This window comes from Phenylobacterium sp. (assembly GCF_041691455.1).
GTDB lineage: Bacteria > Pseudomonadota > Alphaproteobacteria > Caulobacterales > Caulobacteraceae > Phenylobacterium.
The window spans coordinates 595,997-652,407 of record NZ_JBEPUO010000001.1; the positions used below are offsets into that span (position 1 = coordinate 595,997).

The following is a 56,411-nucleotide window of genomic DNA, read 5'->3' on the forward strand; positions in this document are numbered from 1 at the left end:
CTTGGGGTGGATTGCTGACCTTCAGTCATCTTCCTCGACCCAAACAATAAAGGCGACGTCGCCGTTCAGACCGATGACGCCGGCATCGAATGTGGCGCCAGAGATGCCATGCCATACGAACTGATTGGATCGCGTGTACTCATGCCATCGCCCATTCGAGAAGAACCGCGCCTCAGAGCCGAGGCGCTCGATCCCCCTGGCGAAACTCTCGACCGTCGCTTCCGCTGCAACGGCTCCGCTAGGCATCACGAGGCTGTCGGCTGCAAGGAAAGAAAGGGTATCGCGGGCCTCGTCCGCGGATAGTTCAGTAAACGCCGCCGAACCTTCGACCACGTAACCTGCCATACTCGCGACGGCGTTGGGCTCGCCGCCTTCAGAAGCAGAAGGCATCTGCCCGAACCAACTGCGCAGTGCTCCATAGCCGCCTCGCCCGCGAGCAAACTCGACGAGCATCGCCGTCACAGCCTCCCAATTCATGGGTCCCCACTCTCAGTCTTCGACGAAGCTTAGCCGCTAAGTTGCGAAGGTCGGCAATGGGTCGGAAGCTGACACCGGGGCACCGTCCGGAGCCGGACATGCGTGGCGTCACGCGGAATCCCGATTGTCGGGACTCTAGATGATCCCCTTGGCCCGCAGTTCGGCCAGGCGGCTGTCCGAGCAGCCGGCGCGGGCTTTCAGCACCTCATCCGTATGGGCCCCGAGCGGCGGCCCCGGCCAGCGCACGGCGCCCGGCGTGCGGGAGAGCCGGGGGAAGGCGTTCTGCATGCGGATCGGGCCGAACACCGGGTGATCGGTGGTGACGATGGCCTCGCGGGCCTGGAACTGCGGGTCGGCCAGCATGTCTGGCGCGCGGAACACCCGGCTGGCCGGCACGCCCTTGGCCTCCAGCAGCGCGATCAGGTCGGAAAGCGCGAAGCCCGCGGTCCACTCGGCGATGATCGCATCGAGCTCGTGCTGGTTCACGCCGCGCGCGGCGTGGTCGACGAACTTCGGATCGGTCTTCAGGTCCGGCCGGCCCATGGCCTCGGTCAGGCGGGCGTAGACGGTGTCGCCATTCCCGCCGATCAGGATCAGCTCGCCGCCGGCGCAGGGGTAGGCGTTGGAGGGCGCGATGCCCGGCAGGATCGAACCCGACCGCTCGCGGACATAGCCGGTGATGTCGTATTCGGTGACCAGGTTCTCCATCACCGCCAGCACGCTTTCATAGAGCGCCGCGTCGATCACCTGGCCGCGGCCGGTGCGCGTCCGCTCGTGCAGGGCCATGGTGATGCCCATCACCGCATGCATGGCCGCCAGGCTGTCGCCGATGGAGATGCCGGCCCGCGCCGGCGCCCGGTCGGGCTCGCCGGTGACATAGCGCAGCCCGCCCATGGCCTCGCCGATCAGGCCGTAGCCCGCCCGCTCGGCATAGGGACCGGTCTGGCCGAAGCCGGAGACCCGGGCCATCACCAGCTTGGGATTGTCGGCGCTCAGCGCTTCGTAGGAGAGGCCCCACTTCTCCATGGCGCCGGGCCGGAAGTTCTCGATCACGATGTCGGCCTGGGCGATCAGCGCCTTGGCGATGGCCTGGCCCTCCGGGTCGCGCAGGTTGAGGCCGACCGACTTCTTGTTGCGCCCGATCACCGGCCACCAGGGCGAGTGGCCCTTGGGCAGGCTGCGGCCCCACTGGCGCATGGGGTCGCCGACCTTCGGATCCTCGATCTTGATCACCTCGGCGCCGAAGTCGCCCAGGATCTGGCCGGCGAAGGGGCCGGCGATCAATGAACCCATCTCGATCACCACGAGGTCGGTCAGTGGGCCCTGGGGCGTGGTCATGCGATCTCCGGCGACATTGAATGGGACAAGGCAGAGCCGCCGCGGGACGAGGTTGTCAATCGCTTCGCGGGGATAAGCGGCCGTGGGGTGGACGCCTCGCGCGGCCCGGCGTAAGGCGCAGGCTCATGAGCGCATACCTCTTCGATCCGCCCGCCGTGGTCACGGTTCCCGTCGAGGGCCAGGACGCGGCCTTTCCGGTGCGCCGCATCCTCTGCGTCGGGCGCAACTACGCCGCCCACCGGCGCGAGATGGGCGGCGACGACCGCGATCCGCCGTTCTTCTTCGCCAAGCCCGCCGACGCCATCGTCGCAAACGGTGGGGACGTCGCCTATCCGCCCAAGACCGCCAACCTGCACCACGAGATCGAACTGGTGGTGGCGCTGAAGGCCGGGGGCAAGGACGTGCCGGTCGAACAGGCGCTGGACCTGGTGTTCGGCTATGCGGTCGGCGTCGACATGACCCGCCGCGACCTGCAGAACGCGGCCAAGGACAAGGGCCAGCCCTGGGACGCCTCCAAGGGCTTCGACGCCTCGGCGCCGATCTCGGCCATCAAGCCGTGGACCGGCCCGGCGCCGCAGGGCCGCATCAGGCTCTCGGTGAACGGCGAGATTCGCCAGGACGCCACCGTCGCCGACATGATCTGGGCGACGGCCGAGATCATCTCCGAGGCTTCCAAGCTCTGGACGCTGAAGCCCGGCGACCTGATCTACACCGGCACGCCGGAGGGTGTCGGTCCGCTGGTCCGCGGCGACGCCGTGGAAGGCGAGGTCGAAGGCGTCGGCAAGCTCGCCTTCAAGGTGGTCTGATGAGCCTCACCCTCTACAGCGCCTGGCGCGCGACTGCGCCCTACCGCGTGCGGATCGGTCTCGCGCTCAAGGGCGTGGCCTATGACTATTCCGCCCTCGACCTGATCCGCGGCGACCAGCGCGCCCCGGAATACGAAGCGGTGAACCGCCAGAAGCTCACCCCGGCGCTCGATGTCGGCGGCGGCAAGGTGCTGACCCAGAGCCTGGCCATCCTGGAATGGCTGGAGGAGGAGCATCCCGATCCGCCGATCCTGCCCAAGGCCGCGCTCGACCGGCAGACTGTCAGGACCATGGCGTTGATAATCGCCTGCGACATCCACCCGCTGAACAACACCCGCGTCGGGCGCAAGCTCAGCAAGATGGGCCTCGATGCGGCCGCCATCCTGGACTGGACCCAGGGCTGGATCCGCGACGGCTTCGACGCGCTCGAGCCCATGGTGGCCCAGCACGGCCGCGGTTTTGCCTTCGGCGAAACGCCGACCATCGCCGACTGCTGCCTGATCCCGCAGGTCTATTCGGCCAACCGCTACGAGGTGGACCTGAGCCCCTATCCGGCGATCCGCGCGGTGAACGAGCGCGCCCAGGCCCATCCGGCCTTCCAGGCGGCGCATCCCACGAAACAGCCTGACGCGGTCGCAGTCGCGTGAAGGGAGCCCGATGCTTGACGACCTGAAGGCCAACAACCGCGCGTGGGCCGCGCGCAAGATCGCCGGCGACCCCGGCTTCTTCAAGCGCCTGGAGGGCCAGCAGGCGCCGGAATATCTGTGGATCGGCTGTTCCGACAGCCGAGTGCCGGCCAACGAAATCGTCGACCTCGACCCGGGCGAACTGTTCGTCCACCGCAACGTCGCGAACCTCGCCCCGCCGCAGGACGCCAACTACCTGTCGGTGCTGCAGTTCGCGATCGACGTGATCAAGGTCAAGCACGTGATGGTGGTCGGCCACTACGGCTGCGGCGGGATCGCCGCGGCGGTGGACGGCAAGCGGCGGGGCCTGGTCGACCACTGGCTGCACCCGATCCGCGAGGTCTGCCACGATCACCGCCATGAACTCGACGCCATCCCCGAAGAGCGCGCGCGTCTGGATCGGCTCTGCGAGCTTAACGTGATCCGGCAGGTGAAGAACGTCGCCTCGGACGTCTTCGTGCAGGACGCCTGGGCCCGTGGGCAGCCGATCTGCGTGCACGGATGGGTCTATTCGCTCTCTACCGGTCTCGTAAACGACCTGGGAGTCACGGTCGGAGGCCTGGACGATCTGGTCAAGCTGGACGACCCGCCGAGGTGCTGAAGAAGTTGTCAGCGGGTTAAAATTATACTTGGTGAATCTGAGATTTACCTTTCTTAGTAATCTATTTATTTACGCTGATCGGCGATTTTACACCCGAATAAATAGGAATCGGGACGCCGAACATGTGGAACCTTCCGAAGCGCACTGGCCTTGTGAACTCGCTCTGGCGCATGATCCGCGACAATCGCGGCGTCAGCGCGGTCGCCTTCGCCATCACCTTCGCGGTGCTGGCGCCGATGACCATGGCCACCTTCGACGTCTACCAGATGAACGAACAGCGCGGGAAACTGCAGGACGCGCTGGACGCCGCGGCGCTCTATGCAGCGCGCTCGACGGCGACCACGACCAAGGACATCGACATCATCGGCGACAAGGCGCTGCTGGCGAACCTCAAGCTGATCCCCGGCGCGACCCTGCAGTCGTCCGACTTCACGCTCGTGACCACCGGGGACGCCAAGGTCGTCGCCGTGGCTTCGGTGCGGGTGCCGGCGCTCGCACCTGACAGCTTCACCCACAATCCGGTGAGCGTGAACACCGAGGTGACCCGCGCGGGCAACAACCTCGAAGTCGCCCTGGTGCTGGACAACTCGACCTCGATGGCCGGCGCGAGCCTGACGTCGCTGAAGTCGGCGGCCAACCAGCTCGTCGACCTGGTGGTCGGGGACGCCCAGAGCCCCTACTATTCCAAGGTCTCGATCATCCCCTATGGCAACGGCGTGAACGTGGGCACCTATGCCGCGGCGGCGCGCGGCGCCACCCAGTCGGGCACCAACGGGACGGCCGGGACCAACGGCAGCCCGCCCAACGACAACTTCAAGTTCGTCAACACCTCGGGCTCCAACAAGACCTTCGCGATCACCACCTGCGTCAGCGAACGCACTGGCGCGCAGGCCTATACGGACGCCTCGCCGTCCTCGGCGCCCGTGGGCCTCAACTACGGGCCCGGCGCCGGCAACCCCTGCATCTCCGCCCAGATGGCGCCGCTCTCCAGCGACAAGCCGACCCTGCACACCTCGATCGGCAACCTGACGTCCTGCTGCTCCACCGGCGGGCACATCGGGGTCGCCTGGGGCTGGTACACCCTGTCGCCGAACTGGAACCAGGTGTTCACCGGCAATGCCGCGCCTGCGGCCTACGGGACCCCGCACACCATCAAGGCGCTCGTCCTGATGACCGACGGTGAATACAATTCCGTCTACTGCAAGGGCGTGATCGCCCAGGACTCCACCACCGGCAGTGGCAGCTCGAGCGATCACATCAACTGCAACGGCACCAACGGCGCGGACGCCTACGCCCAGGCGCAATCCCTCTGCACGGCCATGAAGGCGGCGCCGAACAACGTCGTCATCTACACGGTCGGGCTCAACGTGCTCGCCAAGCCGGAAGCGCAGAACCTCGTGAACAACTGCGCCACCGACGCCAAGCACGTCTACCTGCCGGCGGACGGCACGGCGATGACCGTGGCCTTCCAGCAGATCGCCGCCGACCTGCAGCGACTGCGACTCTCGCACTAGGGCCGCCGAGCCCAGACGACTGGCCCCTCTCCGCCTGGCGCGGGGAGGGGTTTTTCTTGGCTGCTAGGCCAGCTTGATCTCGCGCAGTCGTTCCTGAAGGAACGCATCGGCGGTGATCGAGGTCGGGTAGAGGTCCGCGTGGGCCGGGTCGACGCAGCCGGGCAGGGTCTTGATCTCGTAATCCGAATTGAAGTGCAGGAAGAACGGCGTCGAATAGCGCGGCACGCCGCGGCGCTCCGGCGCGGGATTGACCACCCGGTGCGTCGTCGACGGCAGGCGGTGGTTGGTCAGCCGCTGCAGCATGTCGCCGATGTTGCAGACGAGGGACCCGGGGGGCGGGTTGACCGCCAGCCACTGGCCGTCGCGGTCCAGCACCTCCAGCCCCGCCTCCTCGGCCCCGAGCAGCAGGGTGATGACGTTGATGTCTTCGTGCGCCGCCGCGCGGATATGCGGACCGTCCGTGGGCACCGGCGGATAATGCAGCAGCCGCAGGATCGAGTTTCCGAAATCCACCGTGCCGTCGAAGAAATGGCGGTCGAGGCCCAGGTAGACGGCGATCGCCTCCAGCACCTTCAGGCCCATCTGGTCCAGGGCGCCATAGAGCCAGCCGACCGTCTCGTGGAACTCGGCGACCTCGGCGTCCGGCCAGACGTTGTCGGCCATGTGGCTGCGGTAGGGATGGCCCGGCGGCAGGTCGCGGCCGACGTGCCAGAATTCCTTGAGGTCGTAGTTGGTCTCGCCCTTGGCGGTCTCGACACCGAAGGGCGTGTAGCCGCGCTGGCCGCCGACCGGCAGCTTGTATTTAAGCTTCTCCGCCTCGGGCAGGGCGAAGAACCGCTTGGCGGCGGCGATCGCCGCATCGATGCGAGCCTGCGGGATGCCGTGGTCGGAGATCACCGCGAAGCCGAAGCGGGCGAAGGACGCGCCGAGCGTGTCGGAGAAGTGGGAGAAGTCGCGGCCGAAGCCTTCGAAGGAGACGGGCGCGATGCGGGGCGGGAGGGTCTGGGCTTGGCTCATGGCTCGATTTCTACACCCGCTCCTTCTCAGCCTCCAACCGCTGAGCCGGCTCCAGTTGCGGCGCGTCCTCGAGGTCCTCTTCCTCGGCGATGCGCTGCATCTCCGCGCGCAGCAGGCGTTCGGTGGTCTCGCGGGCGTCGCGGGCGGCCAGGATGTAGGTCTCCTCCTCGCCCGCGACCGGCGCGAGCTCGCGGAAGAACTGGTCGTCCTGCTCCCGGAAGACCGCCGCGGCGCGACTGGCCCGCCGCTCGCTGAGGCCGAGCTTCATCAGCGCCTTGCGGCCGAGGTTGAGCGCGCTCTCGAAGGTCTCGCGCTCGACGGTCACGCCGGTGGTCTTCAGGAGCTCATAGGCATGCCGGCGGTCATAGGCCCGGGCGAAGATCGCCAGGTGCGGGAAGGCCTGGCGGGCGGCCTCGACCATCTCGGAGGCCTTTTCCCGGTCGTCGATCGCCACCACCAGCAGCTTGGCCTTCTCGGCGCCGGCGGTGCGCAGGAGGTCGATGCGGCTGGCGTCGCCATAGTGCACCGCCCAGCCGAAGCGGCGGATGATCTCGATCTGCTCGATGGAGCTGTCGAGCAGCACGACCTTGAAGTTGTTGGCCAGCATCAGGCGGGTGGCGATCTGGCCGAAACGCCCGAAGCCCGCGACGATCACGTCCGGGTCGCCCTCGTCGAACGGCAGGCGCTCGGGCTCGGCCCGGTCCTCCGGGCGGTTGACGATCAGCCGCTCATAGGCGGCCGTGGCCAGCGGCGTGGCGGCCATGGACACCGCCACCACGGCGGTCAGCAGCCGGGCCAGCTCGGCGTCCATGACCCGCGCGCCCAGCACGAAGCCCAGCAGCACGAAGGCGAACTCGCCGCCCTGCGCCAGGGCGACGCCGGTGCTCAGCGCCGTGCGGTGGGAGGTGCGGAAGAGCCTGGCCGCGCCGTACATGGCGAGGGTCTTGAGCACCATCAGGCCAATGACCAGGCCCAGGATCAGGAGGACGTGGGCCCGCACCAGGCCGAGGTCGAGCCCCGCGCCGACCGTGATGAAGAAGAGGCCGAGCAGCAGGCCGCGGAACGGCTCGATGTCGGTCTCCAGCTCGCGGCGGAACTCGCTCTCGGCCAGCACCACCCCGGCCAGGAAGGCGCCCAGCGCCGGGGAGAGGCCGACCAGCTCCATCAGCGCGGCGACGGCCACCACCAGCAGCAGGGCCGAGGCGGTGAAGATCTCACGCAGGCGGGCCGCGGCGATGAAGCGGAAAATCGGGCGGGTCAGATAGCGGCCGCCGACCACCACCACGGCCACGGCGGCCATCTGGCCCAGCGCCTCAATCCAGCCGGGAAAGCCCGCCAGCAGGTTCTCGGCGTGGCTCTGCACGGCCGCGACGGTTCCGACCGGCGCCAGCAGCGGCAGCAGGGCGAAGAGCGGGATCACCGCCAGATCCTGGAAGAGCAGGACGCCGAACGAGGCCTCGCCCACCGGCCCCTGGCGAAGGCCCTTTTCCTCCAGGCTCTGCAGGACGATGGCGGTGGACGACATGGCCAGGATCAGGCCGACGGCCGCTCCCACCCGCCAGTCGAGTCCGAAGACGATCGAAGCGCCGGCCACGAGGGCGGCGGTGCCCAGCACCTGGGCTGAGCCCAGGCCGAAGATGGTCGTGCGCATCTTCCAGAGCAGGGCGGGCCTGACCTCCAGGCCGATCAGGAAGAGCAGGATCACCACGCCGAACTCGGCAAAGCGCTGCACCTCGCCCGGCGCGCCGACCAGGTTGAGCAGGAACGGCCCGATCAGCACGCCGGCGATCAGGTACCCCAGCACCGAGCCCAGCCCCAACCGCTTGGCGATCGGGACGGAGATCACGCCGGCGGCCAGGTAGACGAGCGCCTGGGTCAGCAGGGAGTGGCCGTTCATCTCGCCAATGGACGGCGCCTCAGGCGCGCTTGCACGCGATTTTTCTAACGCCCGTGGTTCTCAATTGCTGCGTTGCGGCGTAACAGGGCAGGCATGGCCAGCAAGACAGTGAACGGCGCCCGCGAGGCGCTAGCGGGCGTGCTCTTCGACGGCATGACCATCATGGCAGGCGGCTTCGGCCTCTGCGGCATCCCTGAGAACCTGATCGCGGCGATCCGCGACGCAGGCGTCAAGGACCTGACGGTGGTCTCCAACAACTGCGGGGTCGACGACTTCGGGCTGGGGATCCTGCTGGCCGGCGGCCAGATCAAAAAGATGATCTCCAGCTACGTCGGCGAGAACAAGCTCTTCGCCGAGCTCTACCTCTCTGGAAAGCTGGAGCTGGAGTTCAATCCCCAGGGCACGCTCGCCGAACGGATCCGGGCCGGCGGCGCGGGCATCCCGGCCTTCTTCACCCGGACCGGCGTCGGCACCCTGGTCGCCGAGGGCAAGGAAGTCCGCGAGTTCGACGGCGAGAAATACGTCATGGAGCGCGGCCTGACCGCCGACCTCTCCATCGTCAAGGCCTACCAGGGCGACCACGAGGGCAACCTCGTCTACCGGCGCACGGCGCGTAATTTCAATCCGATGATGGCCACCGCCGCCAAGGTGACGGTCGCCGAGGTTGAGGAGCTGGTCGTGACCGGCCAGCTCGACAAGGACAACATCCACACCCCAGGCATCTATGTGGACCGGCTCTTCAAGGGCGCTCACTTCGAGAAGCGCATCGAACAGGCCACCACCCGCCCGCGTGAAGAGGCGACAGCCTGATGCCCTGGACCCGCGAACAGATCGCCGCCCGCGCCGCCACCGAGCTTCGTGACGGCTTCTATGTGAACCTCGGCATCGGCATCCCGACCCTGGTGGCCAACTACATCCCGACCGGGGTGCATGTAACCCTGCAAAGCGAGAACGGCATGCTGGGCATGGGGCCGTTCCCCTATCCGGACGAGATCGACCCCGACCTGGTCAACGCCGGCAAGCAGACGATCACCGAACTTGCGAGCTCGTCCTATTTCTCCAGCGCCGACAGCTTCGCGATGATCCGCGGCGGCCACATCGACCTGTCGGTGCTGGGCGCCATGCAGGTGGCGGCCAACGGCGACCTGGCCAACTGGATGGTGCCCGGCAAGATGGTCAAGGGCATGGGCGGGGCCATGGACCTGGTGGCGGGCGTCAAGCGCGTCGTTGTGGTCATGGAGCACACCGAGAAGTCGGGCGCGCCCAAGCTGGTCAAGGCCTGCACCCTGCCGCTGACCGGCCAGGGCGTGGTCGACCTGGCGATCACCGAACTGGGCGTCTTCGAGGTCGCTCGCGGCAAAAGCCCGCTGACCCTGCTCGAACTGGCGCCGGGCGTCACCGTCGAGGAGGTCAAGGCCAAGACCGAGGCCCCCTTCGAGGTGAAGCTTCCCGCCTAGGCCAGAGCCGCCGCGGTCCCGCGACGCCGCCGCAGGCCGGCGCCTGCGAACCCGAAGCCCACGATCATCATCGCCCAGCTCGCCGGCTCAGGCACCGCCGACAGGCCGACATGGTCGAGCCCGGCGTAGGCGTCCCCGGTGGTGGCGTTGAAGAACGCGATGTTGGTGGTCGGGCCGGCGGCCGTGAAGCTCCAGCTGAACTCACGCCAGTTCACCGCGTCCAGGGTCAGGTCGCCGTTGGTGAACGGCTGGATCTCCGCGCCGTCGATCCGCAGGTCCACGCTGCTCGCGCCGAGGTAGTTGTCGCCGTTGTCGCGGCCGTCGGCGTTTCCGACCCAGAAGTCGAGCGTGTAGCGCTGGCCCGCCGTGGTGTTCACCGACTGGCTGATCCCAGAGGTCGGCCCGGAGTTTCCGCCGCCGGTGATGTCGAGCGAGGTCTGGCCGGACTGGGCCTCGAAGCTGATGCGGGGCTCGGTGTAGTTGGTGTTGAGCAGCGCCACGGCGTTGTTGGCCGGGCCGGTCACGGTCCAGCCGGTCAGGGCGCCCGAGCCCCCGCCCACGATGATGAATTTGCCGTCGGCCGGGGCCGGCGACTCGAAGTCGCCGTTGACCAACAGATTGGCGGCGGTCGCGACGGGCGCCGAGGCGCAGAGGCAGGCGGCGAGAAAGGTCCCGATCGCAAGGCTATGGAGTTTCATTGCAGTCCCAAGATTGGCGAGCCGCCGGCACGATGCCGGTTTCCGCCTGTCCTGGGATGAGCCGCGGCGCCCGGTTTCCCGCCGCCCGCCGGTCGCCATCGGACGCGGCCTGTAACAATCTGCGTCCTGGCGCCGTATATGTTGCTGACCCTGTCCTCGCCGAGTGAGCCATGAAAACCCGACTGTTCGCGGCCATCGCCGCCTCGACCCTCCTGATCTCCAACGCCGCGCCGGCCGCCGCCGCGCTCAAGACCGCCGTCTTCGCCGGCGGCTGCTTCTGGTCGGCGCAGCACGATATCCAGCACACGCCCGGCGTGAAGGACGTGGTGGTGGGCTATGCCGGCGGAACCGCCAAGAACCCGTCCTACGAGAACCACGAAGGGTTCCTGGAATCGATCAAGGTGACCTACGACCCGGCGCAGGTCAGCTATCCGCAGCTGGTCAACGCCTTCTTCCACCACATCGACCCGACCGATCCCGACGGCCAGATCTGCGACCAGGGCCCGTCCTATCGCACCGCGGTGTTCACGACGGATGCGACGGAGAAGGCCCAGGCCGAGCAGGTGAAGGCCGAGGTGGGCAAGGAGCTGCGCCTGCCGATCAAGACCATGGTCCTGGGGCCCACGACCTTCTGGATGGGCGAGGGCTATCACCAGCATTACGCCGAGAAGAACCCGGCGGCCTACATGGCCTACCGCGTCGGCTGTGGCCGTGACCGCACGCTCAGGGCGGTGTGGGGGAAGGGCTGACGGCGTTCCCCGGGCGCCACTCCGGCGTCGGGTAGCCGGTCAGCGCGTCGCGGGGCCGAGGCTGCAAGCCCTGGCCCACGAAGAGGTCCAGCCGGCGCTGGTGCTTGCGGTCCAGCCAGATGTCGTCGATCTCGGGGCCCAGGACGCGGCTGAAATCGGCGGCCATCTCGGTGTTGAACCAGCTCTCGTAGGCCACCGCCAGGACGCGCCGCCCCGCGGCCGGGGTCAGTGGCGCGCTGGCCTCGGCCTGGTTGCCCGCGACCGTTCCACGCATCCAGATCTTCAGCGGCGGGGCCAGAGGTTCGCGGAAGTAGGCCCGGCCGTAGTAGGCCAGGGAATAGTAGAGGAAGCGGTTGTTGACCGCGATGGCGGTCAGGCCTGCCGGGCTCTCGACCCGGGCGCGGCGAACGATCGCCTCGGTGGTCTGGGTCCAGCCCCGGGCGCGTTTCAGGCTGTTGGAGGCGCCCAGGCCGTCTGCGACGCGCGGCGACAGCACCAGCCCCAGGAAGGCCGCTGCGATCGCGGCTTGGATCGCCAGCGCCGCGATCAGCAGCCGCCTCGCCCGCCAGCGGATCAGCCAGGCCGCCACCAGGACCGCGCCCGGCAGGTAGCTCGCCCCTGACCAGTTGGCGTTGGCGCGGCTGACGAAGGCCTGCACGGCCACCAGCGCGATGGGCGGCAGGGTGAAGCAGAGCAGCAGGACGTCGGCCGGCTCCAGGCGCTTGCGGCGCGTCAGCAGGATCGCGCCGACGATCAGCACGGTGAAGGGAATCGGCCCGAAGATCGCGAACTGGGCGGCCAGGAATTCGCCGAACTCGGCCGGGTTGAACAGGTTGCGGGCGCTCCAGTGGGCATCGGCGGCGGTGTGCTGGATCGTGGCGAATCCGTGGGCGGCGTTCCAGGCGAGGTTCGGTCCGAGCACCAGCAGGAAAGCGCCGATCGCCAGCGTCGCCGCGCCCGCTGACCAGGTTCGGCGAGCGACCGGCGACAGCGCCAGGTGCAGACCGATGCCGATCACGGCGTAGGCCGCGGCGTATTTGCTGAGGAACGCCAGGCCGAGCGCCGCGCCCAGGCCCGCGGCCAGCGCCAGGCGCCGTCCGCCCGAAGCCCCCTGCAGGGCCACATAGGCCATCAGCGTCAGGCCGAGGAAGAACAGCAGCGGCGCGTCGGTGGCCACCACCGTTGCCGAAAGCTGGATCGCCGGGGTCAGGGCATAGAGTGCGCTCGCCGCCAGGGCGGTTCGCGAGCTGTAGAGCCGCCGGGCGATCCAGAACACCGTGAGCGTCGCCCCGGCCTGGAACAGCACGGCCGGTAACCTGACCCACGGCTCGGCGTCGCCGCCAAACGCCGTCGAGGCCCAGATCGCCCAGGCGATGATCGGCGGCTTGGAATAGTAGCCGAAGGCCAAGGTCCTCGACCAAAGCCAGTACTGGGCCTCGTCGGGATAGAGCTCCAGCGGTGTACGGAAGAGCGCGATCAACCGCGCCAGGGTCAGGGCGGCGGTCAGCAGGATCGCGGCGCGGGCGTCGGCGTCCAGATCCTTCGATCGCAGGGCTTCAGACATCTCGGGGTCCAACTTCGCGCGGGACCCTAGCCGCAACCGGGCGCCCGCAGGAAGGCGCCGGCGCCACACTCGCAAGCTTCCGATGCGCGACCCGTTGTCACCGTAGCAAAAGCGTCACCATCGGCTGCCATTTGCACGCTATACGGCTAAAACAAGACAGCGAGGTCGCCTGGGGTGGCGGCTTCGGGGCGTCGACAGAGGGGAAGTACATGCAGTTGAAACTGAATCGCGCGCTGTGCGCGACCACGGCCTTGGCCTCGGGCCTGCTCCTGGCCACCAGCGCCTTCGCGCAATCCACCGCCACCCAGGTGCAGGAAGTCATCGTCACCGGCGCCCGCGGGGCGCCGACCACGGCGGGCCTCGCCCAGCAGGTGCAGGTGGCCAAGGACGAATCCGTCGTCACCCAGGATTTCATCAAGAACCAGGTCGGCAGCTCGAACTTCGCGCAGCTGATCAACCTGCTGCCGGGCGTCAGCTATTCGAGCGAGGACTCCACCGGGATCCTCTCGGGCGACTTCCGGATGCACGGCCTGGACTGTAACCACCTTTCGGTCACCATCGACGGCAGCCCGGTGAACGACACCGGCAACTACGCCTGCTTCCCCGGCGAATATCTGGTCGGCGAACTGACCGACCACATCAAGGTCGACATCGGCGCGACCGACATCGACAGCCCCACGGCCTCGGCCGTCGGCGGCCAGGTCAACATCATCTCCAAGACCCCGCCCGACACCTTCGGCGTGATCGGTTCGATCTCGGGCGGCAGCTACAGCTATCGCCGCCTCTATGCGGAAATCGACACCGGCGCGATCGGCCCCTGGGGCACGCGCGCCTACGCCGCGATCAACGGCGCGGACGTCGACAAGTACAAGGGCGGCGGCGACATCAACCGCAAGGGCTTCGACGCCCGCATCTACCAGCCGCTGAAGGGCAGCGACTTCATCAGCCTGGCCGGCAGCTGGGTGCGCAACCGCCCGTTCTTCTACTTCAGCGCCTCGCGCGCGCAGCTCGCGCAGTTCGGCAACGACTTCGACTACAACACCATGTGGGCCGTCCCGACGATCCGTCCGGGCGTGGCCGACGGCGTCGCCACCCCGCTCTCCGGCGCGGCCGCGGTCGCCGCGGGCCTCCCGGCCTCCTCCGGCCAGGCCGGCAGCGACACCAACTACTGGGCGCTGCACCCGAACCCCGTCGACTTCGCCACGATCCGCGGCTCGTCGAAGTTCACGCTCACCGACAACCTGATCCTGACGGTCGACCCGTCGTTCTTCTACACCATGGCCAACGGCGGCGGCTCGACGGGCATCAGCGAGTGCGACAAGCGCCTCCTGGGCCGGAACTTCGGGACCAGCGCGACCGTCCCGACCGCCTTCTGCCGCGACCTGAACGGCGACGGCGACACGCTCGACACCGTGGCGCTCTACACGCCCAACAACACCAACACCCACCGCTGGGTGCTGACGAGCTCGCTGCTCTGGGACATCAACGCCACGAACCACATCCAGCTCGCCTACACCTACGACTACGGCCACCACCGCCAGTCGGGCGAGTACACCACGGTCAACCCACAGACCGGCGACCCGATGGATCCGATCGGCGGCAAGGACGGCTACGGCAAGCCCATCCTCACGTCCGACGGCAGCATCCTGCGCGGCCGCGACCGCCTGTCGTTCGCCAAGCTGAACCAGGTCGCCGTGAACTACATCGGCTCGTTCATGGACGACAAGATCAAGGTCAACATCGGCGTGCGCGACCCGCACTTCGAACGCGACCTGAACCAGTACTGCTACGGCTTCAACGGCACGACGGTGTTCTGCTCCACGGTGGATCCGACCCTGGTGTCCAACGCCCTGGCGCTCGCCACCGCGACCAAGAACACCAACGCCACCAGCGCGACGGTTCCGGTCAGCCTGAACACCCTGGTGCAGTCGACGGTGACGATCAACGCGCTGAGCCAGACACCGAACTTCCGGATGCCGTTCAGCCAGACCTTCCGATATGACAAGGTCCTGCCGAACGCCGGCATCACCTATCGTCCGGCCGACGCGCACCAGTTCTACGCGAGCTATGCGGAAGGCTTCTCCGCGCCGAAGACCGACGACCTCTACACGAGCTCGCCGGAGAACGTGCAGCCGGAAACCACCAAGACCTACTCGGCCGGCTATCGCTACCAGACGCACATTCTGACGGCGTCGGCCAACCTCTACGACACCCAGTACAAGAACCGGATCGTCCAATCGATCGACCCGAATGACCCGACGCTCTCCATCGACCGCAACGTCGGCGACGTGGACGTCTACGGCTTCGACGGCGAAGTCGGCATCAAGCCCGTGGAGCACCTGTCGCTCTACGCCTCGGCGACGATCCAGAAGAGCGAGATCAAGAGCAACATCGCGATCAGCGTCGGCGGCCAGCCGGGCTTCCTGCCCACCAAGGGCAAGCAGTTCGTGATGACCCCCGAACGTGAGTTCTCCGGCCGTGCGCAGTACGACTGGAACGACTTCACCTTCGGCCTGACGGCGAAGTACATCTCCTCGCGCTTCATCTCGGACATCAACGACGACCGCATCCCGGGCTACGGCAAGTTCGACCTGGACGTGAACTACAAGCTGCCGGAGATGTTCGGCATGAACACCTCGGTGCGGGTCAACGTCGATAACCTGTTCGACCGCAACTACATCAGCCGCTCCTCGACCGTGAACACCACCAAGGCCACGCAAGTGACCCTGGTGAACGGCTCGACGGCGACGTTCAGCCCCGGCACGCCGTTCCTGTCGGTGGGTTCGCCGCGGACGGTCTATGTGACGCTGCGCGGCGAGTTCTAAGCGCGACGCCAGCCTTACGGCTTCGGGAAGGGGCGGTCCGGCGACGGGCCGCCCTTTTTCGTGACCGCTTGACGAGCCGAGCGCTCGCGGCCATCTGCGCCCGTCCACCGTGTTGAGATTGAGATGACCGTCACCGTTCCCGCCGAGTGGGCGCCCCACCGGGCCATGTGGCTGGGCTTTCCCAGCCATGCGGAGCTGTGGGAGGACGACCTCGCCGCCGCCCAGGCCGAGGTCGCCGCGCTTGCCGGGGCCTTGGCCGGGCCGGGCGGAGAGCGCGTGCGGCTGATGACCGGCTCCGCCGAGGGCGCCGCGGACGCTCGCCGACTGCTGGGTGCGCAGGCGGAGGTCGAGATCGTCACCGGGACCTTCGGCGACATCTGGCTCAGGGACACCGGGCCGATCTTCGCCCGGGGGCCGCGGGGGCTGGTCGCCCAGGGGTTCCGCTTCAACGGCTGGGGCGGGAAGTACCAACTGCCGCACGACGACACGGTGGCCGGCCAGATCGCAGCGGAGGCGGGCGTGGCGTTGAACGAATTCGGCTTCATCCTGGAGGGCGGGGCGCTCGATCATGACGGCGAGGGCACCGTGCTGACCACCGGCCAGTGCCTGCTCAACTCCAACCGCAATCCGAGCTGGTCGCAGGCCGCCGCCGAGGCCGCCCTGGCCGACGCCCTGGGCGCCAGGAAGGTGTTGTGGCTGGGCCAGGGCCTGGCCAACGACCACACCGACGGACACGTGGACAACCTGGCGCGCTTCGTGGCGCCGGGGGTGGTCGCCTGTCCGGTGGCCTGGGGGCGGGGCGATCCCAATGCGGCCGCCTATGACGACGCCGCCCAGCGGCTGCTCGGCATGACCGACGCCGCGGGGCGCAAGCTGCAGGTGATGCGGATTCCCTCGCCAGGCTGGATCGATGGGCCCGAGAAGAAAGCCGCTCCCGCCAGCCACATGAATTTCCTGATCGCCAACGGCGCGGTGATCGTGCCCATCTATGCCGAGCAGCCCGGCCGCTTCGCCGTCCAGGCGCTGGAGCACCTGTTCCCCGGCCGCCAGGTGATCGGCCTGCCGTCGACCGCGATCCTCACCGGCGGTGGCTCCTTCCACTGCATCACCCAGCAGGAGCCGGCCTGATGTCCCGCCCAGAGACGCGAAAAGTCACCGTCGCGGCGATCCAGGCGAGCTACGGCCTGGACCTGGGGGCCAATATCGCGCGAACCGCCGAGCTGATCCGCGAGGCGGCCGCTGGCGGCGCGCAGGTGATCCTGCCGCCGGAGCTGTTCCAGGGCCCCTACTTCTGCGTCGCCCAGGAGGAGCGCTGGTTCAAAGAGGCCCATCCGTGGCGGGAGCATCCGTGCGTCACGGCGCTCGCGCCCCTGGCCGCCGAGCTTGGCGTGGTGCTGCCGATCTCGATCTTCGAGCGCGAGGGGCCGCACTATTTCAACAGCCTGGTGATGGCCGACGCCGATGGCAGCCTGCTCGGCGTCTACCGCAAGAGCCATATCCCCGATGGGCCTGGCTATATGGAGAAGTACTACTTCCGCCCCGGCGACACCGGCTTCCGGGTCTGGGACACCCGGTTCGGCCGGCTCGGCGTCGGGATCTGCTGGGACCAGTGGTACCCGGAGGCCGCGCGGGCCATGGCGCTGATGGGCGCCGAGGTGCTGCTCTATCCGACGGCCATCGGCTCGGAGCCGCACGATCCGACGCTGGACACCGCCGCGCCGTGGCGCCGCGCCATGCAGGGTCACGCCGTCTCCAACGTGATCCCGGTCGTCGGCGCCAACCGCACCGGTCTCGAACCCTGGGCGGACTATCCGAACGGCGGGCAGCTGTTCTATGGCTCGAGCTTCATCTCCGACCACCGCGGCGACCTGGTCGCGGCCTTCGGGCGTGAAGACGAGGGCGCGATCCACGCCGAATTCGACCTGGATTTCCTGGCGACGCACCGGGCCGCCTGGGGCTTCTTCCGCGACCGCCGCCCGGACCTCTACGGCGCCCTGACCGAGGGGCGGCCGGCGTGATCGAGACGGAACGGCTGATCCTGCGCCGTTGGCGCGAGGCGGACCAGGAACCCTACGTCGCCATGATGCTCGATCCGCAGGTCAGCGACTGGCTGGGCGGACCGTTCGACCGCGCCGAGGCGCTCGCCCGCATCGCGCGCAACGAAGCTGCGCTGGAGACCCACGGCTACGGGCGCATGGCGATGGCGCGCCGCGCGGACGGCCAGTTCGTCGGCTACTGCGGCTTGATGCCGACGGCGAAAGAGCTTCCCTTCGGCAGCGCCTTCGAGGTCGGCTGGAGCGTGGCCCGCGAGGCCTGGGGCCAGGGCTACGCCGGCGAGGCCGCACGGGCGGCGTTCGCGGACGGCTTCGAGCGGCTTGGGCTGGACGAAATCCTGGCCTTCACCGGCGCGGTGAACTTCCGCTCCCAGGCCGTGGCGCTGAAGCTCGGGATGCGGCGGACGCCGGAGCAGGACTTCGACCATCCGGGGCTGGCCGACGACCATCCGCTCAAGCGCCACATCGTCTTCGTGGCGTCGAAACCCTAGGCCGCGGGGCAGGCCGGCGCGGTTCCATGGGCCTTGGCGATCTCGGCCTGGGCCGCGGCGAAGTCGGCGCGGAACTGAGCATTGGCGTGCTCGCGGGCGACCATGGCCGCGCCCAGCATCCGGCCGGCCTCGACGTCGGACTGGTAGTGGACGCCGCAGATCACCCGGCTGTCGCCGATCTCGCGCCCGGCCTCCAGCAGGCCCGAGGCCTTGGCGGGCGCGAGTTCGCCCAGGACCAAACCCCACGCCCAGCCGGCCATGGCGTGGCCGGACGGGTAGGAGGCGTTGGTCCTCATCCAATCCTCGCGCTTGATGCAGACCGGCAGGTCGTCGCCGATCAGCGGCCGGATGCGGTTGTAGTGCTCCTTGGGCGGCGTCCCGACGGTTCGCGCATCGAGCTCGACCCGTTGCAACAGGTGGTAGGTCCTGGGCAGGGCCGTGGCGTTGATCGGCGCGCCCAGCGCACAGGCGTAGCGCTCCAGGGCCCCGCCATTCCAAAGGTCATTGTCCTTGGTCGCCTGCTTCCAGCGGGCGGTCCCGTCCAGCTTGCGGTTCTCGAGATAGATCGTCCGGTCGGCCTTGCCGCGCGGCGAATCCGGGGCCGGCGGGGGGCCGATCACAGTCTGGCCATCGACGTCGCCCGTCGAAAGGTAGCCGGTGAGCTTGGTCGGCGTCGGCCCGGCGAGCGACGGATCGACCGGCGGACGATGGGCCGGCGCGGCGCCCAGCAGCAGGACGGCCGCGCCGGCGAGGAACAGGGATCGGATCAAGGAAACTCCGTGGACTTCAGGACCGAAGGACCGTCTTGCCGTTCTTGATGACGGTGGCGTTGCGTTCCTTAACGCGGGCTTCGAAGGAGATCACGCTCCCGTCCTTCCAGAGGTCGACGGTGATCGTGTCGCCGGGGAACACCGGGGCGGAGAACCGCGCCTGGTGGCTGAGGATCTGGTCGGGGTCATAGCCGGTGATCGCCTGCAGCACCGCGCGGCAGGTGACGCCATAGGTGCAGAGGCCATGCAGGATCGGCCGCGGGAAGCCGGAGCGCCGGGCGCTTTCGGGATCGGAGTGCAGCGGGTTGCGGTCGCCGTTCAGGCGGTAGAGCAGGGCCTGGTCCTCTCGCGTGGCGATGTCGACCGAGAGGTCGGCCTTGCGCGAGGGAATCTCGTGCGGCTCGGGCTGGCCTTCCGAGGGCCCGCCGAAGCCGCCGTCGCCGCGGGCGAAGGTCGATCCGGTCAGGGTGGCGACCTTCTCGCCTTTCTCGTCGGTCCAGGTCGTTTCGTTGATGATCACCGCACCCTTGTCCTTACCCTTGTCGTAGGCCCCGATGGTGCGGCCCTCGGCGGTGAAGGTTCCCGAGGTCGGCAGGGGCTTGTGCAGCTCCACCTTCTGTTCGCCGTGCACCACCATCAGGAAATTGATCTGGCTCGGACGATGGCCGGGCTTCTGTTCCACCTGGTCGGCGCCGCGGGCGGGACGTCCGCCGGCCGCGGCCAGGACGGTCGCCGCGGTTGGGACGACCTTCAGGCCCTTTTCGTAGACGAAGGCGAGTTCTTCCTCGTTCATCGGGTCGCGGCCGAGGCCCACGCCCAGCGCATAGAGCATCACGTCCTTGTCGCCGTAGGTGAAGGTCCGCGCGGCGGTCTTCTGGTCGAGGATGTCCGGATAAAATATGGGCACGAATGGTCCTCCGAATATGGGCTGGCTCTGGCGGCCGATGGATTATTCCAAGATCAAAGCCCCTCGCCCCGATAGGCGCAAGCGGCCAGGGGCCGCATTTGCGAGCCAAGGCGTGATCGGCTAGAAGCGGCGACTTCCCGCCGGCCGCCCTTCCGCGCCCGCGGTCCTCAAGTCACCGAAGGCGTTTCATGACGACCACCACCACCGTCCAGCAAGGCCAGATCACCGGCAACGTCCTGTTCTATTCCCAGCCGGAGCCGCTCTCGCCGGAACTGCATGGCAAGATGGGCGTCAAGAACATGGACGGCCCGTTCGGCTTCGCGAAGGCCGGCCACGCCATCCCGCTGACGGTGGGCGAGTTCCCTCTGGCCGCGGTGACCGGACCGATCATCTTCGTGGGCGACGACAAGCTGCCGATCGCGGTGATGGGCCTGAACGCCGGGGACAACATGTTCCTGCGCGACGACGGCCTGTTCGAGCCGGGGATCTACATCCCAGCCTACATCCGGCGCTATCCGTTCGTGTTCGCCAACGACGACAACGCCAAGCAGATGGTGCTGTGCGTCGACCGCGCCGCGGAATTCGTCGTCGACAAGGGCTTCGACCAGCCGTTCTTCGAGGCCGATGGCCAGCCCAGCCAGTACACGAAGAACTGCATCGAATTCTGCAACAACTTCGAGATCGAGCGGCAGCGGACGCAGAGCTTCGTTCAGGTGCTGAAGGACCTCGACCTGTTCGAAATGAAGACGGCCAGCTTCACCCCTTCGACCGGCGACGGGGTCATGGGCGAGCCGCAGAAGATCGCGGAATATTTCGGCGTCTCGGAAGAGAAGCTGAACGCCCTGCCGATCGAGAAGCTGGCCGAGATCCGCGCCAACGGCGCGCTCGCCCAGATCTACGCCCACCTGATTTCGCTGGTCGGCTGGGACCGGCTGGTGGCCCTGGCGCTGGCCCGGGCGACCGCCCCGCCGCAAGCGGCCAACGCCTAGCCCCGCCTATCGCGCGAAGACGCTCCGCGTCAGGCAGGAGAAGACCAGGCGGCCGGCTTCGTCGAGCAGGTCATGCTGGGCGATGATGATGCCCTTGCCGTCGCCCACGGGGTCCTTGGCCATGATCGTCATCCGGCCGCGCAGCAGCTCGCCGGCCGGCGGATTGCGCATCCAGCGGAGCGCATCGACCCCCAGGCGCTTGGTCTGCGGCCAGTCGGTGTGGGAGACCGCGTCGAGCTTCGCCCAGATCGCATAGACCATGGCGTCCGGCGCGCCGCGCTCCACCGCCCAGCCGGGGGCGAAGGCGTCGACGAAGGCCTGCAGCGCCGCGGCCTCGACGCCCGTGGCGCCCAGGGACACCACCTGTCCGATCTGGATGTCGTCGAAGAGGGCTGGCACGGCGGGCGGTTCCTTACGGCGTCAGGGAAAGCGATGACGATGATGGCCGTGCGCCGCGGTGCAAGTCGAGCCTTGCGTTGCGTGCGCGGCTTTTGCTTTGAGGCCCGAGGCGCGCCATATAGCGGCCCAGTTCGGCGGGACTTCTAAGAGGCGATGATGCGGTTCCTGGCAGGCGCGCTTCTGGCGCTGGCGATGAGTGTCCCGGCCTTCGCCCAGCCCGCGGCCCAGACCGGTCCCGCGCGGCACGTGACCGCCGACCTGGTCGCCGAACGGCAGGGCATCGCGCCCGGCGAGACGATCCATGTGGCGCTGCGCCAGCAGATCCAGAAGGGCTGGCACACCTATTGGCGCAATTCCGGCGACAGCGGCGAGGCGACGCGGATCAAATGGGACCTGCCGACCGGCTGGCAGGCGGGCGAGTTCACCTGGCCGACGCCGCGGCGGCTGCCGGTCGGGCCGCTGATGAACTACGGCTACGAGGGCGAGGTCCTGCTGCCCATGGCCCTGACCGCGCCGGCCGGCGCCAAGCCTGGCGACAAGGTCACGCTGAAAGCCCAGGCCTCGTTCCTGGTCTGCGCCGAGATCTGCGTGCCCGAGGACGACGCGCTTAGCCTCACCCTGCCGATCACGGCCGCCTCCGCGCCGCGGGATCCGAAGTGGGGCGCTGAGATCGCCAAGACGCTGGCCGCGGCGCCCAGGCCCGCGGGCCTGGCGGCGGTGTTCCAACCGCGCGGCGCGGTCGTGGCCCTGGCCGTCAGCGGCGCAGCGCTGAAGGGCGCCGACCTGGCCGGCGCCTATTTCTTCCCCTTCGACTCCACCGTCATCGACCACGCCAAGCCGCAGACCATCGATCGCGGGCCCGACGGCCTGACGCTGAGCCTTGCGCCCGGCTACGCCTTCCAGGGCGGCAAGGCGCCCGCGGGCTTGGGCGGCGTGCTGGCGGTCGGCGACAAGGCCTATGAGATCGCCGCGACGCCCGGCGCGTCACCCGCGGGCGCCGCCGGCCTCGGACCACCGGTCGCGAAGGGCGCCGGCGGCACGGACCTGGGCCTGGCCGCGGCCGCGCTCTTTGCCCTGCTGGGCGGGCTGATCCTCAACCTGATGCCCTGCGTCTTCCCGATCCTGGCCATGAAGGCCGCGTCCCTGGCCGGCCACGGCGGCGACCAGGCCGAGGCCCGCAGGCAGGGCCTCGCGTTCGGCGTGGGTTCGGTCCTGACCTTCCTGGCGCTGGCGGGGGGGCTGATCGCGCTGAAGGCCGCGGGCTCGGCTGTCGGGTGGGGCTTCCAGCTGCAGTCGCCGCCGGTGGTGGCGGTGCTGGCGCTGCTGATGCTGGCCGTGGCGCTGAACCTCTCGGGCCTGTTCGAGGTCGGGACCTCGCTGCAGGGCGCCGGAACGGGCCTCGCGAGCCGGGGCGGCAGCGTCGGCGCCTTCTTCACCGGCGCCCTGGCCGTGGTGGTCGCCGCGCCCTGCACAGCGCCCTTCATGGGCCCGGCGCTCGGCTGGGCGCTGACCCAGACGCCGGTTGCGGCGCTGACGGTGTTCGCAGCCCTTGGCATAGGCTTCGCCGCGCCCTTCGTGCTGGTGGCCTTCGCGCCCGGACTGCTCTCGCGCCTGCCAAGGCCCGGGGCGTGGATGGAGACCTTCCGCAAGGCGCTGGCTTTCCCGATGTACGGCGCAGCCGCCTGGCTCGCCTGGGTGCTGTCCCAGCAGGCCGGCCCCGAGGACCTCGCCAAGCTGTTCGCCGCCGCCGTGGTCGTGGCGCTGGCGGCCTGGCTCCTGGGTCTCCAGCAGCGCCGCGTGGCGGCCGGCGGCAAGCCGCTGATCCTGGCCCTGGTCGCCTTCATGCTGGCCACGCTCGCGGTGGGCGCCGTCGCCTGGCCGCAGGACAAGGCCGCCGAGCTGCAATCGGAGCCCTATAGTCCCGCCCGCGTCGCCGAGCTGCGCGCCGAGGGCCGGCCGGTGTTCGTGAACTACACGGCGGCCTGGTGCGTCTCCTGCCAGGTCAACGACAAGGTGGCGCTCTCGACCCACGAGGTGGCGTCCGCCTTCGCGCGCCACAAGGTCGCCTATCTGAAGGCCGACTGGACCAAGCGCGACGCGACTATCGCCGCGGAACTGGCCAGCCACGGCCGGGCCGGGGTGCCGCTCTATCTGCTCTATGGAACCGGCGGCGGCGAGGCGGCTATCCTGCCCTCGATCCTGACGCCGGCCATCGTGGTCAAGGCGGTGGAGGCCGCCGACAAGCCTTGAGGACAGAAGGGAGAGCCCGCCGATGACCGCCATCCGTCGCCGCCAGCTGCTCTTCGCCGGCGCCGCGCTCGCCTTCTGTCCGGCGGCGGCCGCGTTGGCCGCCCCCGTTCTGGGCCAGCCCGCGCCGCCCTTCCAGGCCCTGGACGCCGAGGGCCGCCAGCGCTCGCTCGCCGAGTTCGCCGGCAAGACCGTGGTGCTGGAGTGGACGTCGAGCGACTGCCCCTACTGCGGCAAGCACTACGGGTCGGGGAACATGCAGGCGCTGCAGAAGAAGGCGGTGAAGGACGGCGTCGTCTGGCTCACCGTCTCGTCTTCCGCGCCCGACCGCGAAGGCTACTTCACGCCCGCGACCGCCAAGGCCTGGGCCGCCAAGGTCGGCTGGCGGGGCGCAGCGATCCTGCTGGACGGCGATGGCAAGGTCGGCCGCGCCTATGGCGCGCGGGCGACGCCGCATATGTTCGTCATCGATGGGGCGGGACGGGTGGTCTACATGGGCGGCATCGACGACCGGCCCTATGCCGACCCGGCGAGCCTGAAGGGCGCGAAGAACTATGTGACGGCGGCGCTCGCCGACCTGAAGGCTGGACGGCCGGTGGCCACGCCCGTCACCGCGCCCTATGGCTGCAGCGTGCGCTACGGCTCGGCGACCGGCTTTCAATAGGGATGGACCAGCGCTTGTCAGGGATCGAAGCGGCCTGGAGCCGACTTGAGGCGGCGGGCGCGGCCGCTCAGGGCCGCCGCATCGCCAGCCTCTTCGACGCCGAACCGCAGCGCCTGGCGCGGCTGGGAGTCGGCGCCGCGGGCCTCGATCTCGACCTGTCGAAGCAGCCCTGGTCGCGGGCCGACCTGGAGGTCTGCCTGGACCTGGCGCGCGCCGGCGGCGTCGAGGCCGCGCGCGACCGGCAGTTCGCGGGCGAGGCCATGAACGCCTCGGAAGGCCGCGCGGCCCTGCACATGGCGCTCCGTGCGCCCAAGGGCTCGGACTTCCGGGCGCAGGGCGAGCCGGTCTCCGCCGAGGTCGACGCCACGCGGGCCCGGATGGCGACCTTCGCCCAGGCCATCCGGTCCGGCGCGCTGAAGAGTGCCACCGGCCGGCCGTTCCGCGCGGTGCTGCACATCGGCATCGGCGGCTCGGATTTCGGGCCGCGGCTGGTCTGGGAGGCGCTGCGTCCGGTGGCGCCGCAGATCGAGGTGCGGTTCGCGGCCAATGTCGACCCGGCGGAGATGGCGTTCGCGCTGGCCGGCCTCGATCCGGCCCAGACCCTGGTGGTGATCGTCTCCAAGACCTTCACGACCCAGGAGACCATGACCAACGCGGAGGCCGCGCGCGCCTGGCTGCGCGCCGCGCTGGGGCCCAGGGGCGATGCGCATCTGGTGGCGGTTTCGACGGCGCTCGAGCCGGTGGCGGCGTTCGGCGTGCCGGACAACCAGGTGTTCGGGTTCCGCGACTGGGTCGGTGGGCGCTATTCGGTCTGGTCTTCGGTGGGACTGTCCTGCGCGATCGGCCTGGGCCCGGAGGTCTTCGAGCGGCTCTTGGCCGGCGGCGCGGCCATGGACGACCATTTCCGCTCGGCGCCGCTGGACCGGAGCGCGCCGGTGCTGCTGGCGCTCGCCCACATCTTCAACCGCAACGTCCTGGGCCGGCCGGTGCGCGCGGTGGTGCCCTACGCCCAGCGGCTGCACCTCCTGTCGAACTTCCTGCAGCAGCTCGAGATGGAATCGAACGGCAAGCGGGTGACGGCCGACGGCCAGCCGGTCGCGCGCGGCACGGCCGCGGCGGTGTTCGGCGACGCCGGGACCAATGTGCAGCACGCCTTCTTCCAGCTGATGCACCAGGGGACCGAGGTGATTCCTGCGGACATCATCGCGGTGCGCGAGGCCTCCGAGGGCGACCCCGCGGCGCAGACCATCCTGCTCGCCAACGCCATCGCCCAGGCCGAAGCCCTGATGGTCGGCCGCAGCGAGGCCGAGGTGCGCGCCGAGCTGACCGCCAAGGGGCTGCCCGACGCCGAGATCGAGACCCTGGCCCCGCAGCGCACCTTCCCCGGCGACCGGCCCTCGACCTTCATCCTGCTGGACCGGCTGGACCCGGAGCGGCTGGGCGCGCTGTTGGCGCTCTACGAGCACAAGACCTTCGTCGAGGGCGTGCTCTGGGGGATCAACAGCTTCGACCAGTGGGGCGTGGAGCTGGGCAAGAGCCTGGCGACCCGCGTGCTGGGCGAACTGCGGGGTGGCCCGCCCGGTGCGCACGATCCGTCGACGGCGGCGCTGATCGGCAAGCTGAAGACCTGAAGCGATGCTAGCGGACTTCTGGAAGACCTTGCTGGCCGCATCGATCGGCTGAGAGGTCGCCCCAAGCTCCGCGGCTGACTGGATTTGTTCACGATCCTTCGCTACAAGCCCGGCCTCATGAGCGGTTTCGCGCATCACCACGGCCATCACCATCCGACCCTCGCGGGTTCGGACCGGGATCGCTTGGCCTAGACGCGACCCTCTCCGAGCCCCGCTTTCGCGGACGGGGCTCGATGATTTTCCAGCTCCGTCCGTCGCCCCCTTCACCAGGACGCAGACGATGGACACCAAGGCTTCCCCAATCGCTTCCTTGAGCGAGCGCCCGGCAACCGCTAAGCGCGAGCCCATGACCGACACCCCGCGCCCCGAAGCCCGCGCCCCGCGCGGTTTCACCGACCGCAGAGCCCGCGACCTGACCGCCGAGCGGAAGATCCTGGCCGCCGTGGCCGAGGTCTATGAGCGCTACGGCTTCGAGGCGCTGGAGACCGGCGCCTTCGAATATGCCGACGCGCTGGGCAAGTTCCTGCCGGACGCCGACCGGCCGAACGAAGGCGTCTTCGCCCTGCAGGACGATGACGAACAATGGATGGCGCTCAGGTACGACCTGACCGCGCCGCTGGCCCGGTTCGCGGCGCAGAATTGGGAGACCCTGCCCAAGCCGTTCCGCCGCTACGCCTTCGGGCCGGTGTGGCGCAACGAGAAGCCGGGGCCGGGCCGCTATCGCGAGTTCGTGCAGTGCGACGCCGACACGGTGGGCTCCGCACGTCCCGAGGCCGATGCCGAGATCATCGCCATGGCGGTGGCCGGGCTCGAAGCGGCGGGCCTGCCGGCCGGCTCGGCGATCGTGAAAATCAACAACCGCAAACTGCTGAACGGCCTGATGACCGCCGCGGGCGTCACCAGCGAGGGCCAGAAGCTCGTCGTGTTGCGGGCGGTCGACAAGCTCGACCGGCTGGGGCCGGACGGGGTGCGGCTGCTGCTGGGCGAGGGGCGCAAGGACGAGTCCGGCGACTTCACCAAGGGCGCAGGATTGAACGCCGCGGCGGCCGAGCGGGTGCTGGCCTTCACCGCGGCCGGGGCGGGTGACCGGACCGGCACGCTGGACAGGCTGGCCAATGTGGTCGGCGGCTCGGCCGAGGGCGACGAGGGCTTGGCGGAACTGGCGGCCATCGACCGGGCCCTGACCGGGCTCGGCGTCGGGGCCGAGCGCGCGGCCTTCGATCCCTCGGTGGTCCGTGGACTGGAATATTACACGGGCGCGGTGTTCGAGGCTGAGCTGCTTCTTCAGACCACGGACGAAAAGGGCCAGCCCATGCGGTTCGGCTCGATCGGCGGCGGCGGGCGCTACGACGACCTGGTGGCGCGGTTCACCGGCGAGCGGACGCCGGCCACCGGCTTCTCCTTCGGGGTGACCCGGCTGGCCGCGGCGCTGAAGGCGGCGGGACGCGACCTGGCCGCCGACGCACGTGGGCCGGTGGTGGTGCTGGTGCTCGATCAGGAGCGGATGGCCGACTACATGGCCGTGGCGGGCGAACTGCGCGCCGCGGGGATCGCCGCGGAAGTCTATCTCGGGACCTCCGGCATGCGGCCGCAGATGAAGTATGCCGACCGCCGGCTCTCGCCCGCGGCGGTGATCATCGGCGGCGACGAGTTTGCCGCAGGCACGGTGACGCTGAAGGACCTCGACCTGGGCCGCGAGCTCGCCTCCGGCGTCACGGACAACGCTGCCTGGCGCGCCGAACGTCCGGGCCAGATGACCGTGCCGCGCACAGACTTGGTGGCTGCGGTGAGGAAGATCGTCGAGGCGCAGCCGTGAGGGTCGAGCCGCCGGTTCCGGCCGAGGCCCTGTCCGCGATCCGCGTCGCCCTGGCCGCAGCGGGCGCGACGCCGGTCGACGCCCCGATCCTGCAGCCGCTGAACCTGCTCCTGGACCTGGCCGGGGAGGCGATGCGCGCCCGGCTCTTCGTGGTGCAGGCCGAGGGCGGCGAGGAAGCGTGCCTGCGGCCCGACTTCACGGTGGCCGTCGCCCGCCAGCACGTCGACAGCGGCGCCAAGGCGGGCCGCTATTTCTACGAAGGACCGGCCTTCCGCTCGGCGCCGGAGGGCGAGCGGCCGGAGGAGTTCGTACAGCTGGGCGTCGAGCTGTTCGCGCCCGGCGGCGGGGCGACGGTCGAGGCCGACGCCGAGATCGCCGGCCTCGCCTGGCGGGCGGCCGTGGCGGGCGGACGCGGCGACCTGACCCTCTGGCTCGGCGACGTCGGGCTGTTTTCGACCTTCATCGAGTCCCTGTCGCTGCCCGCGGCTCTGGCCGCGCGGCTGAAGCGCGTCGCCGGGCGGCCGCGGCTGTTGAACGCCGAGTTGCTGCGGGCGGGCGAGGCCGCGTCTCCGGCGGCCGGCGGCCAGCTCGCGGCGATGCTCTCCGGCCTCGGCGAGGCCCAGGCCGCGGCCCTGCTGGAAGAGGTCTGGGCGCTGGCCGGCGTCGAGCCGGTCGGCGGGCGCGGTCCGGGCGAGATCGCCCACCGGCTGGTGCGCCGGACCGAAGCGGCCTCGGCCCCCGCGCTGACCCAGGCCCAGGCGCTGGCGATCCGCGCCTTCATGGGCATCTCGGAGGCCCCGGTGGCGGGCCTGAAGCAGGTTCGAGCCCTGGCCGGCAAGGCCAAGGGCCTCGATGCCGCGCTCGCCGACTGGGAGGCGCGGCTGGCCGGGCTCGTGGATGTGCCGGCCGATCGGATGCGGTTCGCCCCGGCGCTCGGCCACGCCTTCGACTACTATGACGGCCTCACCTTCGAAGTGCGCAGCGCGGCGCTCGGCGACGATCGGCCGGTGGCGTCCGGCGGCCGCTATGACGGCCTCTTGGCCCGGCTCGGGGGATCGCGGGCGACGCGCGCGGTCGGCTGTGTCGTCAGGCCCTGGCGCGCGTTTTCGGGAGGCGAGGCATGAGCGAGCCCCTGATCATCGCCGTCCCCTCCAAGGGCCGGCTGAAGGAGCAGGTCGACGAATGGCTCGCCGACTGCGGCCTCGACCTGGCGGTGAGCGGCGGGGCGCGCGGCTATCTCGCGAGCCTCAAGGGACTGCCGGGCGCGCAGGTGCGCCTCTTGTCCGCCAGCGACATCGCCGATGCGCTGGGCGCGGGCGAAGCGCACTTCGGGATCACCGGCGAGGATCTGCTGCGCGAGCGGGGCGACCTGGAGAGCCGGGTGCTTCTGCTGCGGGCGCTGGGCTTCGGCCGCGCCGACCTCGTCGTCGCCGCGCCCAAGAGCTGGCTCGACGTCGACACCATGGCCGACCTGGAGGAGGTGGCGCACGACTATCTGGCGCGCACCGGACGGCGCATGCGGGTGGCGACCAAATACCTTGTCCAGACCCGGAGCTTCTTCGCCCGCCACGGGGTAGTCGATTACCGGATCACCGAATCAGGCGGGGCGACCGAGGGCGCGCCGGCGGCCGGCGCCGCGGAGCTGGTGGTGGATATCACCACCACAGGGGCGACCCTGGCGGCCAACGGCCTGAAGGTGTTGTCCGACGGGCTCATCCTGAAGAGCCAGGCCCAGCTCACCGCGAGCCTGAAGGCCGTCTGGAGCGCCGACCAGCTGGCGACGGCCGAACGTCTGCTGCGGGCGGTGGAGGCCCGGGCCTCGGCCCTGGCCAGCGCGACCCTCGTCTGGCCAGCGACCGGCAATGGCGCGGAAACCAGGGTCGTGGACCGCTTGACGGCCGCCGGCGCCTCGCGGCGTCCCAACGGCCTCCTGATCGAGGCCGGCCGGGCCGCCGAGGCCGCCGCCGCCCTGACCGCGGCCGGACTGGGCCCGGTGACTGTGTCGCGGCCCGACTTTGTCTTCGAGGTCGAATGCCCGCCTTTCTCAACCTTGAAACAACAGGTTCTTTGACGGTGGCGTCAAAAGACGGCGGATAATTCCCCCGGTTCGGGAAAAACTCACCATCTCGTGCGTCGTCAGGCCCTGCATGCCGTTGACTCAGGCAGGAAATTGCCGTTCCTTCCCAACGCGAGAGACACGAAGGCGCAAGACCTTGGATCTCCGGCGTTTCGGGGAGGAAACGCCCGCTCTATCAGAGCGACTGCTCAAATAAGGCCCGCTGCGATTATCCCCCGCAGCGGGCCAAATTTTTGCTCTCAAGCCAGTTTTGACGGAATCGTCAAAATCTCACCAGATCCGGACCCGCTGCTCCGGAGCGACGTACATGCTGTCGCCCGCCTTCAGGCCGAAGGCCGTATAGAAGGCGTCGATGTTGCGCATCGGCACGTCGACCCGCGCCCGCTCCGGCGAATGGGGGTCGGAGACCAGCTGGCGGCGCATGGCGTCGTCCCGCGTGCGGGCGCGCCAGACCTGGGCCCAGCCCATGAACACCCGCTGGTCGCCGGTCAGGCCGTCGACGATCGGCGCCGGCTGTCCGTGCAAGGAGGTGTGGTAGGCGTCGAGCGCCAGCAGCAGGCCGCCCAGGTCGGCGATGTTCTCGCCCATGGTCAGGTCGCCGTTGATCTTGGCGCCCGGCAGCACCTCGAAGGCGGCGTATTGCTTGCCGAGCTTGACCGCCTCGGCCTGGAATTTGGCGGCGTCTTCCGCTGTCCACCAGTCGGTGAGTCGGCCCGAGGCGTCGTAGCGGCGCCCTGAGTCGTCGAAGCCGTGGGTCAGCTCGTGGCCGATCACCGCGCCGACGCCCCCATAGTTGACCGCCATGTCGCCGGCCGGATCGAAGAACGGCGGCTGCAGGATGGCCGCGGGGAAGACGATCTCGTTGCCGACGGGATTGTAGTAGGCGTTGATGGTCGGCGGCGTCATGCCCCACTCGGACTTGTCCACCGGCCCGGCGAGCCGTCCGACCCGGAAGTTCCAGTCGAAGTCGATCGACCGCTTCACGTCGCCGTAGAGGTCGGCGTCCTTGATCTCCAGGCCGGAGTAGTCGCGCCACTTGTCGGGGTAGGCGATCTTCACGCTGACGGCCGCCAGTTTCTCCTGGGCCTTGGCCTTGGTCGCCGGGCTCATCCAGTCGAGCTTTTCGATGCGACCCTTCATGGCGGTGCGGATGTCGCCGACCAGGGCCACCATCTTGGCCTTGCTCTCGGCCGGGAAGTAGGCCTGGACATAGATCTTGCCGAGCGCCTCGCCGACCTGGCCGTCGACCAGCACCACGCCGCGCTTCCAGCGGGGCTGCTGGGCTTTGGTGCCGTTGAGGACGGCGCTGCGGAAGTCGTAGTGCGCCTGGTCGAAGGTCTTTGAGAGATAGGGCGCGGCCTGGTCGGCGAGGGTGAAGGCCTGCCAGGCCTTCAGGGTCTCGATCGGCGTCTTGGCGAAGATCGCCGCGATCTTCGGGAAGGCGGTCTTTTCCTGCACCACCACCTGGTCGGCCTTGGTCAGGCCGGCGCCGGCCATGAACGCGGCCCAGTCGAAGCCAGGCGCCAGCTCACCGACCTTGGCGGCGGGGTAGGGGTTGTACATGGCGTTGTCGTCGCGCTGTTCGGCCGGCGACCAGGAGACCTTGGCGATCTCGGTCTCCATGGCGACGATCGCCTTGGCGTTGACCGCGGGCCGCGGCCAGCCGGCCAGCGTCAAGACCCTGGCGACATAGGTTTCGTACTTGGCCTTCTGCGGCACGAAGCTGGCCTCGAGGTAGTAGTCCCGGTCGGGAAGGCCGAGCCCCGCCTGGCCGAGGTAGACGATGTAGTGGTCGGGATCCTTGGCGTTGGCCTGCACTTGGGCCGAGAAGACGCTGCCGCCGAAGGCATGGACCGAGACGCCCATGCCCCGGGCGATGTCGGCGCGGGTCTTCTCGGCGCGGATCGCGGCGAGGTCCTTGGCCATCGGCGCCTTGCCGAGTTTCTCGACCTTGGCCTCATCCATGAAGGCCCGGTAGAGGCTGCCAACCTGGCCCCGCTCGCCGGTCGCGGCCTTGTCGGCGGCCGCCTTGTCGACCACCGCGTGCATGCGGGCCTGCGAGAGCTCGTTCAGGCTGTCGAAGGCTCCGTAGCGCGAGCGGTCGGCGGGGATGTCGAGCGTCTTGAGGTAGCCGCCGTTGGCGTATTGGTAGAAGTCCTGCGCCGGCGTGGTCGCCGCGTCGCGGCCGGAGAGGTCGAAGCCCCAGGTCCCCATGCGGGGCGCCTTGGATAGGTCGGGTACGGCGGCGGGTGCGACGGCCGCGGCCTTGGGCTGCGCGGCCTTGGGTTGCGCAGGTGCGGGACCGGCGCCCAGGAGGGCGGCCACCGCGGCGGCGCCCAGCCAATAGGTCTTCATCTTGGGAAGCTTTCGAAAGGTTGAGGTGGCGAGACCATGCGCCGTGCGGGCGGCCTCCGGGTGTTACATTTTCGTCAGAAACCGCGACCGATTGTGACGTCTCAGGGCTTCATCGCGCCCATGGCGGGCGGGCCCAGGCCGGAGCTCACCGCGAAGGCGACCTTGATCCTGGCCCCGCTCGCGAAGCTGAGCGTCGCCGGGATCTGGTCGCCGGCCTTCAGCGTCCGGGTCAGTCCGATCAGCATGAGGTGATAGGCGCCGGGACCGAAGGTGGTCCGGCCGCCGGCCGGGACCGCGACCTTGACCTCCGTCTTCATCGACATCACGCCGCCCGCCATGGACGTCGAGTGCATTTCGATGCGGGCCGCCAGCGGGCTTTCGACCTTCTCCAGGAGGTCGGGCGTGCGCCCGTGGTTGGCGAGCACCATGTAGCCGACGCCGTTGGTCCCCGCGACCGCCGGCCGGCTCCAGGGCTGCAGCACCTCCAGGGTCCCGGCGGCGGGAGCGGCGGCGGCCGGCAGGGCGAAGGCCGCGGCGGCCACGATGATGGGGAAGGGTCTCATCGGAGCCTCAATAGACGTAGCGGAGTTCCGCCAGCGCCGAGCGCTGCGGGAACGGGTGGAAGACGAAGTAGTCGCTGTCGGTCAGGTTATCGATCCCGATCGCGGCGGACCAATGGCGGTCGATCCTATAGGTCGCCCGCGCGTCGACGACGAAATAGCCCTCAAAGCCCTGGAAGGTGTGGCCGATGACGTCGGTGTTGTCGATCGTGCCGAAGACCCGGTCGCTGTAGCGGGCTGCCGCGGTCAGCGTCAGCTTGTCGTTGGCGCGCCAGGTCGCCACCGCGGTCCAGCGCAGGCGGGGGACCTGCGGCGTGCGTTTGCCGTTGGCCGCCGGAAGCGCGGTATCGCGGGCGATCTTCGAGTCCACCCAGGTCAGGCTGGCGGAAAAGTCGAGGCCCCGGATCAGCACGTCCTGGGCTTCGGCGATGGCCTCGACGCCACGCGAGCGGACGTGGTCGACGTTCTGGACGAAGCTGGTGGACCCGACCGGCGTCAAGGCGGTCTGGGAAATCAGCGCGTCGGAGACGTCCTCGGTGAAGCCCGAGAGCCGCAGGCGCGCCTTGGACCAGGACCGTTCGACCGACAGTTCGCTGGAGACCGCCCGCTCCGGCGCGAGGTTCGGATTGGGGACGAGGACCTGGGTCTGGACCGTCACCGCCTGGTAGAGCTCGCTCACGGTCGGGAAGCGGTAGGCCTCGCCCAGCGAGGCGCTGACCCGCCAGGCGGGGGCCGGTGTCCAGGCCAGCACGGCCTTGGGCGAGGCGCGGTCGGCCGAGCGGCTGGGCTGGCTCACCGAACTGGCCGGCGCGAGCGAGAAATTGAGCCCGTCGAAGGCCCGCCAGTGCTCCTGGCGCACGCCCAGCGTCAGGGTGGCCTGCGGCGACAGCCGAACCTGATCCTCCAGGAATACCGCGTCGGTCTCGGTCTTGCCGCGTGAGGAGGCCGCCAGCGCGCCGCGGGCCCCGGAGATCCAGTCGGCGGTGTTGTAGCGGTCGTTGCCGAGTTCGTAGCGGTCGGTGTGGACGCCCAGGGTCACGGCGTGGGCGCCGGCCGGGGTCCAGACCGCCTTGGCGTCGAGGGTCCGCCAGCCGGTCCCGGAGAGGTCGAGGATCGTCCCCGCGCCGCCGTTGAGCGCGGCGGGCAGGGCGGTCGTGGGCGTCCGCTGCTCGTCGACGCCGAAGTCATAGGCCGTGGCGATGGCTTCCCAGCGCAGGTTTGCGGTCGGCTCCCCGCGCAGGGTCAGCGCCTGCATCCAGTGCCGCTCCTCCAGGTGATAGACACCGCTGGCGAAGGTCGAGGCCGGGATGGCGTAGGTGAAGCCGCCGATGTTCAGCGACCCGGCGTAGACCGGGGCGCCCGAGGCGTCGCGAAGATAGGTCTCGGCGTGAGCGTCGTCGCGGTTGCCGAAATAGCCCACCAGGTAGCCGGCGGTGAGCTTCGGGTTGATCTCCCACTCGAGCTTCAGCTTGGCGTTGTCCTGACGCTGGTCCTCGATGCCGCCCGCGCCCAGCACCGCGATGGCCTGGCCGATCCGGTTGCGGTCGGCGATGGCGCCGCTGACCGGAATCCCGGCCGCGCCCGGCGCAGCGGGGCGCAGCGCGGTCATGAAGCTGAGCGGCTGGCCGTGGGTGTCCAGATGGCTGACGCTGAGACGCCAGGCGAATGGCCCAAGCCGGTCGCCGAGCCCGCCGGCCGCTTCCCAGGTCGGATAGCTGTCCTTGGTCGCGTAGTCCTTGAAGCCCTGCACGCCCGCGCTGGTGCGCGCATCGGCCTCGAAGGTCTGCGGCGTGCGGGTGGTGATGTTGACCACCGCCCCGATGGAGTTGCCCGCATAGGCGGCCGAGAAGGGGCCGTAGAGCACCTCGATCTTCTCGATCTCCTCGGGCGAGACCATACCCCAGCGCGGCGAGGCGGTTCCGTTGTTGTTGCCGATCAGCGCCGAGAGCAGCACGCCGTCGGCGTAGATCAGGCTACGGGCGCTCGAGCCGACGCCCGAGGTGCGGGTCGTCATGGGCGCCTGGGTGTCGCCTATGTGCCGGCGGCGGACGAAGACGTTGGGCAGGTATTTCAACGCATCCTCGACCGTCGTCGCGTTGACGGTCGTGGCGATGTCCTGGGCGGTGAGCGTGCGCGTCGACAGCGGCTGGTCGGCTTGAGTCTGCGCCTCGCCCTGCACCACGATGCCGGAGACCGTGTGAGGTCCGGCGTCATCGTCTTCGGCGGCCAGGGCGGGCGTGGCGCAAAGGGCTGCGCCCGCGAAGAGGGCGCATCGGAGCGCCCGATATCGAAAAGTCATGAGAGATCCTGAACAGCAGGCGTCGGCGTGCGTCCCCTTGGACGCGGCTCGATAGGCTTTCGGTTCACGCGGTGGGCGGACCCTGTCCGGGCGGACGGGGTGGGGCGCGGGCGCGGGGTTCGAGGAGGCTCAGGACCGGCGCGTGTTCGAGGCGCTCGGCGGCGTAGGCGACGGGCCGGACGGCCAGCTCCGGCGCGATCACGATGGCCATGGCCGCGGCCAGGCAGTCCTGGCAGGGCATGCCGGCGAAGCCCTTGTGCGGCGCGGGCTGGCCGTGCGCCGCGAGTGTCTGCACGCCTGTCGAGACGCAGATGGTGAGCCCGTCCGCGGGTTCCGGCCGCGCCATGGCGGCGGCGGGGATCAGCGCCTGCACCAGGAGCGCAAACACCGCGAGGAGCGCGGCGAGCGCTCTTCGGTCGTTCGTGGGCTGGCGGGCGGACGGCATCGGCGCTCTCTACGCCGTTCCGGCGATTTCTCAAGACGCCGGGCTGCGCCATAGTCGCAGCCGCCCTATCTGGAGACCCGATGGCCGGCCACGTCCAACCGCAAGATTACAAGGACGTGGTCCTGTTCCTGGCCACCGCCGGCGTGGTCGTGCCGCTGTTCCGGCGCTGGAAGCTCTCGCCGATCCTGGGGTTCCTCGGCGCGGGCGTGCTGCTGGGCCCGTTCGGCCTCGGCAGCCTGACCGGCCGGGCGCCCTGGCTTTCGGCCCTGACCATCGACAATCCCGACGAGGTCGCCCAGCTCGCCGAGTTCGGGGTGGTGTTCCTGCTGTTCATGATCGGCCTGGAGCTCTCCTGGGAGCGGCTGCGGGCGATGCGCAAGTTCGTCTTCGGCCTGGGCGCGGCGCAGGTGGGCGTTAGCCTCGCGGTCACCGCCGGGGCGGCGCTGTCGCTCGGCCAGCCACTGGGCGCGGCGATCGCCATCGGCGCGGCGCTGGCGCTTTCGTCGACGGCCATCGTCATGCCGATCCTGGCCGAGCAGAAGCGGCAGCATTCGCTGGCCGGCCGCACGACCTTCTCGGTGCTGCTGTTCCAGGACCTGGCCGTCGCGCCGATCCTGGTGACGCTCACCCTGCTCGGGCGGCAGGGCGGGGCCGCGGCGATATCGCCCAACCTTCTGCTGGCGTTCGCGCCGGCGGTCCTGGGGATCGGCGGTCTGCTGGTGGTGGGGCGGCTGGTCCTGCGCCCGATGCTGCGCTCGGTGGCCCGCGCCAAGAGCGAGGAGCTGTTCGTCGCCGCCTGCCTGCTGGTGGTGATCGGGGCGGGCCTGGTCAGCGCCTTCGCCGGCCTGTCCATGGCGCTGGGCGCCTTCATCGCCGGGCTGCTGCTGGCCGAGACCGAGTTCCGCCATGAGGTCGAAGTGACGATCGAGCCCTTCAAGGGCCTGCTGCTCGGCCTCTTCTTCCTGTCCATCGGCATCGGTCTGAACGTGCCGATGCTGATCGCCCGACCGGCGGAGGTGCTGGGCGCGGCGGCGGGCCTGACAGCGGTCAACGGCGCGGCGGTGTTCGGGCTGGCCAAGCTCTTCCGCCTGCGCACCCGGGCCGCCGCGGAAGCCGCGCTGCTGTTGGCCGGCGCCGGGGAGTTCGCCTTCGTGATCCTCGGCCAGGCGATGGACCAGAAGCTGGTCGACCGCACCACCGGCGAGGCGCTGCTGGTCGCCGCGACCCTGTCGATGGTCTCGATCCCGTTCCTGGCGGCGCTGGGCGCGCGGATCGGCGGCCGGCGGATCTCGCCGGCCGACCTGCCCGAGGCCGAGGGCGACGCGCCGCCTGCGCCCCGCGTGCTGATCGCCGGCTATGGCCGGGTCGGCCGGCTGGTGGGCGAGATGCTGCGCCGCCACGACATCGCCTGGGTGGCGGTCGAGCAGGACGCCCGGCTGGTTGAGACCGCCCGGCGGGCCGGCGAGACCCTGTTCTTCGGCGACGCGGCGCGGCCGGACTTCCTGGCCCGCTGCGGCCTGGCCGATGCGCCGGCGCTGGTGGTGACCATGGACGACCCGGACGGCGCCGAGGCCATCGTCTCGGTGGCGCGCGAGATGCGCCCCGACCTGACCATCGTCGCCCGCGCCCGCGACGCGCGCCACGCCCAGAGGCTCTACGACCTGGGCGCCACCGACGCCGTCCCCGAGACCGTCGAGGCCAGCCTGCAGCTTTCAGAAGCCCTGCTGGTGGAGATCGGCGTGCCGATGGGCCTGGTGATCGCCTCGATCCACGAGCGCCGCGACGAGTTCCGCAAGGCCTTGAACCGGCCCGATGCGCTCGGCGGTCGCACGCGGGCGCGGCGGGCGAATCGCGACGCCTGAACGGCGCCGAAAAAGCGCCCAAAAATAGTCCGTCCGCGCCCTGTGGGGGGAACCAAGCGGCGCCGTCTACGTTGCAAGGTCAGCGCGTATGGGGCGCGGGTCAGTATGGGGGCGTAAATGTCGCCACGGGGCTTAGGATGCGAAAGCGGTTGGCTCACGCCGAACGCCATCTTCGTGCGTCCGATGCGCGCCCGCGGCGCCGAGACAAATTTACAAGGTTTTCCAAGGTTCTCGCTGGAACGGGCGAACCGGCCGCGAGGTTGTTAGCTTTTCCACCAATAACCTGCGCAATCAGAGGATGAGCTGGATGACGTGTTGGGCGCGCCAGTTTTTCCCGCCAAGAAAGCAGTCAACGTCGGCCACGACGTTGATCCTTGAGGCGATAGTCGTATAGCGTCCGACCTAAGGTTCGCGGGTCGAGAGATTGAGGTTCGAGTGTGGCTTCGGTGACACTTACGCAATCTGTCGGCCTTGATATAAGAAAAGCTGGGTCGATTGGCCGCAGCCTAGGGCAATGAGAGGGCTCTGATTATGAAGTTCAAACTCCTGGCAGGGGCCGCTATGGCGGCGGTGTTCGCCGCGTCCGGCGCCTCTGCGCAAGTCGGTTGGTATGGGGCCGCTGATCTCGGCTACCACTGGCCGGAGGGCATCAAGGCAGATTCCTCCGCCCTGGCCGCCAACGGCATCAAATACACCTGGCGCTTCAACCAGGAAGACGACTGGACCGGCTTCGCCCGTCTTGGCTATCAGTTCACCGACCATTGGCGCGTCGAACTGGAAGCCGGCTATCGCCCCGGCAACATCGATTCGGTCCGCGGCGGCACCACCCAAGCCATCGTCGGCCTCTGCACCCCCGGCGTCGTCCGCACCGCGGCCGCGCCGAATTGCGGATCGCCGAACGGCAAGATCGAATCTTGGACGCTCATGGGCAATGTCATCTACGACATTGGTCCTGACTGGATCCTCGATCCGTTCATCGGCGCCGGCGTCGGCGTCCACCATACGGCTCTGACCACCGACGGGCAGTTCTCCAACGTCACGGGCGTGATCACCGGCGTCGCCGGCGCGAACCCCGCGATCCAGAACCTGCACATCGACGACAGCGACAACGCCTTTGCGTGGCAAGTCATCGGCGGCCTGGCCTGGAAGGCCACGGATCGCCTGCACGTCGATGCGACCTACCGCTTCCTCAGCGGCTCCGACGCGGCCTACACTTCGGTGGGCACCGGCGCGCTGCAACCGGGCGTGTTCACGGGCAAGTACCGCGACAGTTCGGTGACCGTGGGCCTGCGCTACTCCTTCGCGCCGCCGCCCCCGCCGCCGCCGCCCCCCCCGCCGCCGCCTCCCCCGCCGCCTCCGCCTCCTCCGCCGCCGCCTCCCCCGCCGCCGCCTCCGCCGGCCGCGTATGAGGCCAAGCAGTTCATCGTCTACTTCCCGTTCGATCAGTACATCCTGACGCCGGAAGCCCAGTCGGTGGTCCAGGAAGCCGCCAACTACGCCGCCGCCGGTCACGCGACCAAGGTGACCGTGGTCGGCCATACCGACACCTCCGGTTCGGCGGCCTACAACGTCCGCCTGTCGGAACGTCGCGCCAAGGCCGTCGCCGACGCCCTGGTCGGAATGGGCGTCGCCCAGACCGCCCTGTCGGTCGACTGGAAGGGTGAAACCGCCCCGGCGGTCGCCACCGGCGACGGTGTGAAGGAACCGCTGAACCGCCGTTCGACGATCGACATCAACTTCTGATTTCGATCACCGAGCTTCGGTGACGTTAGCGGGAGCCCGGCCGAAAGGCCGGGCTCCTTGCGTTTGGGGAAAGCTTCCGGCGGACCTTGCGTTCGGCGCACGACTTTCCCATTAGTCCCGGCGAACGCGCGGGACAGACATGCCTTTCGATCAGCTCGACCTGGGAAAATTTGCGGATGAGCGGCAGGCCGTGGCCGCCGCCCTCGCGAGCCGGCCGCTGAGCGCTGAGGACCGCAAGGCGGTGCTCGACGAAGCCACGGCCCTGGTGCGCGCCGCCCGGCGCGGCGCCCGGCGCCAAGGCGTCGTCGAAAGCTTCCTGCAGGAGTTCAGTCTGTCGACCCGCGAGGGCCTGGCGCTGATGTGCCTGGCCGAGGCCCTGCTGCGCACGCCCGACGAAGAGACCCGCGACAAGCTGATCGCCGAGAAGATCGCCTCGGCCGACTGGGCGAGCCATGCCGGCAATTCCGACTCGATCCTGGTCAACGCCTCGACCTGGAGCCTGATGCTCACCGGCAAGCTGATCGACCCGGACGAAGAGGCCGGCGCCGACCTGCCGGGCTTCATCCGCCGGCTGGCCGGACGGCTCGGCGAGCCAGTGATCCGCCGCGCCGTAGGCGCCGCGGTCAAGATCATGGGCGAGCAGTTCGTACTGGGCGCGACCATCGAGAAGGCGATCCGCCGCGCCGCCCAGGACGGCTTTGTCTGCTCCTTCGACATGCTGGGCGAGGGGGCCCGCACCGAGGCCGACGCCGACCGCTACGAAGCAGCCTACGCCGCCGCCCTGAAGGTGGTGGCCAAGCACGCGGGCGCGCAGGGTCCGGAGGCCGGCCACGGCGTTTCCGTGAAGCTCTCGGCGCTCTCCCCGCGCTACGAGGCCCGCCAGCCCGAGCGGGTCTGGGGCGAGCTCTATCCGCGCATCAAGCGGCTGGCGGTCGTCGCGGCCAAGGCGGACATCAACCTGACCCTCGACGCCGAGGAAGCCGACCGGCTGGCGATCTCGCTGGAGATCCTGGAGCGGCTGGCGGGCGAGCCGGAGCTGGGCCAATGGACGGGTCTTGGCCTTGCGGTGCAGGCCTACCAGAAGCGCGGGCCGCAGGTGATCGAAGCGGTGGCCGGCATTGCGCGCGCCTCCGGCCGGCGGCTGATGGTCCGGCTGGTCAAGGGCGCCTATTGGGACAGCGAGGTGAAGCGGGCGCAGGTCGCGGGCCTGCCGGGCTATCCGGTCTATACGACCAAGGCCGCGACCGACCTGTCCTACCTGGTCTGCGCGCGCGCCCTGCTTGGGGCCGCCCCGGCGCTCTATGGCCAGTTCGCGACCCACAACGCCCACACGCTGGCCGCCGTCCGGCAGATGGCGACCCAGTCCGGTCTGTCTCCGGAATACCAGCGCCTGCACGGCATGGGCGAGGCGCTCTACGCCGGCGCCCGGGAGCGCTATGGCGAGTTCCCGCTCAGGGTCTACGCCCCGGTCGGCAGCCACGAGGACCTGCTGCCCTATCTGGTTCGCCGGCTGCTGGAGAACGGCGCCAACACCTCCTTCGTCCATGCCCTGCTGGATGAGCGCACCCCGGTCGAGAAGGTCGTCTCCGACCCCATGGCCGCCATCGAGGCCTCGGGCGGCGCGCCGCACCCGCGCATCCCGCTGCCGGTCGATCTCTATGGGCCGAGCCGCAAGAACTCCCAGGGCATGGACCTCTCGATCGCCGCGACGCGCGAGGCCTTGGCGGCCGCGATCGCGGCCCTGCCGCCGCTGGACGCCGCGCCGATCATCGGCGGCAAGTCGATCAAGGGCGCCTCGACGCCGCGCGTCTCGCCCTCGAACCTCTCGAAGACCATCGGCCAGGCGGTGGACGCCGCCGGGACGCAGGTCGACGCCGCCTACGCCGCCGCCGCCAAGGCCCAACCGAGCTGGAACGACCTCGGCGGCGAAGGCCGCGCGCCGGTGCTGCGCGCCATGGCCGATGCGCTGGAGGCCGACCGCGAACGGCTGATCGCGATCTGCGCGCGGGAGGCCGGCAAGACCCTGGCCGACGGCGTCGCCGAGGTACGCGAAGCCGCCGACTTCTGCCGCTATTACGCCAGTCTGGCCGAGCGGCAGTTCGGGGCGCCGGAGACCCTGCGCGGCCCGGTGGGCGAGACCAATCAGCTCTCCCTGCACGGCCGCGGCGTCTTCGCCTGCATCAGCCCCTGGAACTTCCCGCTGGCGATCTTCACCGGCCAGATCGCAGCCGCGCTCGCCGCCGGCAACGCCGTGCTGGCCAAGCCCGCCGAGCAGACCCCGCTGATCGCCGCGGCGGCTGTGCGCCTGTTCCATGCCGCCGGCCTCGACCCCAACCTGCTGCACCTGCTGCCCGGCGACGGCGCGACCGTCGGCCAGGCGCTGGTGGCGCACCCGTCCTGCGCCGGCGTCGCCTTCACCGGCGGCACCGATACCGCCTGGGCGATCAACCGGACGCTCGCCGCGCGCAACGGGCCCATCGTCCCGTTCATCGCCGAGACCGGCGGCCTGAACGCCATGTTCGTCGACACCACCGCCCTGCGCGAACAGGTGATCGACGACGTGCTGGCGTCGGCCTTCGGCTCGACCGGCCAGCGCTGCTCGGCGCTGCGCATGCTGTTCCTGCCGCACGACACCGCCGACGCCTTGATCGAGGGCCTCGCGGGGGCGATGGACGCGCTGGTGATCGGCGACCCGGCCGATCCGCGCACCGATATCGGCCCGGTGATCGACGAGGACGCCCGCGTGGCTCTGGCCGCCCACCGCGAACGCCTGGGCCGTGAAGCCAAGGTCATCCACGACCTGGCTGCGCCGGCCGGCGGGCACTTCTTCGCGCCCGTCCTGGCCGAAATCCCCTCCGCCGGCTTCCTGCAGAAGGAGGTGTTCGGGCCGATCCTGCATGTGGTGCGCTATGACGCAAACGACCTCGACGCGGCGGCCCGCCCGCTTGCCGCGGCGGGCTATGGCCTGACGCTCGGCGTGCACAGCCGCATCGAGGCCTTCGCCGAGCAGGTGCGCGCAGCTGTCCCGGCCGGCAACGCCTACGTCAACCGCTCGATGATCGGCGCGGTGGTCGGCGTGCAGCCGTTCGGAGGGGAAGGCCTCTCCGGCACCGGGCCCAAGGCCGGCGGCCCCAACGCCTTGCTGCGCTATGCCGTCGAGCGCGCCGTCAGCGTCAACATCGCGGCCCAAGGGGGCGACCCGGCGCTGCTCAACCTCAATCCCTGAGACTGTCCGCTAGGTTCTCGTCGACCGCGGATTGGCCGGCTCTCGCGGCGCCGGCGATCCGGTCCATCGCGCCGCCAGCCGCCGCCATTCCCGCGTGGCGATGTCCAGGGGGTTGGAAGCGTCGGCGTTGAAGCCCGCAAGGCCGAAGTCGTGGACGATGGCGGCCCCCTCGGGGCTGTAGGTGCCGAACAGCCGGTCCCAGACGATCAGGAAGCCGCCGAAATTGCGGTCGATGTGCCTCGCCTCCAGGGAATGGTGCACGCGATGGTGCGAGGGCGTCACGAACACCCATTCGAGGGGGCCGAGCCTGGGCGCCCACTCGTTGTGGACGCCGGTCTGCCAGATCAGCAGCAGGACGAAATAGGGCGCCGTCTGGAGCGGCGAGAAGCCGAGGAAGCCGAGGCCGATCCAACTCAGCCAGGTTCCGGAGACGACGTCCGTCCACCCCTGGCGGAAGGCGGCCAGCATGTTCAGGCGCTTGGCGGTGTGATGCGGGAAATGGCTGGCCCACAGCCATGACCACCGGTGGCTCAGGCGGTGCCATGCATAATAGAAGAGGTCGGCGAGCAGGATGGCCAGCAGCGGCGCGCCGACCAGGGATCCCAGCTCCAGCACCCGGTGGCGGTAGCCGAAGGCGATCACCAGGGTCGACAGGCCGGCGACGAAGAAGCCGCTCAGGGCCCATCCGGCCGCGAGACCCAGGCTCAGCTCGGAGTCTCGCCACTCGTAGAGCTTTCGCCCGAAACGCCAGTCAACCAGCGCCTCGGCGGCGACCGCGGCGATCAGGAAACCGACCAGCAACACGGGCGCTGCCCTTGGCCGCGGCTAGTCCCGGTCGCGGCGGCGCAGGCGGATGGCCAGATAGCCCGCGCCGGTGACGGCGAGGATGGCGAGGCCCGGCAGGCCCGCGCCGAGCAGGGGCGCCGGGGCGCCGACCGGCGTGACGGCGCCGGCGAAGCTCGCCGAGGCGGCGGCCCATCCTGCGAGCGCCAGGGTCGACAGCGAAATCCAGTTTTTCATCGTAAGTATCCTACAGCCCCACTAACGTTAGAATTCATGGCACGCCGTTCTTCGAGCGACAATCAATCATTAACGGTTGGGAATGCCGAGCGCGGGCGCCCAAAGCTTGTCTAGCGTGACCCGCACCGCGCCGATGCTCAGCGACGGGAAGATGTTCCCCGTCACGATCTTCGTCCTGATCGCCAATGCTGTGGCGTCAAAGGTCCTCGCCGCCTTCGCCGAGCACGGCCCGGTTGCGGCGCTGGTCGGCGGGCTTGGCCTCAGCTGGGCGTTCTGGCTGTCGTTCGCGCTCTGTATCCGGCTGGCGCTGATCGAGGAGGATCGGGCGCCTCGGCCCCGGGATCTGTGGGTCTGTGGCGCCTGCCTGTTGGCGGCCTTGATCCCGATCAGCCAGGTCAGCGCGCTCGCCTGCACGGCTCTGGCCTTGGTCCTCCTGCTCGACCGGACGCGGGGCGTCGCCCTGAAGGCTGCGGCCTGGATTCTGCTGGCCATCAGCGTCCAGCTGCTCTGGAGCCGGCTGACGATGCTGCTGTTCGTCGGCCCGATCGCGGCCCTCGACGCTCATCTGGTCAGCCTGCTTACCCAGACGCCAGTGCAGGGCAACACCGTGCAGTTCGCCGACGGCGCCCGAGGAGGGATGTCCATCCTCGGCGCCTGCACTTCCGTTCAGAACGCCTCCGTGGCGCTCATGCTGTTCGTGGCGATCGTCAGGACCTTTCGGCCGGCGCCGGTCCGCTCGGAGATATATCTGCTCATCGGGCTGTTCCTCTCCGTCGTGGTCATCAACGTCGTGCGGCTGGCCCTGATGGCCCAGAGCATGGCGATGTTCCGGCTGGTCCATGGCGATGTCGGCGGCGGGGTGACCAATGGGATCATCACCGCGGACGCCTTGCTCTGGGCGGTGATCAGCGTGCGTCGGGAGATCTTCGATTAGAGCCTATCTCGTCGCGGCGGCGGCGATCCTGGCGTTGAGCCTTGCCCTGAAGGTGGTCGTGAGCTCGGCGTGGGTGGACCATGCGCCGCCCGCGCCGCGTTCCGAGGTGCTCGGCCGGTTCCTCGCGGCGACGACCGGGGCCCCGATCGAGCCGGTGGCGGATGGCTGGCGCTTCCGGTCCGGCGCCTGCCAGATGTCCGCCTTCCCTTCGGGTCCGCGAGGGACCCTCGATCTGGGCCCCAAGAGCCGCGCCCGGCGGCGGGACCGCATCGCCTATGTCTACCGCGGTGAGCTCAGGGCCGAGCCGCCGACCTGGACGCTGGCGAGCGATGTCATCTTCTATCGCCTGACCTCCGCCATCCGTCCGGCGAACGAGCCGGGCTACGTCGTCTTGATCTACCCGAAGGACTGCGCGGCGCCTTCGCTGCCCTGGAGCCGGCTGCCGATAGGTTGAGTTCGGGCGGGATTTCCACGCCCGGTTGGCGCCGCCGATCGCACCGGCTTGGCCGCTCGCCGGCCAGTCGGTCACAGTCTCGTGACCGGGGGTGCGGCGACGTGTGCCAAGTGGTTGATCTGCCGAGGGCGCGAACGCCTGTTAACCTTTGGTTTACGAAAAAAGCTGGGCGCCGAAGGGCCGCCCTCATTGACGAGTCATTAGGACGGGTGCCCCATATGTGGGTTGTTCGGGTTCCACACCCACAACATGTAGGGGCTTAGAGCTAGCCGGGGGCGGCGGGTTCTACAGGGGCATAAGGTCAGGGACGATGAGTGAAGCGGCGAAAGTTGGGATTGCCGAGGCGATTGAACGGGTTGTGGAAGCGTCCGCGCGTCCGCAGCTGCAGCTGGTCCGGAAGGTCGAGGTCGATCGCTCGCGCGACGCGCTGCTGACCGATTTCGGCAAGACCACGCTGGAGGACCGCTACCTGCTGGCGGGCGAGTCATACCAGGACATGTTCGCCCGGGTCGCGACGGCTTACGCCGACGACGCCGACCATGCGCAGCGGGTCTACGACTATATCTCCAAGCTCTGGTTCATGCCGTCGACGCCGGTGCTGTCGAACGGCGGGGCGGGCCGCGGCCTGCCGATCTCATGCTTCCTGAACGCGGTGCCCGACAGCCTGGAAGGCATCCAGAGCGTCTGGAACGAGAATGTCCACCTGGCCTCCAACGGCGGAGGCATCGGCACCTACTGGGGCGGCGTCCGCTCGATCGGCGAGAAGGTGAAGGGCGCGGGCCAGACCAGCGGCATCATCCCCTTCATCCGCGTGATGGACTCGCTGACGCTGGCCATCAGCCAGGGCTCGCTGCGCCGGGGTTCCGCGGCGGTCTACCTCGACATCCATCACCCGGAGATTGAGGAGTTCCTGGAGATCCGGAAGCCCTCGGGCGATTTCAACCGCAAAAGCCTGAATCTGCACCATGGCATATCGATTAGCGATGAATTCATGGAGGCGGTGCGGGCGGGCGAGATGTTCGGGCTGCGGTCGCCGAAGACCAAGGAGGTCGTCCGCGAGGTCGACGCGCGGTCGCTGTGGCAGAAGATCCTCGAGATCCGGCTGCAGACCGGCGAGCCCTACCTGATCTTCGCCGACACGGTGAACCGGGCCATGCCGCAGCATCAGCGCGAGCTCGGCCTGTCGGTGCGCCAGTCGAACCTGTGCTCGGAGATCATGCTGCACACCGGCAAGGATCATCTGGGCGCCGAGCGCACCGCGGTCTGCTGCCTGTCGAGCGTCAACGCCGAGACCTTCCTGGAGTGGCGCGACCATCCGACGTTCATCGAGGACGTCATGCGCTTCCTCGACAATGTGCTGCAGGACTTCATCGACCGCGCGCCGCCGGAAATGGCCAATGCGGTCTATGCGGCCAAGCGCGAGCGCTCGGTGGGCCTGGGCCTGATGGGCTTCCACACCTTCCTGCAGGCGCAGAACGTGCCCTTCGAGAGCGCGCTGGCCAAGAGCTGGAACATGCGGCTCTTCAAGACCCTGCGCCGCCAGTGCGACGCGGCCTCGCGCACCCTCGCCGCCGAGCGCGGCCCGTGCCCCGACGCCGAGGAGCGCGGGATGATGGAGCGGTTTTCCCACAAGCTGGCGATCGCCCCGACCGCCTCGATCTCGATCATCTGTGGCGGCACCTCGGCCGGCATCGAGCCGATCCCGGCCAACATCTACAGCCACAAGACGCTCTCCGGCACCTTCGCGGTGAAAAGTCCCTATCTGGAGCGGCTTCTGGAGACGACCGGCCACAACACGCCGGCCGTCTGGGACTCGATCCTGGAGAACGAAGGCTCGGTCCAGCATCTCGATTTCTTGTCCCAGGACGACAAGGATGTGTACAAGACGGCATTCGAGATCGACCAGCGCTGGGTGATCGAGTTGGCGGCCGACCGCACGCCAGATGTCTGCCAATCACAATCGGTAAATCTCTTCCTGCCGGGGAATATCGACAAGTGGGATCTGCATATGTTGCATTGGCAGGCGTGGGAGCGTGGCTGCAAGTCTCTTTATTACTTGCGGTCAAAGTCGGTTCAGCGGGCGTCGCACGCGGGGGGCGAGGCGCTGGTCGCGGTCGACATGTCGGGCGTCGCCAAGACCGACTATGAGGAATGCCTGGCCTGCCAATAGGCCTTGACTTGGATCGCTAAGGTAAAGACCCGCCAATTGTCACACGCCTAAGAGGCGAGTCATGTTTAACGGCCTCCGGCACGACTATTGCAGGTCGAAGAATTGACTCGCGGAAGGCTAGGGACACCCCTAGGCTGTCTTCGGGGAACCGCAGAGCCGCTCGGGACTTTCGCTAGATAGCGATGGCCCGCAGGCGACAAGAGCTGCGGCTGGGGAGACGAGACGATGCGGCCGCTGGCTATTCTGGCCACCGTCCTGACCTTCGCCGCGGCGGGTTCCGCCGGGGCCCAGACGGTTTCGAGTGGCCGCCTTTCCACCCAAATCCACACGCCGGACAACCAGGCCGACGCGCTCGGCGTGCTGGCGCTGCTCAACGACGCGGCCTTCGCGCCGAGGACCGCCTCCAGCGACGTCGATCCGATCAGCCGCCTGCTCGACCGCGAGGCCTATGAGCCGGGCGCGGGCCTGGTGCGCTGGATGACCGGAACCACCCAGATTTCGCCGGCCTCCAGCGGGGGCCCGGTGGACTCCCTGCGCGTCAGCGTCGGCGGCGCCCTTCGCACCCTGGGCGGCCTGCCCCCCAGCCTCGCGCGATCGCAATATGACGCCGACGCCTATGAAGTCGCCCTGACCCGCGACTGGCCGTCGGCGCTGGCCTTCGACGCCCGGACCTTTGGCCTCCGCCTCACCCCGCACGCCGGGCTCGGCGTCACCAACCTCGGCGGCTCGGCGGAAGCCGGGGCGACCCTTCGGCTGGAGCAGCGCGACAGCGCCACGGCCGACCGGCTGAAGGCGCTGGGGCTGCGCGACGGCTCGACCTTCGGCGACCGCGGCCGCTGGTACCTGTTCGCCGCGGCGAGCGGCCGGGCGGTCGGGCTCAACATGCTGCATGGCGAGACCGGCTGGGACCGCGCCGGCTGGACCACCGACCAGACCTCGGCCCTGATCGGCGACGCCCAGGTCGGCGTCGGCTTCCGCAAAGGCCCGATGCAGACCTCGCTCGGCTACATCCACCGCGAGGTGAAGGGCGCCCACATGATCTGGGGCCAGGACACCCGCGAGGACTCGATGGTGGCCTTCTCGCTCTCGGTGAAGCCCGGCTCGCGCTGAGGCGCGGGCGCTAGCCCTCCCACGCTTCCGAAAACGGAAACCGCTCGGCCCAGAAGGCGGCCAGGCGCGGCTCGGCGTCGACGTGGCGGGCGACCTCGCCCAAGCGCGGGGCGGCGGCGTAGAAGCCCCTGCGCCGCGGGCCCCAGCGCGACACCACCGCCAGGTAGAGATCGAGCACCGAGAGCTCGTCGCCCAACATGAACCGCCCGGCCGGCGGCGCCTGCAGCTCCATCATCGTCCAGCAGGCGCTGATCCGCGCGGCGGTGCGCTCGCGCAGCACGGCCTCATGGGCCTTGTCGGCAGCCAGCCGGGTGATGTCGTCGCGGATCCAGTAGAGGGCGTAGATCTGGGCCGCGATATAGGTCATCCAGCGCAGGAACCGGGGCCTGAGCGGCGAATCCCAGGCCGGCGATAGGCCCGAGCCCGGATGGCTGTCGGCCAGCTGGATGAGGATCGCCGCGCTCTCGGTCATCAGTTCGCCGGAGGGGAGAACGAGCGCCGGCACCTGGCGCAGCGGATTGACCTTCTCCATTTCGTCGGCCGCGGCTGCGTCCGCCCACACCGTGCGCTCGATCACCCGATAGGGCTCGCCGAGCAGGGTCAGCGTCGCCTCGACCGGCGTCGAGCCGGAGCCCGCCGCGCCATAGACCAGATAGTCGTCACTCATGCTCGTCCCCAGGCTTGTTCACAACATCTTGGGTGGGTGCGCCAACTTGGCGCTAGATATGGTTGGAAATCGGTGGCTAACTTCGATCTCAGCCCTCGCCAGCCTACGGGAAATCCGCCGCCGTGACCGCCTCAAACATCCGCACCCTTCCCGGCCTGCTCACCCCGTCGGCGGCCTACAAGCCGTTCCGTTATCCCTGGGCCTACGAATATTGGAAGAAGCAGCAGCAGGTCCACTGGATGCCCGAGGAGGTGCCGCTGGGCGAGGACTGCAAGGACTGGGCGACCAAGCTCAACGACCGCGAGCGCAACCTGCTGACCCAGATCTTCCGGTTCTTCACCCAGTCGGACGTCGAGGTGAACGACAACTACATGGAGCGCTACGCCCGGGTCTTCAAACCGACCGAAGTGAAGATGATGCTGGCCGCCTTCTCCAACATGGAGACGATCCATATCGCGGCCTATGCCCTGCTGCTCGAGACGATCGGCATGCCGGATTCGGAGTTCACGGCCTTCCTCGACTACCAGGCCATGCGCGACAAGCACGACTACATGCAGCAGTTCGGCGTCGAATCGAATGCCGACATCGCCAGAACGCTGGCCATGTTCGGCGGATTCACCGAGGGTCTTCAGCTATTCGCCAGTTTCGCGATGCTGATGAACTTCCCGCGCCACAACAAGATGAAGGGCATGGGCCAGATCGTCTCCTGGTCGGTGCGCGACGAGAGCCTGCACTGCGAGGGGATGATCAAGGTCTTCCACGCCTTCAAGGCCGAGACCGGCTGCGTGACCAAGGCGGTGGCCGACGACATCGTCGACTGCTGCAAGACGGTGGTCGGCCTGGAGGACAAGTTCATCGACCTGGCCTTCGAGGCCGGCGAGGTCCAGGGCATGACGCCCGACGACATCAAGCGCTACATCCGCTTCATCGCCGACTGGCGCCTGCGCCAGCTCGCGCTGCCGGAAGTCTACGGCGTGAAGGAAAATCCGCTGCCCTGGCTGCAGTCGATGCTGAGCGGTGTCGAGCACGCCAACTTCTTCGAGGCGCGGTCGACGGAGTATTCCAAGGCCGCGACCCGCGGGCAGTGGCACGGCAACGAGGGCGTCTGGAGCGAGTTCGACCGGATGCAGGCGAAGCGGACGGCCGCGGAGGTTGGGGCGGGGGAGTAGGGCCGCGTAAAGTCAGCGGCGGGCGTCAAAGCGCTTAGATGGAGCGTCACCCAGGGAGCCCGCCTCGATAACGCCGCGGCGGACAAAACCCACCCCGGCGCCGTTAGAATAGACGCGTCCGTCGCCCCGCCACGCGATCTGAGAGGGCCATCGGCTGTCCCGACTTAAGATCGTTCAAGGTCTGCCTCGTCCAGGCCGCTTCTGACTCAGAGACGACATTCAATGCGTCTGCTTCCGGGCCAAACCCCGATGCCGGCTTTCGAACCATTGCGGAGGTTGGGAACCCCTGCCTATGGGCAACACTGATCCCCTGGCGGATTTATCCAGAGCATCCAAGTTACCTAGGTATATCTACTTAGGCGCGGTGTTAATCGAATTTACTCAAGTTTATCTCATGATGCGAGCAGAATCTTTGAACATCTACCACGATGCGTGGACCCATGATATTGGCGACTATATTTCAGACGAGCGCAACGGATCGCTTGGACACTATTCGAGAACGCTTTTCCATACGTCATTATTCTCTTTCTATAAAGACCATCGCGCTCTGCGTCACCGCAACCGTGGGCGCGCTTGCACTGAGCTTTGCCCTGTTCCAATGGCAGGATTGGTCGGCGGACAGGGCCGATCTGGCGCGCGACCAACTGGGCGACGCGCGCAGCCTCGCCGCGGTGGCGGCCCTCGCCGTCGAACACGGCGATAGCCTCGCCGCCGCCCGGGCGCACGCCATCTTCGAGAATGACGATCAGGCCATGGCCGCCAGCTATGTGTCCCTGAACGGGCAGCGCCTGGATTTCGTGCGCGCGGGCCAGCGCGAATTCCGTCTCGAGCCCAGAGGTGACGCGCGATCGGCCTTCAACTCCCGCGGCTTTGAGATCAATCAGCCCGTTATCCTCGGCGGCCATAGGGTTGGCGAGTTGGTGATGATCGCCAGCGAGGCCGACATCGAGCGATCGCTTGGCCGCAACATCCTGTCTGCCCTCGGATTGGCGCTGTTCAGCGCCACCCTGGCGGGGCTCGCAGCACGCGTGATCGTGCGTGGCATGCTGGGCCCCTTGAGCGACCTCAGCGAGGCTATCGACCGGATCGGCCGCACCAAGGACTTCTCTCTGCGCGTACATCCGCGATCCAATGACGAACTGGGCCGCCTGACGCGCGGATTCAACACCTTGCTCGGCGAACTCGAGGCCTACGACGCCGAACTTCGGCGGACGATGGGCGACCTGACGGCCGCCCGGGACGCGGCACAGGAAGCCAATCTCGTGAAGTCGCAGTTCCTCGCCAACATGAGCCATGAGATCCGTACACCGCTGAACGGCGTGCTGGGCATGGCGCAGGTCTTGGCGGCCTCGGAGTTGAGCCCAACCCAGGCCGAGCAACTCGACGTCATCCAGAAGTCCGGGGCGACGTTGCTCTCCGTGCTGAACGATCTCCTGGACATCTCCAAGATCGAGGCCGGCCGCATGGATCTGGAGGCCGCACCCTTCGACATCGTCGAGGTCGCGCAAGGCGCCTACGCGACCTTCACCTCGATCGCAAATGCCAGCGGCGTTTCGTTCTCGATGACCATCGACGAGGAGGCCGCCGGCCTTTGGCGGGGGGATTCCGTCCGCGTGCGTCAGGTCCTCTACAACCTGATCTCCAATGCCCTGAAGTTCACCAGCGAAGGCGAAGTGCGCGTCAATATCGAAAGCACCCCTTCGGCGGCGGGGAGGGACCTCAGCATCTGCATCCGAGACACCGGGATCGGCATAACAGAGGAAGCCCTGGCGACACTCTTCGACAAGTTCGTCCAGGCCGACAACACCATGACCCGGCGCTTCGGTGGCACTGGCCTGGGCTTGACCATCTGCAAGCAGATCGTGGAGCTGATGGGCGGTACGATCGCCGTCGAGAGCCGGCTGGGTGCGGGAACGACTTTCCGGGTTCGGCTGCCGCTGCCGTGGTTGGGGCCGGTCTTTTCCCTGCCCGCGCCGCCGACCGCCGACCAGACGCCGGAGACGAGCCTGGAGGGCTTGCGGGTCTTGGCGGCGGAAGACAACGCCACCAACCAGCTCGTGCTGAAAACCGTGCTGCATTCCCTGGGCGTGCAGCCGGTTGTCGTCGAAAACGGCAAGCTGGCGGTCGAGGCCTGGGCGCAGGAGCCGTTCGACCTGATCCTGATGGATGTCCAGATGCCGGAGATGGATGGCGTGGCGGCCACCCAGGAGATTCGGCGGCGCGAGGCGCAGATCGGCCCTGTGCGCATCCCCATCGTCGCCCTCTCGGCCAACGTCATGAAGCACCAGGTGGCCGAATATCTGGCGGCAGGCATGGACGCGCACCTGGCCAAGCCCATGAATGTCGCCTCGCTCTACGGCACGCTCCTCGCGATCCGCACCGGTCGCGAACTTGGCCAAGCCGAGGCGGCCTGAACGATGGACCGCCGCCTCATCCTTGCCGCCGCAATGGCCTGTGGCGCGATCACCGCGGCGCCCGCCCACGCGGAGGCGCCGCCCTATGTGACCACCGACATCGATATCGCCGACAAGCTGGAACTCTCGACTTTCGTCAGGATTGCTGGGCATGACAGCGCCCACTTCAGCACCCTCGGCTTCGACCTCGCCGTGCCGCTCGCGCCGGCTTGGGAGCTGACTCTGGTGCCGCGGTTCGCCGAGGCGCGCCATGGCGATCGGCGCGCGTCCGGGTTCGGAGACACCGAGGTCGCATTGAAATACCTCGCGCTTGCGGAAACCAATGACCGGCCGGCCGTAGCGTTCGAGCCCAACGTCACCTTTCCCACGGGCGAAGGGCGGATCGCGGTCGAGCTTCCGCTTCTGGTCAGCAAGGGTTACGGCCCATGGCGAGTATCGGGGCAACTGGGCTTTGAGCGGGTCGGCTTCAAGACACCGGAAGACCATGCGCCGGTGAGCCTCCTGATCGAGAGAGCCATGACCGAGCATCTCACCCTGGGTGTTGAATGGGCCAACGACCTGCCGATGCGCCGCCCCTCCCACGGCGAGACCGAGATCAACTTTGGCGCCGCATGGACCTTCCACGATGGCCTCAAGCTGCAATCCGCGTTCGGGCGGCGACTGGCCACTCAGGACACGCCTGCGGACGTCCACAGCACGGTCGCGCTGGCGGTCGAGTTCTAAGGGTCAAGATCCGACGACGCTCGCCGCCGTTGTCGAGGTTCGGGGGCGCGCGTCCTTCGCGATGTCGAATCCGTCGGGGCCGGGGCCAAGGTTGATATCGCTCACGAGAGCGAACAGCGGATCAGGGGCGTCTGTCTCGGCGAGGGCTTCCGAAGCCGAATGCAGTTCCGTCACTCTGTAGCCGTAGTCGCGCAGCGCCTCGCAAGTCGCGGAGGCAATTATCTGGTCGTCATCGATAAAAAGGACGCGTTGGTGACGCACTTGTTTTCCCTCCCGGGGGATTTCGCAACGCATACGTCTCGACTTGTTTCCATGGTGTCTCGAAGTTTTATTTAATTCCGTGTCATGGTTACGTATAATTACTTATATGATCGACGATTTTACCAAAGGTTGAACGCGGTCCACTTGCCGAGATCGGGAAGCCTGCCAACTGTGCGCGTCGCAGGACCGCGACAAAACAACCATAAGTCCTGGGGGCCATAGACGACACGTGGAGAGTGTGACCGGAGTCCAAGGCTGGTGGGGGCCAGGAGCGCCGATGAACCGTCAGCACACGTCCGCAGACGCACCATTTCCCTGTGCGGCATCCTGGCCATGACTTGGTCGAGGCAACCCTTCGAGCGGGAGGCGCGTGCGGCCCGGATCGCACTCAACGGCGCTCACGACGTTCCTGCGCTCTCGGGAACCCTCGCAAAGATCGACGTCAGTTCCGCTGGCGACAAAGCGTCACCTGCCGAGCTAGATCAGCCACTGTCCTTGGCCATGCGCTACGTCCGTCTGGCTGCGCGCCTCAATGAACGCGGGCTAGCCAGTCGCCTGCGCATTACCGCTGCGCTTCTGGCTGCGGCTGTCCAGCTCGTTCGCATGGGGTCGATCCTGCGGCGTCTCCGTGGCCCGGCGCGAGCATCAGGAACGCCGGTTTTGGACGGCCCTGGGTCGATCCGGAATCCCCCGCACGACGGGATGTTCGCTAACCTGACACCCCGCGAGCGCGAAGTGCTGCGTCGGATGGTCGGCGGTGAGCCGAACAAGATCATGGCCCGAGGGCTCGGCATCAGTCCTCGCACGGTGGAAATCTACCGCGCTCACGTTATGGAGAAAACCGGCGCCACCAGCCTACCGGCCCTCGTGGCTCGCTTCACTCTAGAAGACATCAATCGAACCACTTAGACGAGTTGAGGGGATGCACGCCACCCCATGCTGACTCTCGTATGCCCGTGGAGTCCGCGGAGAGACGTGCGCCGGGCGCACGTCCATTCGCCTCAATCGCCAGCCCTCGGATTTCGCTGAGAGTACTCTCACGCATCTCTTCAGAGTGGAGTGAAGCTTCGAGCCTGGGACGTCGTCAAACTGAGCGTAAGCGACGTCGCGCCGAGCGGGTCCTGCGAGAGCGGTCGACGGTTACCCAGCAGAAGGCCGGAAGACCAGCAATGGGTCGAAAGCTGCAATCACGCGCCCGCCCCGAAACGGACATGAGGGGCCCGACGCGAATGTCGGGATTCCGCGCCGGTCGAGATGACCGCTCCTGGCGCACTTCGGAAGCGGGATAGCCGAATCATCGTTCACTAAATGTTCTCATCCCGCCCGATCCGTGCTATCGTCCGCGCATGCCCTTCGCCACGCCCTATCCCCAGCCCGCCGTGAAGGCGGCGATCCTGGCGCGGGTGGCGGCGGGGGAGACGGTGAAGGACATCTGCCGGGGGGACCCGGCGCTGCCCACCCCTGAGAGCATCTCGATCTGGTCGCGGCAGGACCCGGCGTTCCGGGAGGCCATGGCGGCGGCGCGGCGGCGGGTGGACTGGATGCGGCGGTTCGCGTTCGACGAGGCGGTGGCCGCGGCGTTCCTGGCCCGCGTGGCGGCCGGGGAACGGGTGAAGGCCGTGGTGGGCCAGCCCGGCATGCCGGGGCAGGCGACCTATCGCTACTGGCGGCGGACCCAGGTGGGATTCCAGGAGGGACTGTGGCGGCTGCGCGGGTTCCGCTATGCGCGGCTCGCCGAGCAGCACCGTGCGCGGCCGCGCTGGGGCGCGTTCGATCCCGCCGTGGCCGACCGCATCCTGGTGCGCGTGGCGCGCGGCGAGGGTTGGGCGCGGATCCTGGAGACCGACCGGTCGCTGCCCCACCGGCAGGCGGCCATGCTCTGGCGGGCCGCGGAGCCGGAATGGGACCGGGCGTTGAAGATCGCCTTTCGGTTCGGGCGGCGGACGGCGGCGGCGGCCCGGTCGCGGGCGCGGGCGGCCGAGCTGACGGAGGCGATCACCTCGAAGATCGTGACCGGCGCGTCGTTGTGCGGCCTGGGGCGGGAGCCGGAGATGCCTTGTGCGGCGACGCTGCTTCGGTGGTTCCACCGGTGGCCGGACTTCGCGCGCGAGATCGACGAGGCCTGCGAGTTCCGCGACTGGTGGTTCGACGATCAGATTCTGGCGATCGGCGAACGCCACGGCCCGCTGGGCCTGGCCGCGGCCAGGCGCGAGGCCGCGCCGCTGGAACGGCGGATGAACGGCCTGGCCAAGCGGCCGGGGTGGAAGCGGCGGCGGGACGCGGCGCCGATGTGGGGCGACCACTCCTAGCGACCGCCGGGAAGGTCCGGCGCAACCGCACGGCGGCCGGCCCGGCCCGGCCCGGCCCGCCGATCGCCCGCGCCGCGATGGCGGCGTCGGGCCCGCCGCGGCTCTCCCTCAGACCGGCCGGGCCGTGAGCCGCGCATCGCGCGCAAGGAGAACACCATGACGACCATCAACGAGGGCGGCTGCCTGTGCGGCGACATCCGCTACCTCACGATCGCCGATCCGCTGACGGTCACGGTCTGCCACTGCCGGTTCTGCCAGAGGTTCACGGGCTCGGCGTTCCTGGTCGAACCGATCTTCCGGGTGGAGGACGTGGTCCTGACGGGGGCCGCGCCGAAGGTCTTCGAACGGCGATCCGACGGCAGCGGCAAGCGGGTCGGGCTGAACTTCTGCGCCCGGTGCGGCGTGACGGTCTTCCTGCGGTTCGAGCGGTTTCCGACGGTGCTGGGCCTCTGCGGCGGCACGTTCGACAATCCCGACTGGTTCGACCGCGGGCCCGGGACATGCCGCCATATCTTCACGCGCCTGGTCCAGAGGGGCGTGGCCCTGCCGCCGGACGTGGAGCTCTACCTGGACCACGTGACCGAGCCCGACGGAACGCGCAACGCACCGCGGGTGCTCAGCGAGGCCTCACTGGTTTGGGGCTAGCGGTGACGGCGGCTCGTGCGGCGAGTTTACGCCGCCCGCGCCTATGCTGTACCCAACCGGTGAGACGCCTGCAGGGGACCCCGCCGATGACCCGACGCCCGGACACCGCCCTGACGTTCGATGACGTCGTCCTGGGCCGCCGCAGCATCCGCGGCTATCGGCCCGAGCCGGTGCCCAAGGCGGTGATCAAGGACGTGATCGAGATGGCGATGCGCGCGCCGTCGTCGCTGAACACCCAGCCGTGGAATTTCTACGTGGTGGCCGGCGCGCCGCTCGACCGCATCCGGGCCGGCAATACTGAGCGCAACCTGGCGGGCGTGCCGTCGTCGCGGGAATTCCGCAGCCATGGCGAATACGCCGGCCCGCATCGG

48 protein-coding genes and 1 pseudogene (1 of these 49 cut by a window edge) are annotated in these 56,411 nt (G+C 68.9%); 32 read left to right on the top strand and 17 right to left on the bottom strand.

Annotated features, from left to right (window positions below):
* Window positions 1-21: 21 nt before the first annotated feature.
* Together ACESMY_RS03205 and ACESMY_RS03210 are read right to left on the bottom strand one after the other, a co-directional pair.
* A complete protein-coding gene (locus ACESMY_RS03205; protein ID WP_372782087.1) occupies window positions 22-477 on the bottom strand; it encodes a hypothetical protein in 456 nt (151 codons plus the stop codon).
* A 135-nt stretch (window positions 478-612) separates the two neighbouring features.
* Entirely contained in the window at window positions 613-1,815 is a 1,203-nt protein-coding gene (locus tag ACESMY_RS03210; RefSeq protein ID WP_372782089.1) for a CaiB/BaiF CoA transferase family protein, read from the bottom strand.
* A gap of 125 nt (window positions 1,816-1,940) precedes the next feature.
* Here ACESMY_RS03210 and ACESMY_RS03215 point away from each other — a divergent pair, with 125 nt between their 5' ends.
* The 4 genes from ACESMY_RS03215 (at window position 1,941) to ACESMY_RS03230 (ending at window position 5,422) form a co-directional block, all read left to right on the top strand.
* Window positions 1,941-2,621: a fumarylacetoacetate hydrolase family protein gene (locus ACESMY_RS03215; RefSeq protein WP_372782091.1), complete on the top strand. Its 681-nt coding sequence runs from the start codon at window positions 1,941-1,943 to the stop codon at window positions 2,619-2,621.
* Entirely contained in the window at window positions 2,621-3,268 is a 648-nt protein-coding gene (maiA, locus tag ACESMY_RS03220) for a maleylacetoacetate isomerase (protein WP_372782093.1), read from the top strand. Before ACESMY_RS03215 ends, maiA begins: the two co-directional genes overlap by 1 nt.
* Before the next feature lie 10 nt (window positions 3,269-3,278).
* Window positions 3,279-3,908, top strand: coding sequence for a carbonic anhydrase (locus ACESMY_RS03225; protein ID WP_372782095.1), 630 nt, complete (start codon window positions 3,279-3,281; stop codon window positions 3,906-3,908).
* A 122-nt stretch (window positions 3,909-4,030) separates the two neighbouring features.
* Window positions 4,031-5,422 (top strand): pilus assembly protein TadG-related protein, encoded by a 1,392-nt coding sequence (locus ACESMY_RS03230; RefSeq protein ID WP_372782097.1) that lies wholly within the window; start codon window positions 4,031-4,033, stop codon window positions 5,420-5,422.
* Window positions 5,423-5,485: 63 nt separating this feature from the next.
* Here the strand turns inward: ACESMY_RS03230 and ACESMY_RS03235 are convergent, their stop codons facing one another.
* Together ACESMY_RS03235 and ACESMY_RS03240 are read right to left on the bottom strand one after the other, a co-directional pair.
* Window positions 5,486-6,439, bottom strand: a complete 954-nt coding sequence (locus ACESMY_RS03235; RefSeq protein ID WP_372782099.1) for an isopenicillin N synthase family dioxygenase — start codon at window positions 6,437-6,439, stop codon at window positions 5,486-5,488.
* 10 nt (window positions 6,440-6,449) lie between these two features.
* Window positions 6,450-8,336: a monovalent cation:proton antiporter-2 (CPA2) family protein gene (locus ACESMY_RS03240; protein WP_372782101.1), complete on the bottom strand. Its 1,887-nt coding sequence runs from the start codon at window positions 8,334-8,336 to the stop codon at window positions 6,450-6,452.
* A 93-nt stretch (window positions 8,337-8,429) separates the two neighbouring features.
* On the opposite strand from ACESMY_RS03240, the gene ACESMY_RS03245 reads away from it, so the two are divergent.
* Window positions 8,430-9,146 carry a CoA transferase subunit A gene (locus ACESMY_RS03245; RefSeq protein WP_372782103.1) on the top strand — a complete coding sequence of 239 codons (717 nt, stop codon included), beginning with the start codon at window positions 8,430-8,432 and terminating at the stop codon, window positions 9,144-9,146.
* Window positions 9,146-9,793 (top strand): 3-oxoacid CoA-transferase subunit B, encoded by a 648-nt coding sequence (locus ACESMY_RS03250; RefSeq protein WP_372782105.1) that lies wholly within the window; start codon window positions 9,146-9,148, stop codon window positions 9,791-9,793. Before ACESMY_RS03245 ends, ACESMY_RS03250 begins: the two co-directional genes overlap by 1 nt.
* On the opposite strand, the pseudogene ACESMY_RS03255 reads toward ACESMY_RS03250, so the two are convergent.
* A pseudogene (locus tag ACESMY_RS03255) lies at window positions 9,790-10,404 on the bottom strand (PEPxxWA-CTERM sorting domain-containing protein); the annotation flags it as partial. The gene ACESMY_RS03250 and the pseudogene ACESMY_RS03255 sit on opposite strands and share 4 nt — an antisense overlap.
* A 257-nt stretch (window positions 10,405-10,661) precedes the next feature.
* Between ACESMY_RS03255 and msrA the strand changes: the two are divergent.
* Window positions 10,662-11,240, top strand: a complete 579-nt coding sequence (msrA, locus tag ACESMY_RS03260; protein ID WP_372782107.1) for a peptide-methionine (S)-S-oxide reductase MsrA — start codon at window positions 10,662-10,664, stop codon at window positions 11,238-11,240.
* On the opposite strand, the gene ACESMY_RS03265 is transcribed toward msrA, so the two are convergent.
* On the bottom strand, window positions 11,215-12,804 hold the full coding sequence (locus ACESMY_RS03265; protein ID WP_372782109.1) for an ArnT family glycosyltransferase: 1,590 nt from the start codon (window positions 12,802-12,804) through the stop codon (window positions 11,215-11,217). The genes msrA and ACESMY_RS03265 overlap by 26 nt on opposite strands.
* A gap of 209 nt (window positions 12,805-13,013) precedes the next feature.
* On the opposite strand from ACESMY_RS03265, the gene ACESMY_RS03270 reads away from it, so the two are divergent.
* The 4 genes from ACESMY_RS03270 to ACESMY_RS03285 all read left to right on the top strand — a co-directional run bounded on the left by ACESMY_RS03270 (window position 13,014) and on the right by ACESMY_RS03285 (window position 18,174).
* Window positions 13,014-15,629, top strand: a complete 2,616-nt coding sequence (locus ACESMY_RS03270) for a TonB-dependent receptor (protein WP_372782111.1) — start codon at window positions 13,014-13,016, stop codon at window positions 15,627-15,629.
* Between the two features lie 123 nt (window positions 15,630-15,752).
* On the top strand, window positions 15,753-16,757 hold the full coding sequence (locus ACESMY_RS03275) for an agmatine deiminase family protein (RefSeq protein WP_372782113.1): 1,005 nt from the start codon (window positions 15,753-15,755) through the stop codon (window positions 16,755-16,757).
* Window positions 16,757-17,647: an N-carbamoylputrescine amidase gene (gene aguB, locus ACESMY_RS03280; RefSeq protein WP_372782115.1), complete on the top strand. Its 891-nt coding sequence runs from the start codon at window positions 16,757-16,759 to the stop codon at window positions 17,645-17,647. The genes ACESMY_RS03275 and aguB overlap by 1 nt, the downstream gene beginning before the upstream one ends.
* Window positions 17,644-18,174 (top strand): GNAT family N-acetyltransferase, encoded by a 531-nt coding sequence (locus ACESMY_RS03285; RefSeq protein WP_372782117.1) that lies wholly within the window; start codon window positions 17,644-17,646, stop codon window positions 18,172-18,174. The genes aguB and ACESMY_RS03285 overlap by 4 nt, the downstream gene beginning before the upstream one ends.
* Here the strand turns inward: ACESMY_RS03285 and ACESMY_RS03290 are convergent.
* Together ACESMY_RS03290 and ACESMY_RS03295 are read right to left on the bottom strand one after the other, a co-directional pair.
* The gene (locus ACESMY_RS03290) at window positions 18,171-18,944 is read right to left on the bottom strand and encodes a phosphatase PAP2 family protein (protein ID WP_372782119.1); all 774 of its coding nucleotides are present in this window, start codon (window positions 18,942-18,944) and stop codon (window positions 18,171-18,173) included. The two genes, ACESMY_RS03285 and ACESMY_RS03290, sit on opposite strands and share 4 nt — an antisense overlap.
* Window positions 18,945-18,960: 16 nt before the next feature.
* On the bottom strand, window positions 18,961-19,851 hold the full coding sequence (locus tag ACESMY_RS03295) for a MaoC/PaaZ C-terminal domain-containing protein (protein WP_372782121.1): 891 nt from the start codon (window positions 19,849-19,851) through the stop codon (window positions 18,961-18,963).
* 188 nt (window positions 19,852-20,039) lie between these two features.
* Here ACESMY_RS03295 and ACESMY_RS03300 point away from each other — a divergent pair, with 188 nt between their 5' ends.
* Window positions 20,040-20,840, top strand: coding sequence for a SapC family protein (locus tag ACESMY_RS03300; protein WP_372782123.1), 801 nt, complete (start codon window positions 20,040-20,042; stop codon window positions 20,838-20,840).
* Between the two features lie 6 nt (window positions 20,841-20,846).
* On the opposite strand, the gene ACESMY_RS03305 is transcribed toward ACESMY_RS03300, so the two are convergent.
* Window positions 20,847-21,239 carry an acyl dehydratase gene (locus ACESMY_RS03305; RefSeq protein WP_372782125.1) on the bottom strand — a complete coding sequence of 131 codons (393 nt, stop codon included), beginning with the start codon at window positions 21,237-21,239 and terminating at the stop codon, window positions 20,847-20,849.
* Window positions 21,240-21,395: 156 nt separating this feature from the next.
* On the opposite strand from ACESMY_RS03305, the gene ACESMY_RS03310 reads away from it, so the two are divergent.
* The 6 genes from ACESMY_RS03310 to hisG all read left to right on the top strand — a co-directional run bounded on the left by ACESMY_RS03310 (window position 21,396) and on the right by hisG (window position 29,668).
* Window positions 21,396-23,489, top strand: a complete 2,094-nt coding sequence (locus tag ACESMY_RS03310) for a protein-disulfide reductase DsbD family protein (protein ID WP_372782126.1) — start codon at window positions 21,396-21,398, stop codon at window positions 23,487-23,489.
* Window positions 23,490-23,511: 22 nt separating this feature from the next.
* Window positions 23,512-24,150: a thioredoxin family protein gene (locus ACESMY_RS03315; RefSeq protein ID WP_372782128.1), complete on the top strand. Its 639-nt coding sequence runs from the start codon at window positions 23,512-23,514 to the stop codon at window positions 24,148-24,150.
* A gap of 14 nt (window positions 24,151-24,164) precedes the next feature.
* A complete protein-coding gene (gene pgi, locus ACESMY_RS03320; RefSeq protein ID WP_372782130.1) occupies window positions 24,165-25,781 on the top strand; it encodes a glucose-6-phosphate isomerase in 1,617 nt (538 codons plus the stop codon).
* 346 nt (window positions 25,782-26,127) lie between these two features.
* Window positions 26,128-27,597, top strand: a complete 1,470-nt coding sequence (hisS, locus tag ACESMY_RS03325) for a histidine--tRNA ligase (RefSeq protein ID WP_372782132.1) — start codon at window positions 26,128-26,130, stop codon at window positions 27,595-27,597.
* A complete protein-coding gene (locus tag ACESMY_RS03330) occupies window positions 27,594-28,721 on the top strand; it encodes an ATP phosphoribosyltransferase regulatory subunit (RefSeq protein WP_372782134.1) in 1,128 nt (375 codons plus the stop codon). The genes hisS and ACESMY_RS03330 overlap by 4 nt, the downstream gene beginning before the upstream one ends.
* Entirely contained in the window at window positions 28,718-29,668 is a 951-nt protein-coding gene (hisG, locus tag ACESMY_RS03335; protein WP_372782136.1) for an ATP phosphoribosyltransferase, read from the top strand. The genes ACESMY_RS03330 and hisG overlap by 4 nt, the downstream gene beginning before the upstream one ends.
* 276 nt (window positions 29,669-29,944) lie before the next feature.
* Here hisG and ACESMY_RS03340 read toward each other — a convergent pair whose 3' ends face one another.
* From ACESMY_RS03340 to ACESMY_RS03355, 4 genes are all read right to left on the bottom strand, one after another.
* Window positions 29,945-32,029: a M13 family metallopeptidase gene (locus ACESMY_RS03340; protein WP_372782138.1), complete on the bottom strand. Its 2,085-nt coding sequence runs from the start codon at window positions 32,027-32,029 to the stop codon at window positions 29,945-29,947.
* 101 nt (window positions 32,030-32,130) lie between these two features.
* Window positions 32,131-32,592, bottom strand: a complete 462-nt coding sequence (locus ACESMY_RS03345; protein WP_372782140.1) for a copper chaperone PCu(A)C — start codon at window positions 32,590-32,592, stop codon at window positions 32,131-32,133.
* 7 nt (window positions 32,593-32,599) lie between these two features.
* On the bottom strand, window positions 32,600-34,888 hold the full coding sequence (locus tag ACESMY_RS03350) for a TonB-dependent receptor (RefSeq protein WP_372782142.1): 2,289 nt from the start codon (window positions 34,886-34,888) through the stop codon (window positions 32,600-32,602).
* Window positions 34,889-34,952: 64 nt separating this feature from the next.
* Window positions 34,953-35,333, bottom strand: coding sequence for a DUF2946 domain-containing protein (locus ACESMY_RS03355; RefSeq protein WP_372782144.1), 381 nt, complete (start codon window positions 35,331-35,333; stop codon window positions 34,953-34,955).
* Window positions 35,334-35,413: 80 nt separating this feature from the next.
* Between ACESMY_RS03355 and ACESMY_RS03360 the strand changes: the two genes are divergently transcribed.
* The 3 genes from ACESMY_RS03360 (at window position 35,414) to putA (ending at window position 42,164) form a co-directional block, all read left to right on the top strand.
* Entirely contained in the window at window positions 35,414-37,195 is a 1,782-nt protein-coding gene (locus tag ACESMY_RS03360; RefSeq protein ID WP_372782146.1) for a cation:proton antiporter, read from the top strand.
* 531 nt (window positions 37,196-37,726) lie between these two features.
* On the top strand, window positions 37,727-38,938 hold the full coding sequence (locus tag ACESMY_RS03365) for an OmpA family protein (protein ID WP_372782148.1): 1,212 nt from the start codon (window positions 37,727-37,729) through the stop codon (window positions 38,936-38,938).
* Window positions 38,939-39,077: 139 nt separating this feature from the next.
* A complete protein-coding gene (gene putA, locus ACESMY_RS03370) occupies window positions 39,078-42,164 on the top strand; it encodes a bifunctional proline dehydrogenase/L-glutamate gamma-semialdehyde dehydrogenase PutA (protein WP_372782150.1) in 3,087 nt (1,028 codons plus the stop codon).
* 9 nt (window positions 42,165-42,173) lie between these two features.
* Here the strand turns inward: putA and ACESMY_RS03375 are convergent, their stop codons facing one another.
* Both ACESMY_RS03375 and ACESMY_RS03380 read right to left on the bottom strand, forming a co-directional pair.
* Complete coding sequence (locus tag ACESMY_RS03375) at window positions 42,174-42,968, bottom strand: sterol desaturase family protein (protein WP_372782152.1); 795 nt, start codon at window positions 42,966-42,968, stop codon at window positions 42,174-42,176.
* Between the two features lie 21 nt (window positions 42,969-42,989).
* Window positions 42,990-43,184, bottom strand: coding sequence for a hypothetical protein (locus ACESMY_RS03380; RefSeq protein ID WP_372782154.1), 195 nt, complete (start codon window positions 43,182-43,184; stop codon window positions 42,990-42,992).
* Window positions 43,185-43,290: 106 nt separating this feature from the next.
* Between ACESMY_RS03380 and ACESMY_RS03385 the strand changes: the two genes are divergently transcribed.
* From ACESMY_RS03385 to ACESMY_RS03400, 4 genes are all read left to right on the top strand, one after another.
* A complete protein-coding gene (locus ACESMY_RS03385) occupies window positions 43,291-44,118 on the top strand; it encodes a hypothetical protein (RefSeq protein ID WP_372782156.1) in 828 nt (275 codons plus the stop codon).
* 34 nt (window positions 44,119-44,152) lie between these two features.
* Window positions 44,153-44,572: a hypothetical protein gene (locus tag ACESMY_RS03390; RefSeq protein ID WP_372782158.1), complete on the top strand. Its 420-nt coding sequence runs from the start codon at window positions 44,153-44,155 to the stop codon at window positions 44,570-44,572.
* 310 nt (window positions 44,573-44,882) lie between these two features.
* The gene (locus tag ACESMY_RS03395; RefSeq protein ID WP_372782160.1) at window positions 44,883-46,742 is read left to right on the top strand and encodes a ribonucleoside-diphosphate reductase subunit alpha; all 1,860 of its coding nucleotides are present in this window, start codon (window positions 44,883-44,885) and stop codon (window positions 46,740-46,742) included.
* 225 nt (window positions 46,743-46,967) lie between these two features.
* Window positions 46,968-47,852 (top strand): lipid A-modifier LpxR family protein, encoded by an 885-nt coding sequence (locus ACESMY_RS03400; RefSeq protein WP_372782162.1) that lies wholly within the window; start codon window positions 46,968-46,970, stop codon window positions 47,850-47,852.
* Window positions 47,853-47,862: 10 nt separating this feature from the next.
* On the opposite strand, the gene ACESMY_RS03405 is transcribed toward ACESMY_RS03400, so the two are convergent.
* Window positions 47,863-48,519 (bottom strand): glutathione S-transferase family protein, encoded by a 657-nt coding sequence (locus ACESMY_RS03405; protein ID WP_372782164.1) that lies wholly within the window; start codon window positions 48,517-48,519, stop codon window positions 47,863-47,865.
* Window positions 48,520-48,641: 122 nt separating this feature from the next.
* On the opposite strand from ACESMY_RS03405, the gene ACESMY_RS03410 reads away from it, so the two are divergent.
* The 3 genes from ACESMY_RS03410 to ACESMY_RS03420 all read left to right on the top strand — a co-directional run bounded on the left by ACESMY_RS03410 (window position 48,642) and on the right by ACESMY_RS03420 (window position 52,825).
* A complete protein-coding gene (locus ACESMY_RS03410) occupies window positions 48,642-49,688 on the top strand; it encodes a ribonucleotide-diphosphate reductase subunit beta (RefSeq protein ID WP_372782166.1) in 1,047 nt (348 codons plus the stop codon).
* Window positions 49,689-50,128: 440 nt separating this feature from the next.
* On the top strand, window positions 50,129-52,102 hold the full coding sequence (locus ACESMY_RS03415) for an ATP-binding protein (RefSeq protein ID WP_372782168.1): 1,974 nt from the start codon (window positions 50,129-50,131) through the stop codon (window positions 52,100-52,102).
* Between the two features lie 3 nt (window positions 52,103-52,105).
* The gene (locus ACESMY_RS03420) at window positions 52,106-52,825 is read left to right on the top strand and encodes a transporter (protein WP_372782170.1); all 720 of its coding nucleotides are present in this window, start codon (window positions 52,106-52,108) and stop codon (window positions 52,823-52,825) included.
* 3 nt (window positions 52,826-52,828) lie between these two features.
* Here the strand turns inward: ACESMY_RS03420 and ACESMY_RS03425 are convergent, their stop codons facing one another.
* On the bottom strand, window positions 52,829-53,086 hold the full coding sequence (locus ACESMY_RS03425; RefSeq protein ID WP_372782172.1) for a hypothetical protein: 258 nt from the start codon (window positions 53,084-53,086) through the stop codon (window positions 52,829-52,831).
* A gap of 702 nt (window positions 53,087-53,788) precedes the next feature.
* Between ACESMY_RS03425 and ACESMY_RS03430 the strand changes: the two genes are divergently transcribed.
* The 4 genes from ACESMY_RS03430 to ACESMY_RS03445 form a co-directional block, all read left to right on the top strand.
* The gene (locus tag ACESMY_RS03430) at window positions 53,789-53,995 is read left to right on the top strand and encodes a response regulator transcription factor (RefSeq protein WP_372782306.1); all 207 of its coding nucleotides are present in this window, start codon (window positions 53,789-53,791) and stop codon (window positions 53,993-53,995) included.
* A gap of 437 nt (window positions 53,996-54,432) precedes the next feature.
* The gene (locus ACESMY_RS03435; RefSeq protein WP_372782174.1) at window positions 54,433-55,395 is read left to right on the top strand and encodes a hypothetical protein; all 963 of its coding nucleotides are present in this window, start codon (window positions 54,433-54,435) and stop codon (window positions 55,393-55,395) included.
* A 156-nt stretch (window positions 55,396-55,551) separates the two neighbouring features.
* Window positions 55,552-56,040 (top strand): GFA family protein, encoded by a 489-nt coding sequence (locus ACESMY_RS03440; protein ID WP_372782176.1) that lies wholly within the window; start codon window positions 55,552-55,554, stop codon window positions 56,038-56,040.
* Between the two features lie 86 nt (window positions 56,041-56,126).
* A protein-coding gene (locus ACESMY_RS03445; RefSeq protein ID WP_372782178.1) for a nitroreductase crosses the window boundary here: on the top strand, window positions 56,127-56,411 show its 5' portion. 417 nt of this gene lie beyond the right edge of the window; only the first 285 of its 702 coding nucleotides appear in the window; its start codon is at window positions 56,127-56,129; its stop codon lies beyond the right edge, outside the window.

What these genes read in the sequence shown, in the direction of transcription:
- ACESMY_RS03205 (WP_372782087.1), bottom strand. Translation starts at nt 477, where the DNA reads ATGAATTGGGAGGCTGTGACGGCGATGCTCGTCGAGTTTGCTCGCGGG.
- ACESMY_RS03210 (WP_372782089.1), bottom strand. Translation starts at nt 1,815, where the DNA reads ATGACCACGCCCCAGGGCCCACTGACCGACCTCGTGGTGATCGAGATG.
- ACESMY_RS03215 (WP_372782091.1), top strand. Translation starts at nt 1,941, where the DNA reads ATGAGCGCATACCTCTTCGATCCGCCCGCCGTGGTCACGGTTCCCGTC.
- maiA (WP_372782093.1), top strand. Translation starts at nt 2,621, where the DNA reads ATGAGCCTCACCCTCTACAGCGCCTGGCGCGCGACTGCGCCCTACCGC.
- ACESMY_RS03225 (WP_372782095.1), top strand. Translation starts at nt 3,279, where the DNA reads ATGCTTGACGACCTGAAGGCCAACAACCGCGCGTGGGCCGCGCGCAAG.
- ACESMY_RS03230 (WP_372782097.1), top strand. Translation starts at nt 4,031, where the DNA reads ATGTGGAACCTTCCGAAGCGCACTGGCCTTGTGAACTCGCTCTGGCGC.
- ACESMY_RS03235 (WP_372782099.1), bottom strand. Translation starts at nt 6,439, where the DNA reads ATGAGCCAAGCCCAGACCCTCCCGCCCCGCATCGCGCCCGTCTCCTTC.
- ACESMY_RS03240 (WP_372782101.1), bottom strand. Translation starts at nt 8,336, where the DNA reads ATGAACGGCCACTCCCTGCTGACCCAGGCGCTCGTCTACCTGGCCGCC.
- ACESMY_RS03245 (WP_372782103.1), top strand. Translation starts at nt 8,430, where the DNA reads ATGGCCAGCAAGACAGTGAACGGCGCCCGCGAGGCGCTAGCGGGCGTG.
- ACESMY_RS03250 (WP_372782105.1), top strand. Translation starts at nt 9,146, where the DNA reads ATGCCCTGGACCCGCGAACAGATCGCCGCCCGCGCCGCCACCGAGCTT.
- msrA (WP_372782107.1), top strand. Translation starts at nt 10,662, where the DNA reads ATGAAAACCCGACTGTTCGCGGCCATCGCCGCCTCGACCCTCCTGATC.
- ACESMY_RS03265 (WP_372782109.1), bottom strand. Translation starts at nt 12,804, where the DNA reads ATGTCTGAAGCCCTGCGATCGAAGGATCTGGACGCCGACGCCCGCGCC.
- ACESMY_RS03270 (WP_372782111.1), top strand. Translation starts at nt 13,014, where the DNA reads ATGCAGTTGAAACTGAATCGCGCGCTGTGCGCGACCACGGCCTTGGCC.
- ACESMY_RS03275 (WP_372782113.1), top strand. Translation starts at nt 15,753, where the DNA reads ATGACCGTCACCGTTCCCGCCGAGTGGGCGCCCCACCGGGCCATGTGG.
- aguB (WP_372782115.1), top strand. Translation starts at nt 16,757, where the DNA reads ATGTCCCGCCCAGAGACGCGAAAAGTCACCGTCGCGGCGATCCAGGCG.
- ACESMY_RS03300 (WP_372782123.1), top strand. Translation starts at nt 20,040, where the DNA reads ATGACGACCACCACCACCGTCCAGCAAGGCCAGATCACCGGCAACGTC.
- ACESMY_RS03310 (WP_372782126.1), top strand. Translation starts at nt 21,396, where the DNA reads ATGCGGTTCCTGGCAGGCGCGCTTCTGGCGCTGGCGATGAGTGTCCCG.
- ACESMY_RS03315 (WP_372782128.1), top strand. Translation starts at nt 23,512, where the DNA reads ATGACCGCCATCCGTCGCCGCCAGCTGCTCTTCGCCGGCGCCGCGCTC.
- hisS (WP_372782132.1), top strand. Translation starts at nt 26,128, where the DNA reads ATGACCGACACCCCGCGCCCCGAAGCCCGCGCCCCGCGCGGTTTCACC.
- hisG (WP_372782136.1), top strand. Translation starts at nt 28,718, where the DNA reads ATGAGCGAGCCCCTGATCATCGCCGTCCCCTCCAAGGGCCGGCTGAAG.
- ACESMY_RS03340 (WP_372782138.1), bottom strand. Translation starts at nt 32,029, where the DNA reads ATGAAGACCTATTGGCTGGGCGCCGCCGCGGTGGCCGCCCTCCTGGGC.
- ACESMY_RS03345 (WP_372782140.1), bottom strand. Translation starts at nt 32,592, where the DNA reads ATGAGACCCTTCCCCATCATCGTGGCCGCCGCGGCCTTCGCCCTGCCG.
- ACESMY_RS03350 (WP_372782142.1), bottom strand. Translation starts at nt 34,888, where the DNA reads ATGACTTTTCGATATCGGGCGCTCCGATGCGCCCTCTTCGCGGGCGCA.
- ACESMY_RS03355 (WP_372782144.1), bottom strand. Translation starts at nt 35,333, where the DNA reads ATGCCGTCCGCCCGCCAGCCCACGAACGACCGAAGAGCGCTCGCCGCG.
- ACESMY_RS03360 (WP_372782146.1), top strand. Translation starts at nt 35,414, where the DNA reads ATGGCCGGCCACGTCCAACCGCAAGATTACAAGGACGTGGTCCTGTTC.
- ACESMY_RS03365 (WP_372782148.1), top strand. Translation starts at nt 37,727, where the DNA reads ATGAAGTTCAAACTCCTGGCAGGGGCCGCTATGGCGGCGGTGTTCGCC.
- putA (WP_372782150.1), top strand. Translation starts at nt 39,078, where the DNA reads ATGCCTTTCGATCAGCTCGACCTGGGAAAATTTGCGGATGAGCGGCAG.
- ACESMY_RS03380 (WP_372782154.1), bottom strand. Translation starts at nt 43,184, where the DNA reads ATGAAAAACTGGATTTCGCTGTCGACCCTGGCGCTCGCAGGATGGGCC.
- ACESMY_RS03395 (WP_372782160.1), top strand. Translation starts at nt 44,883, where the DNA reads ATGAGTGAAGCGGCGAAAGTTGGGATTGCCGAGGCGATTGAACGGGTT.
- ACESMY_RS03400 (WP_372782162.1), top strand. Translation starts at nt 46,968, where the DNA reads ATGCGGCCGCTGGCTATTCTGGCCACCGTCCTGACCTTCGCCGCGGCG.
- ACESMY_RS03405 (WP_372782164.1), bottom strand. Translation starts at nt 48,519, where the DNA reads ATGAGTGACGACTATCTGGTCTATGGCGCGGCGGGCTCCGGCTCGACG.
- ACESMY_RS03415 (WP_372782168.1), top strand. Translation starts at nt 50,129, where the DNA reads ATGATATTGGCGACTATATTTCAGACGAGCGCAACGGATCGCTTGGAC.
- ACESMY_RS03420 (WP_372782170.1), top strand. Translation starts at nt 52,106, where the DNA reads ATGGACCGCCGCCTCATCCTTGCCGCCGCAATGGCCTGTGGCGCGATC.
- ACESMY_RS03430 (WP_372782306.1), top strand. Translation starts at nt 53,789, where the DNA reads ATGTTCGCTAACCTGACACCCCGCGAGCGCGAAGTGCTGCGTCGGATG.
- ACESMY_RS03435 (WP_372782174.1), top strand. Translation starts at nt 54,433, where the DNA reads ATGCCCTTCGCCACGCCCTATCCCCAGCCCGCCGTGAAGGCGGCGATC.
- ACESMY_RS03440 (WP_372782176.1), top strand. Translation starts at nt 55,552, where the DNA reads ATGACGACCATCAACGAGGGCGGCTGCCTGTGCGGCGACATCCGCTAC.